This window comes from Aquabacterium sp. CECT 9606, from assembly GCF_918741295.1.
Taxonomy (GTDB): Bacteria; Pseudomonadota; Gammaproteobacteria; order Burkholderiales; family Burkholderiaceae_C; genus Aquabacterium.
The window spans coordinates 57,672-112,101 of the sequence record NZ_CAKKNB010000001.1 but is presented as its reverse complement, the minus strand read 5'-3'; the positions used below and the strand labels follow the sequence as shown (position 1 = coordinate 112,101).

The 54,430-nt window shown below is 64.6% G+C and carries 58 protein-coding genes (2 of these 58 only partly in view); 17 read left to right on the top strand and 41 right to left on the bottom strand.

The genetic code is table 11. The annotated features are described in order from the left end of the window. Positions 1-75, bottom strand: partial view of a helix-turn-helix domain-containing protein gene (locus LQ232_RS00520; RefSeq protein WP_230177416.1) — the 5' end (the start) only. 357 nt of this gene lie to the left of the window's left edge; 75 of the gene's 432 nt are visible here — the first part of the coding sequence; it begins with the start codon at positions 73-75; its stop codon lies beyond the left edge, outside the window. Positions 76-157: 82 nt separating this feature from the next. Between LQ232_RS00520 and LQ232_RS00515 the strand changes: the two genes are divergently transcribed. From LQ232_RS00515 to LQ232_RS00505, 3 genes are read left to right on the top strand one after another with little or no spacing between them, the layout of a single operon-like run. Further along, entirely contained in the window at positions 158-652 is a 495-nt protein-coding gene (locus LQ232_RS00515; protein WP_230177414.1) for a DUF2938 domain-containing protein, read from the top strand. Positions 653-671: 19 nt separating this feature from the next. Further along, positions 672-1,244, top strand: coding sequence for a flavodoxin family protein (locus tag LQ232_RS00510; RefSeq protein ID WP_230177412.1), 573 nt, complete (start codon positions 672-674; stop codon positions 1,242-1,244). Then, on the top strand, positions 1,241-1,468 hold the full coding sequence (locus tag LQ232_RS00505; protein ID WP_230177403.1) for a DUF2798 domain-containing protein: 228 nt from the start codon (positions 1,241-1,243) through the stop codon (positions 1,466-1,468). The genes LQ232_RS00510 and LQ232_RS00505 overlap by 4 nt, the downstream gene beginning before the upstream one ends. A gap of 115 nt (positions 1,469-1,583) precedes the next feature. Here LQ232_RS00505 and LQ232_RS00500 read toward each other — a convergent pair whose 3' ends face one another. Beyond that, a complete protein-coding gene (locus LQ232_RS00500; RefSeq protein WP_230177401.1) occupies positions 1,584-2,525 on the bottom strand; it encodes a LysR family transcriptional regulator in 942 nt (313 codons plus the stop codon). 94 nt (positions 2,526-2,619) lie between these two features. Here LQ232_RS00500 and LQ232_RS00495 point away from each other — a divergent pair, with 94 nt between their 5' ends. Further along, complete coding sequence (locus LQ232_RS00495; protein ID WP_230177399.1) at positions 2,620-3,840, top strand: MFS transporter; 1,221 nt, start codon at positions 2,620-2,622, stop codon at positions 3,838-3,840. A 60-nt stretch (positions 3,841-3,900) separates the two neighbouring features. On the opposite strand, the gene LQ232_RS00490 is transcribed toward LQ232_RS00495, so the two are convergent. Then, positions 3,901-4,647, bottom strand: coding sequence for a sulfite exporter TauE/SafE family protein (locus LQ232_RS00490; RefSeq protein ID WP_230177389.1), 747 nt, complete (start codon positions 4,645-4,647; stop codon positions 3,901-3,903). 97 nt (positions 4,648-4,744) lie between these two features. On the opposite strand from LQ232_RS00490, the gene LQ232_RS00485 reads away from it, so the two are divergent. Further along, on the top strand, positions 4,745-5,653 hold the full coding sequence (locus tag LQ232_RS00485) for a LysR substrate-binding domain-containing protein (RefSeq protein ID WP_230177387.1): 909 nt from the start codon (positions 4,745-4,747) through the stop codon (positions 5,651-5,653). 374 nt (positions 5,654-6,027) lie between these two features. On the opposite strand, the gene LQ232_RS00480 is transcribed toward LQ232_RS00485, so the two are convergent. From LQ232_RS00480 to LQ232_RS00470, 3 genes are all read right to left on the bottom strand, one after another. Beyond that, positions 6,028-6,510, bottom strand: coding sequence for a GreA/GreB family elongation factor (locus LQ232_RS00480; RefSeq protein ID WP_230177386.1), 483 nt, complete (start codon positions 6,508-6,510; stop codon positions 6,028-6,030). A gap of 183 nt (positions 6,511-6,693) precedes the next feature. Then, a complete protein-coding gene (locus LQ232_RS00475; RefSeq protein ID WP_230177384.1) occupies positions 6,694-6,894 on the bottom strand; it encodes a hypothetical protein in 201 nt (66 codons plus the stop codon). An 82-nt stretch (positions 6,895-6,976) separates the two neighbouring features. Further along, entirely contained in the window at positions 6,977-7,846 is an 870-nt protein-coding gene (locus LQ232_RS00470) for an SDR family oxidoreductase (protein WP_230177382.1), read from the bottom strand. 106 nt (positions 7,847-7,952) lie between these two features. Here LQ232_RS00470 and LQ232_RS00465 point away from each other — a divergent pair, with 106 nt between their 5' ends. Continuing rightward, complete coding sequence (locus LQ232_RS00465) at positions 7,953-8,834, top strand: LysR family transcriptional regulator (protein WP_230177380.1); 882 nt, start codon at positions 7,953-7,955, stop codon at positions 8,832-8,834. A 27-nt stretch (positions 8,835-8,861) separates the two neighbouring features. Further along, positions 8,862-9,455, top strand: a complete 594-nt coding sequence (locus LQ232_RS00460; protein ID WP_230177378.1) for a hypothetical protein — start codon at positions 8,862-8,864, stop codon at positions 9,453-9,455. Positions 9,456-9,528: 73 nt separating this feature from the next. Here the strand turns inward: LQ232_RS00460 and LQ232_RS00455 are convergent, their stop codons facing one another. The 6 genes from LQ232_RS00455 to LQ232_RS00430 are packed head-to-tail and all read right to left on the bottom strand — an operon-like array spanning position 9,529 to position 13,074. Then, positions 9,529-9,816, bottom strand: a complete 288-nt coding sequence (locus LQ232_RS00455) for a cyd operon YbgE family protein (protein ID WP_230177376.1) — start codon at positions 9,814-9,816, stop codon at positions 9,529-9,531. Beyond that, positions 9,813-9,947, bottom strand: coding sequence for a cytochrome bd-I oxidase subunit CydX (gene cydX / locus LQ232_RS00450; protein WP_230177374.1), 135 nt, complete (start codon positions 9,945-9,947; stop codon positions 9,813-9,815). Before cydX ends, LQ232_RS00455 begins: the two co-directional genes overlap by 4 nt. Before the next feature lie 12 nt (positions 9,948-9,959). Continuing rightward, positions 9,960-11,102 carry a cytochrome d ubiquinol oxidase subunit II gene (gene cydB / locus LQ232_RS00445; protein ID WP_230177372.1) on the bottom strand — a complete coding sequence of 381 codons (1,143 nt, stop codon included), beginning with the start codon at positions 11,100-11,102 and terminating at the stop codon, positions 9,960-9,962. Positions 11,103-11,111: 9 nt separating this feature from the next. Further along, on the bottom strand, positions 11,112-12,686 hold the full coding sequence (locus LQ232_RS00440; protein WP_230177370.1) for a cytochrome ubiquinol oxidase subunit I: 1,575 nt from the start codon (positions 12,684-12,686) through the stop codon (positions 11,112-11,114). After that, positions 12,683-12,859, bottom strand: coding sequence for a cytochrome oxidase putative small subunit CydP (cydP, locus tag LQ232_RS00435; protein ID WP_230177368.1), 177 nt, complete (start codon positions 12,857-12,859; stop codon positions 12,683-12,685). The genes LQ232_RS00440 and cydP overlap by 4 nt, the downstream gene beginning before the upstream one ends. Beyond that, entirely contained in the window at positions 12,856-13,074 is a 219-nt protein-coding gene (locus LQ232_RS00430; RefSeq protein WP_230177366.1) for a hypothetical protein, read from the bottom strand. Before LQ232_RS00430 ends, cydP begins: the two co-directional genes overlap by 4 nt. On the opposite strand from LQ232_RS00430, the gene LQ232_RS00425 reads away from it, so the two are divergent. The 3 genes from LQ232_RS00425 (at position 13,073) to LQ232_RS00415 (ending at position 15,744) form a co-directional block, all read left to right on the top strand. Continuing rightward, positions 13,073-14,419, top strand: a complete 1,347-nt coding sequence (locus tag LQ232_RS00425; protein WP_230177364.1) for a sigma-54-dependent Fis family transcriptional regulator — start codon at positions 13,073-13,075, stop codon at positions 14,417-14,419. The genes LQ232_RS00430 and LQ232_RS00425 overlap by 2 nt on opposite strands. Before the next feature lie 221 nt (positions 14,420-14,640). After that, on the top strand, positions 14,641-14,835 hold the full coding sequence (locus LQ232_RS00420) for a DUF2892 domain-containing protein (RefSeq protein WP_230177362.1): 195 nt from the start codon (positions 14,641-14,643) through the stop codon (positions 14,833-14,835). Positions 14,836-14,847: 12 nt separating this feature from the next. After that, positions 14,848-15,744, top strand: a complete 897-nt coding sequence (locus tag LQ232_RS00415) for an MBL fold metallo-hydrolase (protein ID WP_230177360.1) — start codon at positions 14,848-14,850, stop codon at positions 15,742-15,744. Between the two features lie 69 nt (positions 15,745-15,813). Here the strand turns inward: LQ232_RS00415 and LQ232_RS00410 are convergent, their stop codons facing one another. From LQ232_RS00410 to LQ232_RS00365, 10 genes are all read right to left on the bottom strand, one after another. Then, positions 15,814-17,979, bottom strand: a complete 2,166-nt coding sequence (locus tag LQ232_RS00410; RefSeq protein ID WP_230177351.1) for an acetyl-CoA hydrolase/transferase C-terminal domain-containing protein — start codon at positions 17,977-17,979, stop codon at positions 15,814-15,816. A 52-nt stretch (positions 17,980-18,031) separates the two neighbouring features. Beyond that, positions 18,032-18,598, bottom strand: coding sequence for a carboxymuconolactone decarboxylase family protein (locus LQ232_RS00405; RefSeq protein ID WP_230177349.1), 567 nt, complete (start codon positions 18,596-18,598; stop codon positions 18,032-18,034). Between the two features lie 142 nt (positions 18,599-18,740). Next, positions 18,741-19,439, bottom strand: a complete 699-nt coding sequence (locus tag LQ232_RS00400) for a TetR/AcrR family transcriptional regulator (protein ID WP_230177347.1) — start codon at positions 19,437-19,439, stop codon at positions 18,741-18,743. A gap of 52 nt (positions 19,440-19,491) precedes the next feature. After that, on the bottom strand, positions 19,492-20,304 hold the full coding sequence (locus LQ232_RS00395) for a DNA-binding domain-containing protein (protein WP_230177345.1): 813 nt from the start codon (positions 20,302-20,304) through the stop codon (positions 19,492-19,494). Next, positions 20,301-21,155 carry a DUF692 domain-containing protein gene (locus LQ232_RS00390; protein ID WP_230177336.1) on the bottom strand — a complete coding sequence of 285 codons (855 nt, stop codon included), beginning with the start codon at positions 21,153-21,155 and terminating at the stop codon, positions 20,301-20,303. The genes LQ232_RS00395 and LQ232_RS00390 overlap by 4 nt, the downstream gene beginning before the upstream one ends. A gap of 8 nt (positions 21,156-21,163) precedes the next feature. Next, complete coding sequence (locus LQ232_RS00385; RefSeq protein WP_230177334.1) at positions 21,164-21,454, bottom strand: hypothetical protein; 291 nt, start codon at positions 21,452-21,454, stop codon at positions 21,164-21,166. A 68-nt stretch (positions 21,455-21,522) separates the two neighbouring features. Continuing rightward, positions 21,523-22,410, bottom strand: coding sequence for an AraC family transcriptional regulator (locus tag LQ232_RS00380; RefSeq protein ID WP_230177332.1), 888 nt, complete (start codon positions 22,408-22,410; stop codon positions 21,523-21,525). Beyond that, entirely contained in the window at positions 22,391-22,945 is a 555-nt protein-coding gene (locus LQ232_RS00375) for a carboxymuconolactone decarboxylase family protein (RefSeq protein WP_230177330.1), read from the bottom strand. The genes LQ232_RS00380 and LQ232_RS00375 overlap by 20 nt, the downstream gene beginning before the upstream one ends. Positions 22,946-23,048: 103 nt before the next feature. Next, on the bottom strand, positions 23,049-23,435 hold the full coding sequence (locus tag LQ232_RS00370) for an OsmC family protein (RefSeq protein WP_230177328.1): 387 nt from the start codon (positions 23,433-23,435) through the stop codon (positions 23,049-23,051). 36 nt (positions 23,436-23,471) lie between these two features. Continuing rightward, on the bottom strand, positions 23,472-24,185 hold the full coding sequence (locus LQ232_RS00365) for a hypothetical protein (protein ID WP_230177326.1): 714 nt from the start codon (positions 24,183-24,185) through the stop codon (positions 23,472-23,474). Positions 24,186-24,475: 290 nt separating this feature from the next. Between LQ232_RS00365 and LQ232_RS00360 the strand changes: the two genes are divergently transcribed. Beyond that, positions 24,476-26,299, top strand: a complete 1,824-nt coding sequence (locus LQ232_RS00360) for an acyl-CoA dehydrogenase C-terminal domain-containing protein (RefSeq protein WP_230177324.1) — start codon at positions 24,476-24,478, stop codon at positions 26,297-26,299. Positions 26,300-26,477: 178 nt separating this feature from the next. After that, positions 26,478-28,202, top strand: a complete 1,725-nt coding sequence (locus LQ232_RS00355; RefSeq protein ID WP_230179690.1) for an AMP-binding protein — start codon at positions 26,478-26,480, stop codon at positions 28,200-28,202. A gap of 22 nt (positions 28,203-28,224) precedes the next feature. Here LQ232_RS00355 and LQ232_RS00350 read toward each other — a convergent pair whose 3' ends face one another. From LQ232_RS00350 to LQ232_RS00340, 3 genes are read right to left on the bottom strand one after another with little or no spacing between them, the layout of a single operon-like run. Next, the gene (locus LQ232_RS00350; RefSeq protein WP_230177316.1) at positions 28,225-29,202 is read right to left on the bottom strand and encodes an alpha/beta hydrolase; all 978 of its coding nucleotides are present in this window, start codon (positions 29,200-29,202) and stop codon (positions 28,225-28,227) included. Beyond that, a complete protein-coding gene (locus tag LQ232_RS00345) occupies positions 29,199-30,035 on the bottom strand; it encodes an SDR family oxidoreductase (RefSeq protein WP_230177314.1) in 837 nt (278 codons plus the stop codon). The genes LQ232_RS00350 and LQ232_RS00345 overlap by 4 nt, the downstream gene beginning before the upstream one ends. 7 nt (positions 30,036-30,042) lie before the next feature. After that, complete coding sequence (locus LQ232_RS00340; RefSeq protein ID WP_230177296.1) at positions 30,043-31,509, bottom strand: NAD(P)/FAD-dependent oxidoreductase; 1,467 nt, start codon at positions 31,507-31,509, stop codon at positions 30,043-30,045. 72 nt (positions 31,510-31,581) lie between these two features. Between LQ232_RS00340 and LQ232_RS00335 the strand changes: the two genes are divergently transcribed. Beyond that, positions 31,582-32,274, top strand: coding sequence for a TetR/AcrR family transcriptional regulator (locus LQ232_RS00335; RefSeq protein WP_230177294.1), 693 nt, complete (start codon positions 31,582-31,584; stop codon positions 32,272-32,274). A 43-nt stretch (positions 32,275-32,317) separates the two neighbouring features. Here LQ232_RS00335 and LQ232_RS00330 read toward each other — a convergent pair whose 3' ends face one another. From LQ232_RS00330 to LQ232_RS00305, 6 genes are all read right to left on the bottom strand, one after another. Beyond that, a complete protein-coding gene (locus tag LQ232_RS00330) occupies positions 32,318-33,238 on the bottom strand; it encodes a hypothetical protein (RefSeq protein ID WP_230177285.1) in 921 nt (306 codons plus the stop codon). A gap of 66 nt (positions 33,239-33,304) precedes the next feature. Further along, positions 33,305-34,378 (bottom strand): DMT family transporter, encoded by a 1,074-nt coding sequence (locus LQ232_RS00325; protein WP_230177283.1) that lies wholly within the window; start codon positions 34,376-34,378, stop codon positions 33,305-33,307. Between the two features lie 40 nt (positions 34,379-34,418). After that, positions 34,419-35,378, bottom strand: a complete 960-nt coding sequence (gene lipA, locus LQ232_RS00320; RefSeq protein WP_230177281.1) for a lipoyl synthase — start codon at positions 35,376-35,378, stop codon at positions 34,419-34,421. A gap of 17 nt (positions 35,379-35,395) precedes the next feature. Further along, entirely contained in the window at positions 35,396-36,076 is a 681-nt protein-coding gene (gene lipB, locus LQ232_RS00315; RefSeq protein WP_230177279.1) for a lipoyl(octanoyl) transferase LipB, read from the bottom strand. Then, positions 36,076-37,200 carry a DNA-processing protein DprA gene (dprA, locus tag LQ232_RS00310; protein ID WP_230177276.1) on the bottom strand — a complete coding sequence of 375 codons (1,125 nt, stop codon included), beginning with the start codon at positions 37,198-37,200 and terminating at the stop codon, positions 36,076-36,078. Before dprA ends, lipB begins: the two co-directional genes overlap by 1 nt. 22 nt (positions 37,201-37,222) lie before the next feature. Then, positions 37,223-38,392 carry a LysM peptidoglycan-binding domain-containing protein gene (locus LQ232_RS00305; protein WP_230177274.1) on the bottom strand — a complete coding sequence of 390 codons (1,170 nt, stop codon included), beginning with the start codon at positions 38,390-38,392 and terminating at the stop codon, positions 37,223-37,225. 254 nt (positions 38,393-38,646) lie between these two features. On the opposite strand from LQ232_RS00305, the gene def reads away from it, so the two are divergent. The 4 genes from def (at position 38,647) to LQ232_RS00285 (ending at position 44,471) form a co-directional block, all read left to right on the top strand. Next, the gene (gene def / locus LQ232_RS00300; RefSeq protein WP_230177271.1) at positions 38,647-39,162 is read left to right on the top strand and encodes a peptide deformylase; all 516 of its coding nucleotides are present in this window, start codon (positions 38,647-38,649) and stop codon (positions 39,160-39,162) included. Positions 39,163-39,182: 20 nt separating this feature from the next. Next, positions 39,183-40,130, top strand: coding sequence for a methionyl-tRNA formyltransferase (gene fmt / locus LQ232_RS00295; protein WP_230177269.1), 948 nt, complete (start codon positions 39,183-39,185; stop codon positions 40,128-40,130). Between the two features lie 73 nt (positions 40,131-40,203). Continuing rightward, positions 40,204-41,055, top strand: a complete 852-nt coding sequence (gene htpX / locus LQ232_RS00290; RefSeq protein WP_230177267.1) for a zinc metalloprotease HtpX — start codon at positions 40,204-40,206, stop codon at positions 41,053-41,055. A 128-nt stretch (positions 41,056-41,183) separates the two neighbouring features. After that, positions 41,184-44,471 carry an EAL domain-containing protein gene (locus LQ232_RS00285; protein WP_230177265.1) on the top strand — a complete coding sequence of 1,096 codons (3,288 nt, stop codon included), beginning with the start codon at positions 41,184-41,186 and terminating at the stop codon, positions 44,469-44,471. Between the two features lie 586 nt (positions 44,472-45,057). On the opposite strand, the gene LQ232_RS00280 is transcribed toward LQ232_RS00285, so the two are convergent. The 10 genes from LQ232_RS00280 to LQ232_RS00235 form a co-directional block, all read right to left on the bottom strand. Further along, on the bottom strand, positions 45,058-47,466 hold the full coding sequence (locus LQ232_RS00280) for a DUF1631 family protein (RefSeq protein ID WP_230177263.1): 2,409 nt from the start codon (positions 47,464-47,466) through the stop codon (positions 45,058-45,060). A 65-nt stretch (positions 47,467-47,531) separates the two neighbouring features. Beyond that, positions 47,532-48,557, bottom strand: coding sequence for a protein translocase subunit SecF (gene secF / locus LQ232_RS00275; RefSeq protein ID WP_230177255.1), 1,026 nt, complete (start codon positions 48,555-48,557; stop codon positions 47,532-47,534). A gap of 29 nt (positions 48,558-48,586) precedes the next feature. Continuing rightward, a complete protein-coding gene (secD, locus tag LQ232_RS00270; RefSeq protein WP_230177253.1) occupies positions 48,587-50,491 on the bottom strand; it encodes a protein translocase subunit SecD in 1,905 nt (634 codons plus the stop codon). Positions 50,492-50,512: 21 nt separating this feature from the next. After that, entirely contained in the window at positions 50,513-50,839 is a 327-nt protein-coding gene (gene yajC, locus LQ232_RS00265; RefSeq protein ID WP_230177251.1) for a preprotein translocase subunit YajC, read from the bottom strand. A 77-nt stretch (positions 50,840-50,916) separates the two neighbouring features. Beyond that, complete coding sequence (locus LQ232_RS00260) at positions 50,917-51,195, bottom strand: YbeD family protein (RefSeq protein WP_230177249.1); 279 nt, start codon at positions 51,193-51,195, stop codon at positions 50,917-50,919. A gap of 27 nt (positions 51,196-51,222) precedes the next feature. Next, positions 51,223-52,440 (bottom strand): D-alanyl-D-alanine carboxypeptidase family protein, encoded by a 1,218-nt coding sequence (locus tag LQ232_RS00255; RefSeq protein WP_230177247.1) that lies wholly within the window; start codon positions 52,438-52,440, stop codon positions 51,223-51,225. Between the two features lie 22 nt (positions 52,441-52,462). After that, the gene (locus tag LQ232_RS00250) at positions 52,463-53,089 is read right to left on the bottom strand and encodes an alpha/beta hydrolase (protein WP_230177245.1); all 627 of its coding nucleotides are present in this window, start codon (positions 53,087-53,089) and stop codon (positions 52,463-52,465) included. An 18-nt stretch (positions 53,090-53,107) separates the two neighbouring features. After that, positions 53,108-53,431 (bottom strand): ferredoxin, encoded by a 324-nt coding sequence (locus LQ232_RS00245; protein ID WP_230177243.1) that lies wholly within the window; start codon positions 53,429-53,431, stop codon positions 53,108-53,110. Positions 53,432-53,448: 17 nt separating this feature from the next. Further along, positions 53,449-53,727, bottom strand: a complete 279-nt coding sequence (locus LQ232_RS00240; protein ID WP_230177241.1) for a hypothetical protein — start codon at positions 53,725-53,727, stop codon at positions 53,449-53,451. 48 nt (positions 53,728-53,775) lie between these two features. After that, a protein-coding gene (locus LQ232_RS00235) for a VanZ family protein (RefSeq protein WP_230177239.1) crosses the window boundary here: on the bottom strand, positions 53,776-54,430 show its 3' portion. It continues 503 nt past the right edge of the window; 655 of the gene's 1,158 nt are visible here — the last part of the coding sequence; its start codon lies off the right edge, out of view; the stop codon is at positions 53,776-53,778.

Sequence of the window (54,430 nt, the reverse complement as noted above, 5' to 3'; positions counted from 1 at the left end):
CAACCCGACTTTCTCGTAATACCGCAGCGTTGATGCCGGAACGCCAGAGCACTTGGCGACCTCGGAGATGTCCATCAAAAACCTCTTGACTTGAAGTTGACTTCAACTTCTATAGTGACTTTCATCGGTCAATCAGTCAACCCAAAGAGGCCCGCCAATGGACACCTTGCAAGACATTTTTCGGATCGCCCTCATCGGCTTCGGCGCCACGGCCGTCATGGACGTGTGGCTCTACCTGCTCAGGCGCATGGGCGTTGCCACCCAAAGCTTCGGCCTGATCGGGCGATGGGTGGGCCACCTGCTGCGCGGGCAATGGGCCCACCAGGCCATCTCGAAGGCTGACCCCATTCCTGGCGAGTTGGCTTTGGGCTGGCTCACCCACTACGCGGTCGGCGCGGCCTTTGCCTCATTGCTCGCCGTGGCGGTGAGCCCCGACTGGATGATGAGGCCAACGCTGCTCCCGGCACTCGCCGTGGGCATGCTCACCGTGGCCGCGCCCCTGCTTGTCATGCAACCCGCCATGGGCGCCGGGATCTTCGCGAGCAAGACCCCCTCCCCCTTGAAGAGTTGCATTCGCAGCCTTGTCAACCACAGCGTCTTCGGCGTGGGTCTCTACCTGACGGCCTCGCTGATCGCGCAAGTTCAATTCTGAAAGCTGAAAGGCACTCTCCATGAACAAGCTCGCCGTCATTTACCACAGCGCCCATGGGCACACCGCGCACATCGCGCAGCACATTGTCGATGGCGCGCGCGGCGTCCCAGGCACAGACGTGGCGCTGTTGCGCGTTGAAGACCTGGCAGGCTCGCCCGACGCCTTGACCGCTTACGATGGCTTCATCCTGGGCTCGCCCACTTATCTGGGCGGCGTATCGGCCCCCTTTAAAGCCTTCATGGATGCCACTGGCCGCCTGTGGCGCAACCAAGGCCTGAAGGGCAAGGTGGCCGCGGGGTTCACGGTGTCATCGCTGCCGGCCGGGGACAAGCAATCCACCTTGATGTCAATGTTCGTCTTCAGCATGCAGCACGGGATGGTGTGGGTGGGCAACCCATTCCTTCCGGAGCAACACCAAGGCGTGCCCTACGACGAGGCCGTCAACCGCCTGGGCTCCTGGTCCGGCCTGATGGCGCAAGCCGGGCATGGCTCGCCCGCCGACGCGTTCGCACCAGGGGACACCAAGACGGCTCGCCTGTTCGGCCAGCACGTCGCCTCGGTCGTGAAGCGCTTGGCCGCGGAGGCAGCATGATCGCGAGAAAGCACGCCCCACTGTTGTCTGGTTTGCTGCTGTCGGGCGTGATGTCGCTCCTCGTTTCAGGCGTGGCGACACTGCGTGCGGCAGGCCTGAGCGCCACCTTCCTGGCCACCTGGATGCAAGCATGGGTCACGGCCTGGGGGCTGGCCTTTCCGGCGGTGCTGCTGGCCGCGCCCTGGACGCGCCGCCTTGTAGACCGGATCACCAGGACGGATTGAACGGGACGGCTGTCATATCAAAAGCCGCCGCCCAGCATCCTCGTAGTGAGCGGCAGCAACCAGCCTTGAGCGGCCCTTGCTTGGCGAGGGCCTGCTCTGCAGCGCAAAAGGTCGCTCACCGAACCCCTGGCGGCCGCATGCCAGCAATGCCCGGCATGGCCTGTCGCATGACGTTGGCAAAGGCCCGCAACCGTGCGGGGTAGATGCGGGCGTACGGATAGACCAGGTGCACCGGTAGCGCCGATGCCTCCCAGTCGGGGATGAGCTGGCACAGGCGGCCCGTGGCCAGATCGTCGGCCACCAGCCATGCCGAGACCAGCGCGGCACCCACCCCCTCACGCACGGCACTGCGCGCGGCATAAAGGCTGTCGGTCCTGAGCCGAGGGCTTAAGCGCACTCGCTCGCGCTGGCCCGTGCCGCGCTGAAGAAGATCGAGCTCGTCCTGGTGCAGATGGGGGAGCGACAGCCAGGGCAGCGCCTGCAGGTCGGCCGGCTTGCGAGGTGGCGCATCCAGGTCCAGCAGGACGGGCGAGGCCACCAGGATGCGTGGCACCTCCGCCAATTGCACGGCCACCAGAGAGGGGTCTTGCACGCCGCCAACGTGGATGGCGCAATCGATGCCTTCGGCGATGAGATTCGCTTCGCGGTCATGCAGAAGCCAGTCCACGCTGACCTCGGGACAGTCCGCCAGGAAAGCCGCCAAGGGCTTGATCAGGGCCTCCTGCCCGAAGGCGTGCGGCGCGATCACGCGCAATTGACCGCGGGGCTGATCCTTGGCGCCGCGCAGGTCGGCCTCGACCGCGGCCCAGTTCTCGAGCAAGGACTTGGCGTGGGCGTAGCAGCGCTCACCGTCCTCGGTCAGCCGCATGGTGTGGGTGGAGCGCTGCAGCAGCCGCAGGCCCAGCAGCTTCTCCAGCCATTGCAGGCGCCGGCTGATCGTGGGTTGGGTGCTGCCCATCTGCGTGGCCGCGGCCGAAAGGCTACCGGCCTCGACGATGCGGACAAAGGTCTGCATCAGCTCCAGTCGGTCCAGCGCGGTTGAATTCGGTGACTTCATGCATGGAATGTATATCCGATGTTCATATCAGCCGTCTACAACAATTTGTCATGCGCAACAAGAATCAAGCCATACCTTTCGCTGGAGTCCCATCATGAGCTCGATGTCTTTGAAGCGCGGCAACGCCACCGCTGACCAACCTGGCGACCTGCCCCGCCCGCTGGTGCTGCTGCTCGCCAGTGGTGCCGGCCTGGCGGTGGCGTCCATCTACTACAGCCAGCCCATGCTGGCCGTGCTGTCCGGCGCGCTGGGCGCCAGTGCCCGCGATACCGGCTTTGTGCCCACGCTGACCCAGCTGGGGTATGCGCTGGGCATTTTGCTGCTGGCCCCGCTGGGCGACCGCTTCGATCGCCGCCGGCTCATCCTGGTCAAGACAGCACTGCTCGCGGCGGCGCTGCTGGCCACCGGCCTGGCGCCAGGGCTGCCTTCCCTGCTGGCGGCCAGCCTGGTCGTGGGGCTGACGGCGACGCTCGCTCAGGACATCGTGCCCGCCGCCGCGACGCTGGCGCCCGAGTCCAGCCGGGGCAAGACCGTCGGGACCGTCATGACAGGGCTCCTGCTGGGCATCCTGCTGTCTCGCGTGGCCAGCGGCTTCATCGCAGAGCGCTGGGGCTGGCGCACCGTGTACGAGGTGGCCGCGGCCAGTTTGGCGGTCTTTGGCCTGGCCGCTTGGCGCGGTCTGCCAAGCCTGCCGGCGACCAGCCACATGGGCTACGCCCAGCTGATGGGTTCGCTGGCCAAACTGTGGCGCCAGCACGCCGAGCTGCGCCGTGCAGCCCTGGCCCAGGGCCTGTTGTCCATGGGGTTCAGCGCCTTCTGGTCCACGATGGCGGTGATGCTGCACCAGCAATACCACATGGGCAGCGAAGCGGCGGGCTACTTCGGGCTGGCGGGTGCGGCCGGTGCGCTGGCCGCACCGCTGGCTGGTCGGCTGGCCGACCGGCGCGGCCCTGAACTGGTAACCCGCCTGGGTGCCGGCCTGGCCATGGCCTCCTTCGCCGTGATGGGGCTGGGCATCTTCTTGCCCGGCGAGGCCCAGATCGGACTCATCCTGGCCGCCACGGTGGGCTTCGACTTCGGCATCCAGGCCACGCTGGTGGCCCACCAGACCGTGGTCTACAGCCTGGACCCCGCCGCCCGCAGCCGCCTGAATGCGCTGCTGTTCACCGGGATGTTCATCGGCATGTCGGCTGGCGCGGCGCTGGGCAGCCTGGCGCTGGCTCGCTGGGGCTGGATGGGCGTGGTGGCGCTGGCCACGGTGGCCGCGGGCGCCTCATTGGCCGTGCGGCTCAGCCGCCGGCATGGTGCGCGTTGAGGCCCGCCACCTCTGTATCAAGACCTATGTGCAAAGCGGCAGTTTGGCAGCGGTGCTGGATCAGCTTTTCGTGGCCATATAAAGACCGAGTAGCCCCAAGCCAAGAAAAAACAAAGCTTTGAACATGGCAGGCGACAGCAGCGCACGCACCCACCGCCCGACTGCCATGCCTGCCACAGCCGGCAACAGCATGAGCATCGACGACGCGACCGCGCTGGTCGAGTACAACCCTTGCGCGAACAAAGCCACTCCGAGCGCAGCGGTGGAAACCGTGAATGAAATGCCCATGGCCTGGACCAATTCATCCTTGCTCAGATCCAACGCTTGGAGATAAGGCACAGCAGGAACGACGAAGACGCCCGTGGCGGCTGTCACCAGGCCGGTTATCACGCCCACCACTGAGCCCAGCCATCGTTCGGTCCGGCCTGACAAGGTCACCCTCACGCCCAGAAGGCCCCACGCGGCATACACCATCAAGACGCCCCCCAGTGCCGCCACCGCACCAGGGCCCATGGTTCCGCCCAGCCACATCGCCCCGCCCAGCGAGCCCAGCACGACGCCCGCCTGCATGGGAGCCAGACGGCGTGCGAGGGGCCCAATGGTTGCAAGCGGACGCAACTGCAGGAGATTGGTCACCAGTGATGGGGCGATGAGTAACGCCGCTGCTTGAGCGGGATGCATGACGAGGGCGAGCAAAGCCATGGCGACCGTGGGAAGGCCAAGTCCGACCACCCCCTTGATCAGACCAGCCAGCAGGAAGACGGCGGTGGCAATGAGTGCGACGGCAAGGGGCGATGATTCGGTCATGGGCCAATTCTTGGCGGGCGTTGCTCATCCCACAAGCTGGCATTGGCGTAGCCTGCCTTCGTCGCAGCCTGAGGCATGGCGTGATAACTTAGTCGCCATGAGCTTCGATTTCACCGACCTCCGACTGTTTGTCAACGTACTGGACGCCGGCACGATCACCGCAGGTGCCGCCGCCAGCTTTGTAACGCTGGCATCGGCCAGCGAGCGCATACGCGGCATGGAAGCTGCCCTGGGGATACCACTGCTGGTGCGCGACAGGCGCGGTATATCGCCCACGCCTGCGGGCCGAACGCTGCAAAGTCACGCACTCATCGTCTTGCAGCAGCTCGATCGCATGCAAGGTGATTTGGGGGACCACGCATCGGGCCTGCGCGGCCATGTCCGCATGATGTGCAACAGCGCGGCCATCAGCGACTGGCTGCCTGATCGCCTGGCTGATTTTCTCTGTACCCATCCCGGCATATCGGTCGATCTGGACGAACGCGCCAGCCAGGAGATCGTCGACGCGATACGCGGCAACACGTGCGACATCGGTGTTCTTGCCGATTCGGTCGATACCACGGGTTTGCAATCGTTCTTGCTCGGCAACGACCCGCTGATGCTCGTGATGCCGCGCGACCACGAGTGGGTCCGCCGCAAGCAGGTCAGTTTTGCCGAGGTGGCTCATTGCCCGCTGGTCGGCTTGCAGGCAGGCAGCGCACTGGATGATCACCTGGCGGGCCATGCACGCCGCCTGGGTGTGCGACTACGTTATCGAATTCGCCTGCGCAGCTTCGAAGCCATATGTCGAATGGTTGGGCAGGGGGTGGGGCTGGGCGTGGTTCCAAGATCAGCGGCCCAGCGTTACGCTCGGTCCGCAAAGGCAAAAGCCATTTCGCTGACGGACCCTTGGGCCGGAAGGTCTCTTGTGATTTGCGTGAGAGATGCAGAAGTGCTGCCGGCCCATGCCCGGCAATTGATCGAGAGGCTGCGGCAATTGGAGCGTTCAGCCACAGCAAGCGCTTAAAGCAGGGGCCGCAAGCAACGACCGCCCTCCGTGCGCAAGCGTGCATGGCCGCGCTGCAAGATGCAACACCTCTTGTTCGTGGGGACTGGGCCCTGCCCGCGGTGTTTGCCGGACAGTGCCGGCCCTAGAACTGCTGATGAAACTGGAGTTCTAAGTTCGTCCTAACCCTTCGGGGTTGCCAGTCCAGCTGAATGCCTGAACGTACCGTACCTGGTTTGACGCGGCCCTTTGCGGGCCAATTTGTGCACCTGCTTCGCAGCGATGGCTGCCAATGATGTCGCCCCCCGCAAATGCACGGTCTGGGCCGCACAGCGGTCTTCCATGCCCCGTTGACGCCCCGGGCCCAATGGCCAGTTTGAAAGTACCGCGGACCGTCAATGAACCCGCAGCACCTCAAACTGCTGTCGGACGGGAGCGACCTGTATCGACACCTCATCACCCTCGCATTTACCCAGCAGGGCCCTGCCCAAAGGGGCTTCGCTGCTGATGACCTGAACGAGCTGAGCGCCGCTGACCAACTTCATGCTGCCCCCATCCGGGCCGAGAAAGAGCTGTTGCTGCTTGTCGTCGGCATCGACCAGGCAGACCAGCGCGCCGAGCTGTATGCCTTTGCTGGCGTCGTAGGGGCGCGGGCGGAATTGGCGCCAATGGGCCATCGCCTGGCGGATGGCTTCAGCACGACGTGCTTGGCCGGTCGCCAGGTAGGCGGCTTCAAGTCCCAATGTGTCGTATTTGTTTTCGGCGATGTTTTCTTCGTGAGTCGCCGTTTCATGGGCCGCCCGCGCTGCCTGTTCGGCTTGCAGCAGGTCTTCGGCGAGCCGTTCCAGCACCTGCTGCTGCAGCAAGAATTTATCCATGATGAAAGGTAGGCATCTCGAACAAGCGGGGGGCAGGTCTTGATTATCAATGCGATGCAACCCAGACCTGTTTGCCCGGCAGGCGAGGTATCGCGAAGCTCGATGTCAAGTACTGCATGGGTGAGGCGTTCGCCACCGTGCGGAAGTGGCAGGGAGCCCACTTCAATGGGGACCAGACATTCGTCATTCATTTCTCCTTGCTTGTTTCAGCGTCGACAGCAAGGCGGCCTTGTAGCCCTTGTCGCTGTCGAACTGGGCCTGTTCGGCCTGCTCCTCAGGGCCGCCCGGCTCTTTGCCGCGCAGGCCGAGGTAGCAATAGAAGCGAAGCTGGAGGGCCCAGACCTCGTCTTCGAACAGTTCGTTGACGATGGTGGCTTCGCGCACGAAGTGCGTCGCGCTTTGCTCCACGACGTCGCAACGAGTGCAGAGGCCTGCGGGCAAGAACAGGCGGGCGTCGCGGCTGGACTCAGACCGAGGTCGCGACTTGGCTGGCGAATTCGCGGTAAGCATGAAGCGGGCGGCCCAGGAGCTTGGTCAGCCGTTCAACGTCGCCGGCTTCAGGGACCATGCCATCGGTGATGAAACGCTCACTCATCAGGCGCATGTCGAAAGCCATCCAGCTCGGCATGAACTGCCGCAGGTTCTGCTCAAACGCGGCGGTGTCGTCGCCCGCATACGCGATCTGGCGACCCAGCACGTCGGTCCAGATGGCGGTGACATCCGTGCCGGTCAGCGTGTCAGGACCAACCAGGTTGATCCGGTCGAGCGGCAGCGGCACGGCAGAGTGCTCGCGGCGCAGGAGTTCGATGGCCGCGACCTCGGCGATGTCGCGCGTGTCGACCATGGCCAGGCCCTTGCTGCCGATCGGCATCGGGTAGACGCCGTACCCGGTCACCACGTCCTTGATGGTGAGGTCGTTGCCCATGAAGTAGGCGGGCCGCAGGATCGTGGCGTTGAGGCCCATCTGCTCGATCATGCGCTCCACGCCATACTTGCCCGCAAAGTGCGGCACGTTCACATACAAGTCGCTGTGGATCACCGACAGATAGACGATCCGCTGGATGCCGGCCTCGCGGGCGATGTTGAGCGCGATCAACGCCTGGGTGTACTCGTCGGCCACCACCGCGTTGAGCAGGAAGAGCGTCGAGACGCCGGAGAAGGCGCTGCGCAGCGAATCGACGTCGAGCAGATCGCCCTGAACGATACCCACGCCCGCCGGAAAGCTGGCCTTCGAGGGGTCGCGGACGAGCGCGCGGACAGCGGCACCGCGCTTGACGAGTTGTTCAACGACTTGGCGGCCGACAGTGCCCGTGGCACCGGTAACGAGGATGGTCATGATGATTTCCTTTGGGTTCGGGGTTGCGATGGCTGAACAATAGAAGGTTTCATAACCAAAACAAAGACTCTAAAATCGAGACAAATCGAACCAAATTTGAGACACCATGGATTTGAATGCTTTGGAGGATTTCCAACTGGTGGCCGTTCACAGCGGCTTTGGAAAAGCCAGCCGCGCCAGTGGCCGGTCCAAGGCCACCCTGTCGCGCCGTGTCGCCGATCTCGAAGAAGCCCTGGGCATTCGGCTCATCGAGCGAGGCGAGCGCAGCCTGGCACTGACCGAAGCCGGCCAACTGCTGCTGGCCAGGATCGAGGGACCGATGCGCGAGGTTGCCGAAGCGGTCGCGGCGGCGCGGGATGGTTTGGTGGCCCCCAGAGGCCGTCTTCGCATCGCGGCGCCGCTGCTGTTTTCTCAAGTGGCATTGGGACGCCTGGCAGCGGCGTTCCAGGCTATTTATCCCGAGGTGCAGATCGAAGCCGTGTCCGAAGACCGACTCGCCAATCTCGTCGACGAGCATTTCGACGTTGCCATCCGCATTAACCCGAGCAAGGACAGCGCGCTGGTCGGCAGGTGTTTCGCCAGGGACCGGTTGGTCCTCGCTGCGGCGCCATCTTTTCCAATGCCGAAGCGGCGCAAAAACAAAACTTTTCAGGTTCCGGCCGTTGTCATGCCAACCTATCGCGATGGAGAGGTCTGGTCCGTTGGCGATGGTCAACTCACCGTCGAACCACAGCCTGTGCTGCGGCTGTCTTCCCTCCTGACTGTCCGCGATGCCGTTGCTGCGGGCGCGGGGGCCGCCATGCTGCCCCAATCGATCATCGGGGGGATGCTGGAAAAAGTTGAATTGGTGTCGTGGGGCATGGCCGGCGACGAGGTCGAGCTGTGGGTTCTGCACACGTCACGGCGCTTGCAAAGCCCCAAAGTCCGGGCCTTCGTGGAGTTCATCTGCAACCATTACCCGAGCGGGTCATTCGTCGTTCAAGCCTAGGCAACCTACTTCCACCTCTAAGCGGGCATGAGCTGCGCACGACTTGATATCGGCACTGCAGCGCGTGCGGACGGGGCGGGCAAACTGCGCATCAACATCAAGAAGGGACGGTTTCAGATGAAGAAGACGTGGATCGCGGTAGCGCTGGCTCTACTTGCAGGATGCGCCAAGAAAGCGCCAGAGCCAGTTGTAAACCTCAGTGGTTTTGAACTGGGTGGCAACGCTGAGCAGGTGTTGCAAGGGGTGCCCAATTGGAAAAGCATCACCATCGGCGGCGTTCCTTCCTACTTCGTTCATTTAGGCCCATCGGCGGATTTTGGAACCGATAACAAGCTTCGGTCGCTCATGTTCTTGTTCGAATCAACGAGCTTCAGCCAAGTGGTTGGAACTGTTTCGAGCAAGTACCCAGGCCTGGCCTGCAAGGACAGCAGGGGGTCGCATCCCGATGGCAGCGCCAGCTTCGACCAAACCGTATGCTCGATGAGGGTCAAAGGCGGCGAGTTGGTCATCCAGCGTGTCTATGGTCGTGTTGGGATGTCGGTCTTGACGCTGTCCAGCGATGCCGCCATCGCCGAAGAGAAGGAAGGCGCGGCCAAGAGGTTGCAGGAGAAACAGAAATGAAAACGCGCCCGGGTGGACGCATTTGTCATTCAGGTGCTCGGCTGGTCTGCAGGTGAGCTCCAATACGAGCGGTTCAGCAAGTCAACCTGATGGCCCCGGCCAGCAGCAGTGCCGCCAGGCAGGCCCAACCAGAGAACAGCCAGCGCAACGCGCGCGATTCAGGGACGAAGCCGAACCCGCGGACGAAGCCTGCGCTCATCGCCCAGAACAGCAAGGAAGCCAGGGCATGGTCGGCCTGGCCCTTGGAGTTGGCCATCAGGAGCGGGTACACCGTCCCTCCGAGCATGATCACCAGGCCCACCACCAGACTGGGGACCTGCAGGCGCGCAGTCGATCGGCCCTTGTCCGCCGTGGCGCTCATGCGTGCGGGTCCTTGCCCAGAAGGTGATCGCCCGCCTGGGCGCGCGCCTCCTCGGTCTCTCCCCACATCGCGTTCACGATGGCCAGCAAGACGGCGAAGCCGACTCCAAGGATCCAGGCGAAGTACCACATGGCTTTGCTTTCTCAGTACGCGTTGTGTTCGTTGGCGCTGATGTGCGCGAGCGTGACCTTGCCGCGCATCACGCGGTAGGCCCAGGAGGTATAGAGCAGGATCAGCGGCATGAAGACCAGGGTCGCGCCCAGCATCAGGCCCAGGGTCATGGGGCTGGAAACGCTGTCCCACACGGTCAGACTCGCGTTTGGCATCGTGGACGAGGGCATGATGAACGGGAACATGCTGGTGCCCGCCGTGCCGATGACACCGATGATCGCCAGCGACGACGCCACGAAGGCGGCCAGCGTCATTCGGGCCATCACCAGGCCGCAGGCGAAGACCGCACCGCCGACGCCCATCGCGGGCAGGAGCCAGATCAAAGGCTGTTTGCCATGGTTGAGCCACCAAGCACCTGCCTGACGGGCGACCGTCTTGGCCAGGGGGTCCGGCAAGCCGCCCGGGTCGATGGCCGAGGTGATCACGAACCCTTCGATGCCGCCAAATCTGAGCCACAGCCCCGCACCGATGAAGGTGAGCACCATGATGATCGCGGCGCCAACGGCGGCACGGGCCGCGCGCCGCTGGATCATGCCCTCGGTGCGGTGGGCCAGGTACATGCCGCCGTGCATCGTGATCATCGCGCTGCTGACGACGCCTGCGAGCAGCGCGAAGGGGTTCAGCAGTTGCCAGAAGGTGCCGGTGTAGGTGGAGACCAGGTAATCGTCAAAGCTGAACGGCACGCCTTGCAGCAGGTTGCCGAAGGCCACCCCGAAAATCAGCGGCGGCACGGCGCCACCGATGAAGAGCCCCCAATCCCAGGTGCTGCGCCAACGGGCATCCTGGATCTTGCTGCGGTAATCGAAGCCCACCGGCCGCAGGAACAGCGCCCAGAGCACCGCGAGCATCGCCCAGTAAAAGCCGCTGAAGGCCGTGGCGTAGACGATCGGCCAGGCGGCGAAGATGGCGCCACCCCCGGTGATGAACCAGACCTGGTTGCCGTCCCAGTGCGGGCCGACGGTGTTGATGACGACCCGGCGTTCCGGATCGTTCTTGCCCACGAACGGCAGCAGCGTGCCGACACCCATGTCGTGGCCGTCCATGATGGCGAAACCCACCAGCAGCACGCCGACGAGCAGCCACCAGATCACTTTCAATGTCGCATAGTCAAGCATGTTGTTCCCTCAGGCCCCAACCGGGGTCGCGAAGTGAGTGGGCTCGGTGTCGTACCGCCCCGTCCCGAGACTGCCGGGGCCCTGGCGCGCGAACTTCACCATCAGGTACACCTCGACGACGAGCAGCACGGTGTAGAACCCGACGAAACCCGCCAGGGATCCATAGAGGCTTCCGATGCTGAGCGTCGACACCGAGAGGTGTGTCGGCAACACGCCGTAGATGGTCCAGGGCTGGCGGCCGTATTCGGCGACGAACCAGCCGAGCTCGCACGAGATCCACGGGGCCGGCAGCATCCAGAGCGCCCACTTCAACAGCCAGCGCTTCCGGGGGTAGGCCGACCTCAGCGTCGCCCAGAACGACAGGCCGAACAAGGCCAGCATGGCGAAGCCCAGCCCCACCATGACACGAAAGGACCAGAACATCGGCGCCACGCGCGGCACGGTGTCGTTGACGGCCTTCTCGATCAACTCGGGCGTGGCCTGGCGAACGTCGACCACGTACTTCTTCAGGAGCAGGCCGAAGCCGAGGTCCTGCTTGTGCGCCTCGAACACCGCCTTGGCGGCCGCGTCGTCGCGGTGCTTGCGCAAGGTGTCGAGGGCCGTCACCGCGATGATGCCGTTGGCGATGCGCGCCCGGTTCTTGTCCTTGATGTCTTTGATGCCGGGAATCTGCTGGGTCAGCGAGCGCGTGCCGATCAGGCCCATCACCCAAGGCACTTCAACGGCCCAATCGTTTTTGGATTCGGCCTGATTCGGCCAGGCGATCACGTTGAAGGAGGCTGGGGCCGGTTCGGTCTCCCACATGGCTTCGATGGCGGCCATCTTGGTCTGCTGGGCCTCTCCCACCGTGTAGCCTGATTCGTCGCCCAGCACGATGACGCTGAGGACCGAGGCGAGGCCGAAGGCTGAAGCTACGCGGAAGCTTCGCTTGGCAAACTCGACATCGCGCCCCTTGAGCAAGTACCAGCTGGAGATCGACAGCACGAACATCGCACCGGTCACGTAGCCGGCCGAGACCGTGTGCACGAACTTGGCCTGCGCGTCCGGGTTGAAGACGATCGCCCAGAAGTCCGTCATCTCCATGCGCATCGTCTGGTAGTTGAACTCCGCGCCCACCGGGTTCTGCATCCAGCCATTGGCGATCAGGATCCAGAGTGCGGAGAGGTTGGTTCCGATCGCCATCAGCAGCGTGACCATCAGGTGGCGCGTCTTCGGCAGGCGGTCCCACCCGAAGAAGAAAAGGCCGATGAACGTCGATTCGAGGAAGAAGGCCATCAAGCCCTCGATCGCCAACGGTGCCCCGAAGATGTCGCCCACGTAGTGGGAGTAATAGGCCCAGTTCGTGCCGAACTGGAATTCGAGCGTGATGCCGGTCGTCACGCCGAGCGCGAAGTTGATGCCGAAGAGCTTGCCCCAGAAGCGCGTCATGTCCTTCCAGATGACAAGGCCGCTCATCACGTAGACGCTCTCCATGATCACGAGCAGCCAGACCATCCCAATGGTCAGCGGGACGAAGAGGAAGTGATAGAGGGCGGTCGCGGCGAACTGCAGCCGCGAGAGATCGACGAGTTGTTCTGAGATCAAGGCTTGGCTCCTGGTCCGGGCGGCACGCCGGAGACGTGGGCCGCGGTCTGTTCGGTATCGACGGCGACATGAGCGTCGCGCACAAAGACGAACCACAGCACCGCCAACAACGCCAGCTTCACCACCACGGCGGTGGCGAGGTGACGCTGGAGGGGGCTGTCGGCAACGCTCATGCACTTGGCAATCCAAGAAGCGTGCCAAAGGCTGGAGTCCATCGTTCCCCGCCCTTGGGAACCACGACCTCATGGGCAAAACGTCGATTCGCCGCGCCGCGGTTGACCTCGTTTTCTTGTTCCACGTCAGCGTTTGGCAGGAAAGTGGCAGTCAGATTTGGCAGGATCTGGCAGTCACGGCACACAATGGCCTGCAACCCATCGAGCATGCGCATGCCCACCTCACCCTCGCCACAACCTCCTTTGCTGCGCTCGGCACCGCAGGTCCAGGCCTTGATCTCGTTCCTGGAGCACGAGGCGCAGCCGATGATCATGCTCGACCCCAACTACAACATCCTGGCGGCCAACACCGCCTACAAGCGCCAGTTCGCGGCGGTCGACAAGCCCTACATCGGCCACAAGTGCTTCCGCATCTCGCACCACTACGACGTGCCGTGCGACCAGGCGGGCGAGCACTGCCCGATGAAAAAGTCGTTCGAGCTGAAGGGGCCCGATCGCGTGCTGCACATCCACCACACGCCCCGTGGTCCCGAGCAGGTCGATGTCGAGCTTCGTCCAATCCTGGACGAGCACCGTGAGGTCGTGGCCTATGTCGAGCGGCTGGCCACCGTGCGCCATGCCTCGGCCCAGCCCAGCGGCGAGGGGCTCGTCGGGCGCTCCCCCGCCTTCAATGCCGCCCTGGAGGCGGTGCAGCGCGTTGGTCCGTCGATGCTGCCCGTGTTGCTCCTCGGAGAGTCGGGCACCGGCAAGGAGCTGTTCGCCCGCGCCGTCCACGAGGCCAGCGATCGCTCGGGCGGCCCTTTCGTGGTCGTCGACTGCTCCGGGCTCACCGAGACGCTGTTCGAAAGCGAGCTGTTCGGCCACGAGAGGGGTTCCTTCACCGGCGCCAACTCGCGCAAGAAAGGCCTCGTCGAGACAGCGCAAGGCGGCACGCTGTTCCTGGACGAAATGGGCGATGTGCCGCTGTCGATGCAGGTGAAGCTGCTCCGGCTGGTCGAGTCGGGGTCGTTCCGCCGCATCGGCAGCCTGGAGACCCAGCAGGCTGATTTTCGGCTGGTGGCGGCCACCCACAAGCCGCTGGCCCAGATGGTGGAAGATGGCCGATTCCGTCAGGACCTCTATTACCGGATCAGCGCCTTCCCGATCCACCTGCCCCCGCTGAGAGAGCGCGCCACCGACATTCAGATGCTGGTTGATTCGTTCTTGCAACGCGGCGCCCCTGCGAAGCAACGCATGTCGGTCGAACCGGCGGCGATGGCCCGGTTGCAGCAACACAGCTGGCCCGGCAACATCCGCGAACTGCGCAATGTGCTGGACCGGGCGCGCCTGTTCGCCGATGACGGGATCATCCGCGCCGAGTACCTGCCGGCCGAACTCGGGGCCGACGCCCGCCCCCCGGCGGCTTCAGGCAGCGGCATCCAGGCGTCCCATCGGTGGGACGACGATGGACTGAGGGAAGTGGTCAAGGCTTTCCGGGGCACGCGCCTTGAACTGGCAGCCCATCTGGGCATGAGCGAGCGGACCTTGTACAGACGGTTGAAGTCGCTGGGCCTGCTCTGACACTCGGCATGGGGCGACGCCATTGGCAGCCCGGACTGCCATCTGGCGGATGACTTCCTGCCAGATGGCAGCTCCCGATAGGATCGGCCAGGTGCACGCGGTTGTGAAATTCCCTTTGTGAACAAGGGGTTGGCGAAAAAATCCTCGGCGGCATGGCCATGGCACGGGTCTTGAAATGCAGCCATCAGCAGCACTTCGCTGTGCCACCCCAGGAGACTCTCATGCAAAAGAACGAAGGCACCCTCGACCGCGTGCTGCGCGTCAGCGGCGGTTTGCTCTTGATCGGACTCGCCACCACGAACGTCATCGGCTTGTGGGGCTACATCGGCATCGTGCCGCTGATCACGGGCGCCATCGGAACGTGTCCGCTGTACTCGGTGCTCGGCATCCGCACGTGCGCGATCAACCGGCGCTGACTGGGTGATCAGATGGGCAACCGAAGGACACTGCAGGTCGATGGCTTCTTCGATCCCGCCACCTGGACGGTGAGCTACCTCGTCCTCGACCGGTCGACGAATCGGTGCGCGCTGATCGACAGCGTGCTCGACTACGATCCGGCGTCGGGGCGCACATCGCATGACAGCGCGGACAAGCTGGTCGCCCGCGTCCGGGAGCTCGGCGCGACGGTGGACTGGATCCTGGAAACCCATGTGCACGCCGATCACCTTTCAGCCGCACCGTATCTCAAGCAGCGACTCGGTGGAAAGCTCGGCATCGGCGAGCACATCAAGGCTGTTCAAGACGTCTTCGGCACGCTCTTCAACGCGGGCAGCGATTTCGCCCGGGATGGCCGGCAGTTCGACCACCTTTTTGCAGACGGTGAGCGTTTCGCCATCGGTAGGCTCCAGGTCTGCGCGATGCACACACCCGGCCACACACCGGCCTGCATGACCTATGTGGTGACGGAAGGTGATGGCGCCGACAAGACGAAGTCGGCCTTCGTCGGAGACACGATCTTCATGCCGGACTACGGCACGGCGCGCTGCGACTTTCCGGGTGGCGACGCCCGCACGCTCTTCCGCTCCATCAACAAGGTGCTGAGCTTGCCGCCAGACACGATGCTGTACATGTGCCACGACTACCTGCCGAATGGTCGCGAAGTGGCGTTCGTGAGCAGCGTCGGTGAAGAACGCGCCCAGAACATCCACGTGCGCAACGGCATCAGCGAGGAAGCGTTCGTCGCGATGCGCCAGGCCCGCGATGCCACGCTGAGCATGCCCACGCTGATCCTGCCGTCGGTGCAGGTGAACATGCGCGCGGGCGAGTTGCCCGAGCCGGAATCCAACGGCCAGCGCTACCTCAAGATACCGCTCAACGCACTTTGATGGCGGCACCGGCGCGGTGTCAGGCCTGTTGAGCCGCCTGCCGGGCTTGGGTGGTGGCGCACCTGGCGCTCAGATCCCGGCAGCCTTCAGTTCTTCCACCACCAAGGCACGCGCCACCCTGTCCTGCAGCGTGCGGGGCTCCGACAGCGCCAGCCAGTCCAGGTAAGGCCGAGCCGATGGCGGGATGCGCCATGCACCAGGCCACAACGCGGCCCACGCAAGTTGCCACTTGGGCGCGGTGTCGGCGCGCTTCTTGACGGCCCTCAACACCTTGCCAAGCATCACCTCCTCATCCGTCAAATCAGTGCCGAAGGGAAACGCGGGGAACAGTTGCCGTGGCCTGAAGCCCGCCAGTTGCCGCTCCAGCCGCTCGGGCAGGTTGTGTTGAAAGGCATCAGGGATCTGGTAGCCAGGCTCCAGCTTGCCAGCACGCTTGGCCGCGTCCATCAGCCCACCTTGAAAGCGCGAGTCCGCGATGTTGAGCAAGGCCTTGATCACCTCGGCATCGGTGCGCGAGCGCAGATCGGCGATGCCGTACTCGGTGATGACGATGTCGCGCAGGTGGCGCGGGATGGTGGTGTGGCCGTAGTTGAAGACGATGTTGCTGCTGGGCCCGCCTTTGCCTTTGTCACGCACCGCGCGCACCATCAGGATCGACCGCCCCGTGGGCAACTCGTGTGCCATGGCCACGAAGTTGTACTGCCCGCCCACGCCCGAGACCACGCGCAAATCCTCCAGCCCATCCGAACACACCGCGCCCGACAAGGTGGCCAGGATGCCGGTGTTCATGAAGCGCGCATGCACGCGCTGCTGCCGGTACAGGCGTGGATTACGGTCCAGCTGGTTGATCTTGCTCACACCCGTCATGCAGATCTCACGGGCCTGGGCTTCGGGCATGCGGCGCAGTCCTTCGTAGAAATCGAGCGGGCCGAGGAAGAAACCGCCGTGCAGCACGATGCCGTTGCGCAAGCGCTGGCCCAAGCACTGCTCGGCCATCACTTGCCGCGACTGCGGGTCGGCCACATTGGCGATGACGCGGGTGCCATCGGGCGCCACGATGTGGCCTTCGTCGTAACAGGTCTCGTCGTTGAACAGGCCATGGTGTTGCAGCACCTTGAAGTCCGCGCCCCGGATCACGCGCACGCCCAGCGAGGCAAGATCATCCAGCACCTGCGGCTTCAAATGCTCGGGATCGCAGCGCCCTTCATTCACCAGTTGCTGCAAGGCCCAGAAGTCATGCACGCGGCGCTTGAGGATGCCGGCCCGCAGCAGGTGCAGGTAGCCATCCACGAACATCTCGGTGGCGCCATACAGGCCTTGCTCAAAGGGCGCGGTTCCGCCGATGTCCTTGATCAGCGTGCCTGAGTTTGCGAGGATGCCGCAATCGCCCAGCACCTTCAGATACTCGGCGTTCTGCGCGTGGCGCAGCTGCGCGGCGTACACGATCGCATCGCCCAGGGCGCCAATGCCCAGTTGCAGCGTGCCGCCATCCTTGATGAGGCTGCTGGCGTGCAGGCCGATCATGTGGTCGGGCGTGGTCACGCCCAGCTTGGGATTCGAGAACAGCGGCGAGGTATAGCGCGCATGGTCGACAACGATGTGGAAGGCCTCGGGCCCCACCTCGGCATCGTTGAACATGAAGGGCAGGTTCTGGTTGACCACGCCAACCACCAGGTGCGGCCGGCCGCTGGCACGCAGCATGTCGACCAGCTCGGGTGGCGTATCAGGGTTGCACGAGAGCGAGTAGCGCGTGCCCTCGGGCGTGTCGCGCTTGCAAATCATCTGCGCGACGACGTTGCAGCCGTGGTTGAATACATCACGTGCGGCGTGCGTGTAGTTGCTGCTGATGTAGTGCTGCTGCGCGTGCGCGTTGTCCATGAAGGCGCCAGGCCGGAAGAAGAACTCGCAGACCTGCACATTGGCGGGCAGGCGGTTGGCGCGCAAGGCGGCGATCACGTCCAGCTCGGGCACGCCACCGAACACGCGCTCGACGAAAGGCTTGAGGAAGGCGCTTTCGATGGCGCTGCTGCCGGTGGGCTTTTCCAGCGAGAGTGCGGTGAGGATCTTCAGTTGCAGGCTGCCGTCTTGCACAGCCCGCGCATACAGCGCATTGACCAGCTCGACCGGTTTTCCCAGGCCCAGCGGCAGGCCCACCACCAGGTTCTTGCCGATGCGCGCGATGATGTCGTCCACCGCTTGCGACACGTCGTCCAACATCACCGCAGGCCCCGTCATGCACACCTCCTGCCCGGAAGGGCCGGGCTTGCCGGACGAGCATACCGCGCGCTCACTCGCGTTCGGGCACCGGCACGTTGAAGCCGTTGAGCGTGGTCGACACCAGGGCGTAAAGGCCCACCAGGTAGATCAGCTCATTGGCGCCATGCTGTCCGAAAGTCTTCACCGCCAGGCTGTAGACCGGCTCGGGCAGAACGCCGCCCCGGCTCAGCGCATAGGCCACGTCGAAGGCCACGCTTTCTTCCCTGTTCAGGTCATTGGGCTTGAGGTCGGCCACCAGCGTGGACAGCCGTTCGGGGGACATGCCCTCGCCTTCGGCCACCGCAATGTGCGCGTACAACTCGTAGGCCGCGTCGAAGCGCGCACCGACCACCAGGATGGCGATCTGGCGCACCGGATCGGGCAGCACGGCCTTGGCGGTCATCGCCAGGGTCAGATCCCAGATGGCCTTGCCGATGGCGGGCTCGTGCAACCACGGATTCCACGGCCCCATCAGGGCGCCATCTTCGCGCTCAACCTTGAAGGCATTGAAGTGGCTGGCGATGCCCTTGCGCATGTCGTCGTACAAGGGCTTTTGTTCGGGCGTGAGGTCTTGGGGCGGAATCAGAGGTAGGCGCACAGCAGATCCTTGGCTTTGGAAGTGAGGCCTTCGAGCATAGGGATCCGCGGCGGCCGTCATCGCGCCAGGGTTATCGGGTGGCCACCACTGATTGTGCGCAAGGAACCACATGGCAGCCCGCTCGGCCAGACTGCGCGGGCCATCAGCCCAGCTTCACGCCCAGAACTTCAGCCAACTGAGTGGCATTCGCCCACTCGGTCCGCCCGCCGAGCAGGCCGATGGCCAACCTGATCATGGCTTGCCTGGTGCGCTGCCACAGCGCATCGGACGGGGCCTCAGGGCCACAGTGGAAACGGTAGCCAAGGTACTCGACGCCAATCACGAACGACTCCACCTGGAGCGGGTCAAACGAGGTGCGCCCCAGGCTGAGTGCCATGTTCTGCAGTTCGGCCCCGATGGCGGTCAGCACGCGCTGGCGGTGAGCCGCGGCAGGAGACCGCGCATCATGCATTTCCGCATAGATGGCGCGCAACAAGGGGCCGGCTTGCTGGCCCCATGCTCGCCAAGCCAGAAGGCCGGCCTCCACTTTCTGCAAAGGCCCCGCGGCTTCGCGAATGGCCGCCACCACCATGTCGGTCAAGCGATCATTGGCATCCCGCAAAACGAGCTCAAGGACCTCGTCGGTGTTCTTGAAGTAACGGTAGAAGGTGGGCCTGGAAATGTCGCCCGCTTGCGTGATCAGCTCGACCGACACACCATGGGAGCCGTGTTCCGCGAAGACCCGCGCGGCCGCCTCCTGGATGTGGCCGCGGATGCGCTCGGTTTCAGCCGCATTGCGAGGAGGGCGGCCTTTTCCGCGCTTTCCCGCAGAGGGCTGGGCATCAGAAGTGTTCGAAAGCATGGCCGCTGTGTCAGGCCGAGCAAGGCAATGGCATGCCCGCATTATCACCGCGCTATCTGGCCAGCAAGCCCTCGTCCATCCAGCGGCGCAAGTAGCCACCGGCCAGGGTCGCCGCGTTCTCGTTCTCAGGCAACATCTCGGCCAGCAAGCCACAGATCTCCGCGAAGGACTTGGCCTGCATCACCGCCTGCAAAGCCCCTGCCTCGATCGACGGCACGCTTCTGAAATGCGGACGCTCTTCAAAGCGCCACACCACCACCGCCATCGGCGAGGGCAAGGCCTCGACCGGCGGCACGTCAAGCTCCTGGTCCAGCGCATGCCACAGGCTCAAGGTGTTGCAGCCCAGGCTGATCAGGACCAAGGTGGGGTGCGGCTTGAACACCACCGTGGCCCAATCTTCAGGCGCCAGCGCCGCCACATCGGCCATGGCCAATACCGGCGCATCCACACCATCAAAGGCGGCGCGCATGCTCCAGTCCAGGCGGGCGATCTCGGCCACCTCGGGGTGGTCGCCCAAGGTGCCGTCCGCGCTCAAACGCTGTGCCAGCCAATCGGGGTAGGCTGAGCCATACCAGCGCAGGTTGGCCGATGCAGAAGGGTTTGCCTCGATGAACTCGGCCGACAAGGCATCGAACCATTCGTCGCCCAGGTACAGCAAGGTGTGGCCAAAGCTGTCGCGCAAGGTCTCTTGCAAACGCGCCCGGTAAGCATGGTGGTAGATGCCCAGGCGCTGCGCTGCGCTGCCCGGCACCACGCTGACCACATCCGCCAAAGCGGCTGCATCGCCCGCCAGCACATGGCCCTGCAGGCGTGACTGCAAGGCCTCTAGCGACGATGCGGTTGAGCCGACAGGCATTTTCATCATGCAGCCTGCCTTTCGAGCACCGAGGCGGCCACGCGGCGCGCCTGGTCCAGCTCGGCGAGCAGCTCAGGCAAAGGCGGGATGTGGTCATCGCGCTCGATCATGGTGGCCACCGCGCCAAAGCGCGCGCAGGCCTTGGCGTACAAGGCCCACACCGCATCGGCCACCGGGTGGTCGTGCGTGTCGATGATGTGGTCGCCGTGGTCGGTGTGGCCCGCCAGGTGGATCTGCTGCACGCGGCCCACAGGGATGTGGTTGATGAAGTCCACGGCATCAAAGCCATGGTTCACGCTGCTGACGTGGATGTTGTTCACATCCAGCAGCAGCAGGCAATCGGCCTCTTCGCACAGGCGGGCGATGAACTCCCATTCCGTCATGTGCGAGCTTTGGAATTGAACATAGCTGGAGACGTTCTCCAGCACCAGACGGCGGCCTAAGGCGTCTTGCACCTGGCGCACGTTGCGCACCACCAGAGCCAGTGCTTCGTCGGTGTAGGGCAAGGGCATGAGGTCGTGCAACTGGCGGCCATGCACGCCGGTCCAGCACAGGTGGTCTGACACCCAGAGGGGATCGACACGTTGGACCAAGGCGGCCAGCTTCTTCAAATAGCTTGCGTCAGGCCCGGCCACCGAGCCGATGGACAGCGAGACGCCGTGCATGGCCATGGGGTAGCGCTCACGCAAAGCATCGAGCATGCGCAGCGGCTTGCCGCCGGGCACCATGTAGTTCTCGGAAATGATCTCGAGCCAGTCCACCGCTTGGGGCTGGGCCAGGAAGTCGGGGTAGTGCACGGTGCGCAGCCCCAGCCCGAAACCGGGCGAGGGCCGCGTCAGCACGGCAGGCCGCGTGCTCATGCGCCTGTTTACTTGGCGGCGCCCAGGTCGCCAATGGTGCCGCCCTTGCTCAGGCAGGCCTTGGCATCCATGGCCTTGAAGCCGTGGCCTTTGCAGGCGTTCTGGCCCTTGCAGGCGCTTTCAGTGGTCTTGCAATCGCTGTTGCCCTTGCAGGAGTGCACGCCGTAGCAATGCACTTTGTCGCTGGCGGCCACGGCCGAGCCCATGCTGCCGGCGGGTGCTTCGGCGGCAAAGGCGGCGCCCGACATGGCGATCATCGCGGCAGCCAGGGCCAGGGAAGAGGAGTTGCGTTGGGTCATGGTGATTTCTCCGGTGAGGTCAAATTTGGTTGAGGAACAAAGGGGTAGTCGGGCGCCCCACTCAGTTCTTACACCTCCACCGAAAAATTGTTGTGCTCACCACGCGACTGCGTCAACCACTGGCGTGGCGATACGCCCATCCTTTGCGCAAACACCCGCGACAAAGCCGACGCGTTGGCATAGCCCAGCTCCGAGGCCAGCAGCTTGATGGCTTTGCCTTGGCGCAAGCCGGCCTGGGCCAGGCTCATGCGCCAGTTGGCCAGGTAATCGCCGGGAGTGGCGCCCACCACGCTTTTGAACCGGGCCGCGAAAGCCGTGCGAGACATGCCGGCCTCTTGCGCCAAGGTATCCAGGCTCCACGGTTGGCCAGGATGATCGTGCAAGGCGGCCAGCGCACGGGCCAAGCGCGGATCGGCCAGCCCCGTCAGCATGCCCACCGGCACACCACCGTCCTCGGGGTGGTCCAGCAGCCAGCGCAGCATCTGCAGCAAGACCACCTCGAACAACCGATCGGCCAGCAGCCGTTGGCCACACTGCACGCGATCGGTCTCGGCAAACAACAAGGCCAGCGCAGGCGCCAGGCCCTCCACCCGGTTCAAAGGCAAACACACCAGCGGCGGCAAGGCCTGCACCAAGGGGTGGGTGTGGCCCCCCTCGAAATCGAGCGTGGCGCAGGCAAAGTCGGCGCCGTCATCAGGCGCGTTGTGGAACTGGTGTGCCAGCGGCCTGGGGTAGAACAGCAGGCTGGGCTCGGACACCTGGATGCGCTTGCGCAGGCCGGTGTTGGCACGGTGCGTGACCACCATCTCGCCTTGCCGCAGCACATGCAGAAAGCCACGCCCGGGTTTGGCGGCGTAGGTGGTTACGCCACACAAGGGCCCGGTGTGGAACAAGTGTGCTCGAACGCTGAAGCGCTCGAGCAAGGAAGACAGCCGGTCAATGGGCTGAGTTGCCATCGTGCAGGGCCACCTTGGGAAAGTCGACGGGCACGTTCAAAGCCACGTTGATGTAATTGGTGAAGAGGTTCAAGGCCACATGCGCCAGGATCTCCACCACCTGCTCGTCGCCAAAGCCCACTTCGTGCAAGCTGGCCACATCGCCATCGGTGATCTGGCCACGCTGGCTGACCACTTTCAGCGCAAAGCGCAAGGCAGCGGCGGTGCGCGGGTCGGTGGACTGGCCGAGCTGTGCGGCGGCCATCTCTGCCGCCGACACGCCGGCCTTCTGGCCCAGCGCCGTGTGGGCCGCCAGGCAGTATTCGCATTGGTTGCGGTTGGCGATGGTCACGGCGATCTGCTCGCCCAGGGTGGAACCGAGGCTGCCTTTGCTCAAGGCGCCAAAGGCAGCCCACATGCTTTGCAAAGCCACGGGCGAGTTGGCCACGGCCTTGAACATGTTGGGTGTGGCGCCAAAGGCCTGCTGAATCTGGCCAAGAATGGCTTGGCTGGCGGCGGGGGCTTGGGTGGCCTGGAGGAGGGTGACGCGGGACATGGTGCTTCCTTGTGGGTGAATGGAGCCTCAGTGTCCCGGCGCCTCATGAACCCGTGGACTCATTCCGTACAGGATTCATACCCATTCGTCCCAACCCACACCCTCACGCCAGCTTGGTGTGGATGGGCACGCCGCCCTTGAGCGTCAAGGTGACGGGCGTGCGCTCGGCGATGTCGAGCAGCCTGGCTCGCTGTTCGTCGTCCAGGCCCACGATGGTGAGCGTGCGGTCGATCTTCGCTGCGCCATCCTCGCCGCGCGAGAAATGCAAACCCACCTCCACGCGCTCCAGCGGCCAAGCCTTGCGGTCGGCGTACATGCGCAAGGTGATGGCCGTGCAGGCGCCCAGGCTGGCCAATAAAAGGTCGTAAGGCGCGGGGCCTGCGTTGGCGCCACCCAAGGCCTGGGGCTCGTCGGAAACCAAAGCATGGCCTCCAACCTCAATCCGCGTGCTGTAGTGATCGCGCCCGATGCGGGCCACGCCGTGTGCCATGGTGCTGCCTCCTCTTTAAGTAAGGGGGCATCTTACTTATTTGTAAGCCGCCACCCGTGCCGCATCCAGCTCTTTCTCCATCTGCCCCTGGTCAATCAACTGATCCTTGAAGCGCTTCATGATCACCGCTTCACGTGCCTTGTACTCGGCGGTCTGGGCGTCTTCGGCCTTGAGCTTGGCATCCATGGCCGCGTCGGGCTCCAAAGCGCGCAGCAGGGCCTGGCGGGCGGCCTCTTCCATGGGCTTGCGCTGGGCCGCGTCGGGGATCATGTCGGCATAGATGGCCGACTGCAGCATCAAAGCCTCAGGCCCGGTGACTTCCTGGTTGGCAAAGCGCACGGGCAAGGCGTCCAGGATGCGTTGGCCCACCTGGGCACGCTCCAGCGCATTGGGCTGGTCCTTCAACTCGTTCCACTTGTCCATGTCCCGTTTGAAGCGCAGGTAGCCCACCAGGCGCTTGAGCTCCTGGTCGCGCTGAGGGTGGTTGCGCAAAGAGTCCACCAATTGCTGCCACTGCTTGGGGTCGATGTCGGCGGGTCGCTCGATCTCGTGGCTGCCCGATGAGGAGGGCGCGGCGGCTGGCGGCTCGTTGTCCAGCATCTTGGCGTAAGCCTCCACGTGCGCGGGGGTGGGCGGGGCCTTGGGCGAATAGGTCTGGCTGGCGTAATACGCGCCTGCGAGCATGGCCGCCACCACTGCGCCACCGACCACCCAGGCGGTTTTTGAACGCTGCTTTTTGATCACCAACATGACTGCCACTTCCTCGATCAGGATCTACTTCACAGACTCGATCGTTGCATGCAAGCCGTTCAAGCCCCCCAGGGTAACTCCGCGTCACCCCCCTTTCAGGGGGCGAAAATGGGCCCGAAGATCGGCAATTTGGCCCCTTGGCTTGCAGAACATCCCCCCGAACGCCTCACTCTGCGGTATAAATGCGACCTCAATTCGAACGATCGTTTGAAAAGCACGGTCGTTCGAAAATCCAGATTGTTTCCATGGCCCGGCCGCTGTTCACGCGGCTTTCAAAGAGGTGACACCCTATGCCGCAGTACAAGGCGCCCTTGCGCGACATGCGCTTCCTGTTGAACGACGTGTTCGACTACACCAGCCACTACGCCAGCCTGTCCAACGGCGGCGAAGCCACGCCAGACATGGTCGAGGCCATTCTGGAAGGTGCGGCCACCTTCTGTGAAGAGGTGTTGGCCCCCCTGAACCTGTCGGGCGACCAGGAAGGCTGCCATTTTGAAAACGGCAACGTCACCACGCCCAAAGGCTTCAAGGAAGCCTACAAAGAGTACGTGGCTGGCGGCTGGCAAGGCCTGTCGCATGAAGTGAAGCACGGCGGCCAAGGTCTGCCCATGTCGCTGAACCTGCTCAAGGCTGAAATGATGGGCACGGCCAACTGGTCGTTCACCATGTACCCCGGCCTGAGCTTGGGTTGCATGAACACCATCATGCAATACGGCACCGAAGCGCAAAAAGACCTGTACATGCCCCCGCTGGTGTCCGGCGAGTGGACCGGCACCATGTGCCTGACCGAACCCCAGTGCGGCACCGACCTGGGCCAAGTCAAGACCAAGGCCGAGCCCGTGGGCGACGGCACCTACAAGCTCACCGGCACCAAGATCTTCATCTCGGCTGGCGAACACGATCTGGCCGACAACATCATCCACATCGTGCTGGCCCGCCTGCCCGACGCGCCCAAGGGCACCCGCGGCATCTCGCTGTTCATCGTGCCCAAGTTCCTGGTGAACGCCGATGGCTCGGTGGGTGAGCGCAACCCCGTGGTCTGCGGCTCGATCGAGCACAAGATGGGCATCCGCGCATCGGCCACCGCCGTGCTGAACTTCGACGGCGCCGTGGGTTACATGATCGCCGAGCCCAACAAGGGCCTGGAAGCCATGTTCACCTTCATGAACACCGCCCGCATCGGCACCGCCGTGCAAGGCGTGGCCCATGCCGAGCTGTCGTACCAAGGCTCTTTGCCCTACGCCAAGGAGCGCCGCTCGATGCGCGCCTTGTCGGGCAAGAAGGACGCCGAGCACACCGCCGACGCCCTGATCTGGCACGCTGACGTGCGCCGCATGCTGTTGATCCAGAAGTGCGTGGCCGAAGGCGGCCGCGCCATGATTTACCACGCAGCCAAGCTGGCCGACAACATGGTCAACGGCGTGCTGGAAGGCAACAAGGCCAAGTACGAAGAGTTCGACGACAAGCTGGGTTTCTACACCCCCATCCTGAAGGGCTTCCTGACCGAGATGGGCCTGGAAGCAGCCAACCTGGGCATGCAAGTGTTTGGTGGCCACGGCTACATCAAGGAACACGGCATGGAGCAGATCGCCCGCGACGCGCGCATCTCCACCTTGTACGAAGGCACGACCGGCATCCAGGCACTCGACCTGCTGGGCCGCAAGGTGTTGCTGACCACCAAGGGCAAGTGCGTGCGCGAGTTCACTGGCGACATGCTGAACCTGGCCAAGCCCAACCTGCTGTCGGGCGGCGCCCTGGGCAAGATGGCCCGCCAGTTGGCCAGCCGAGCCATCCAGTGGAACGTGCTGACGACGCGCATCATGCTGCGCGCCGCCAAGGACCGCGACCTGGTCAGCTCGGCCAGCGTTGACTTCCTGATGTACTCGGGTTACCTGATGATGGCCCACTTCTGGTTGCTGCAGGCCCAAAAGGCCAGCGAGCTGCTGGCCAGCGGCAAGGGCAAAGAGCCCGCCGACTTCTACAAGGCCAAGATCCAGACCGCCGAGTTCTACTTCGAGCGCCTGCTGCCCCGTGCCGATGGCCACAAGAAGAGCGCCCTGGCGCCCACCAGCGCCATCATGGCGATGGACGCGGAGCACTTCACGTTCCAGTGATCGACGCACAGATGTCGCTCTCAAAGGCCCTCGCAAGAGGGCCTTTTTTCATGGGGGGTGGCTTGGCGGGAACCCCGCCCTCGACTGAGGGATGGCAAGAATCCGGATCTATTGCAAAATGACAGCAGTTGTTTTCAGATAGACCCCCGGTTTTTTTCCACAGGACAAATTCATGTCGATTGCCAAACCTTGGTTGAGCCAATACGGCTCTGGCGTGCCCGCGACGGTCAATCCCGACGAGTACGCCTCGCTGGTTGACCTGCTTGAAGCGGCCTTCAAGACGCACGCCAAGCGCGACATGGCCGCGTTCAGGGATTCGCGCTGGACCTTTGCCGAGATCGACGCCCAATCCAAGGCCCTGGCCACCTGGCTGCAATCGCTGAACCTGGCCAAGGGCGCCCGCGTGGCCATCATGATGCCCAACGTGCCGCAGTACACCGTGGCCATTGCGGGTGTGTTGCGCGCGGGCTTCGTGGTCGTCAATGTCAACCCGATGTACACGCCACGCGAGCTGGAACACCAATTGAAGGACTCCGACGCCGAGGTCATCATCGTGCTCGAGAACTTTGCCGTGACCTTGCAGGATGTGGTCGAGCGCACGCCCCTCAAGCACATCGTGCTGAGCGCCATGGGCGATGTCTTTGGCGCCATCAAGGGGCCGCTGGTCACCTTCAATGCCCGCCACCTTGAGAAAAATGTGGTGGCCTTCAGCCTGCCCGACAACGAGCGCTGCAAGCAGACCACCCTCAAGGTTGCCCTGGCCAAGGGCCGTGCGGGCAAATATGTGCGCCCCGCCATCAAGGGCTCCGACCCGGCCTTCCTGCAATACACGGGCGGCACCACCGGCGTGTCCAAGGGAGCCACGCTGTCGCACCGCAATGTCACGGCCAACATCCTGCAGTGCGAGGCCTGGCTCAAGCCTGAGCTCGACAAGATCGACGGCCCGTTGATCAACGTGGTGGCCCTGCCGCTGTACCACATCTTCGCGCTCACGGTATGCTTCTTCCTGAGCGTGCGCATGGGCACCATGAACGTGCTGATCGACAACGCGCGCGACCTGCCCGGCCTGATCAAGACGCTGAAGAAGTACAAGTTCACGCAGTTCCCGGCCGTCAACACCTTGTACAACGCCTTGGTGGAAGAGCCCGATTTCGCCACGGTTGATTTCTCGCGCCTGCGCATGTGCATCGGCGGCGGCATGGCCGTGCAACGCTCCACCGCCGAAGAGTGGCAGCGCATCACTGGCGTGCCCATCGTGGAGGGCTATGGCCTGTCCGAGACGGCCCCGGTGCTCACCATCAACAAGCTGGACCACAAGGCCTACAACGCCGCCATCGGCTATCCCCTGCCCTCCACCGAGATCGTGCTGTTGAACGACGATGGCCAGGTGCAGCCCACTGGCGAGCCCGGCGAGATCTGCGTGCGCGGCCCGCAAGTGATGTCAGGCTACTGGAGACGCCCTGACGAGACCGCCAAGGTCATGACCACCGATGGCTTCTTCCGCACCGGCGACATTGGCGTGTTCGACGAAACCGGCCAGATCAAGATCGTGGACCGCAAGAAGGACATGATCCTGGTGTCGGGCTTCAACGTGTACCCCAACGAGATCGAGCAGGTGGTGAACCTGCACCCCGGCGTGACCGAGTGCGCCGTGGTGGGCGTGCCCGACGAGCGCGCTGGCGAGGCCGTGATGCTGTTCGTGGTGCGCAAGGACTACAGCCTGACCGAGAAGATGGTGGCCGACTATTGCAAGGAACAGCTGACCGGCTACAAGCGTCCCAAGTACGTCGAGTTCCGCGAAGACCTGCCCATGACCAACGTGGGCAAGATCCTGCGCAAAGACCTGCGCGACGAAGCCATCCGCGACATGGCCCTGCGCCGCAAGGACCAGAAGGCCGCCTGAGCCAGCGGCTTCATTCAGCCCCTCAAGAAGCCCACTGCTTCTTCATGAACGCCGCCTGGCGCTGCAAAGCCAGGGTGGCGCTCGGCATGATGCCCGCGTGGATCTGGAACACGTGCCAGCGGCCCTCGTAGATCTCCAGCTCGACCTCGCGGTCAAAGCGCTTGGCGGCATGGGCCAGCCAGACCGAATCATCGTGCAACACTTCGATCTCGCCCACCTGCACCAGCGTGGGCGGCAAGGTGGCCAGGTTCTGGCGTTTGGGGAAGGCCAGCGGGTGATCATGCTGCGGGCGGTACCAGGTGAAGCCCTGGTGGCCCCACTCGATGTTGATCATCGGGTCCAGCTTGCGGTACTTCTTGACGCTCTGGCTGTCGAGCTTGGGGTCGAACGCCGGTGACATCATCACCAGGCACTTGGGGCCTTCAATGCCTTCCAGCTCCAGGGCCTTGGTCACCAGCAAGGTCAGCGTGCCGCCGGCCGAATCGCCAGCCACCGCGATGTTCTCGGGCTTGAAGCCGTCTTTCAGCAACTGCTTGTAGCCGGCCACCGAATCATCGATCTGCGCCGGGAAAGGCGCTTCGGGCACGCGGCGGTAATGGATGGCCAGCACCTGTGCGTTGGCGAACTTGGCCAGGCGGGTGGTGATGCTGCGGTGGCTGCGCGGGCTGCCGGCCACGAAGGCGCCGCCGTGCAGGTACAGGATCGCGTGCTGGGGCTTGGCGCCGCCCTTGGGCGTGATGCGCTCGGCCGCCATGTTGCCCAACCTGGTCTTCTCGACCGTGACACCACCCGCGCCCGGCATCACCACCGACAGCATGTGCAGCACACCACGCTGCAACTGCGGCGGCAGCGGTGGCTTCATGATGGATTTGAAAAAGGCCCGCAGGCTGAAGCGCATCAGCCCGGCCGTCACGGTTTCAAGCGCGCCCGGCAGCGGCGGGTAACGGCGGATGACGGCTTCGCCAGGAGTGGACAGAACTTCGGAGGTCGTCATGCTCATCCCATCATCTTCTTGAAGAAGAAGGTGACCAGCGGCTGGTACCACGAGCCCGTCAGGCGCACCAGCTTGTCCAGGAAGACGGCATCAGGGCCGACCAGCACGCGGCGCTGGTTTTTCTCGACCGCGCGGATCATCTTGCGCGCAGCGCTGTTGGCCGTGGTGGTATTGAGCAGCTTGTCGAAGCGGCGGCGGGCGGCTTCCAGGTCGGCGCCAGGCTTGGCCATCGATGGATCGAGCTTGGCCGCCATCGCGATGTTGGTGCGGATGCCCCCCGGGTGAACACAGGTGGCGCTCACGCCGCAGTTCTCCACGTCCAGCTCCTGGCGCAGCGATTCGGTGAAACCACGCACCGCGAACTTGCTGGCGTTGTAGGTGCCCTGGGTGGGTTGCGACATCAGGCCGAACAGGCTGGAGGTGTTGACGATGTGGCCCTCGCCCGCCTTTTTAAGGTGCGGCAGGAAGGCCTGCGTGCCCCACACCACGCCCCAGAAGTTGATGCCCATGATCCATTCAAAGTCAGCAGGCTTGACCTTGTCGAGCGTGGCGCCCAGGGCCACACCGGCGTTGTTGAACACCAGGTTGACCTGGCCAAACTCGGTGGCCACCTGGTCGGCCCAGGCGTTGACGGCTTCGCGCTGCGACACGTCCAGCTTGGTGGTGGACACCTTCACGCCGTGCTTTTTGGCCAGCGCGGCGGTCTCGGCCAAGCCCGCCTCGTTCACATCGGACAGGGCCACGTGGCAGCCGCGCTGGGCGAGCTCCACGGCCAGTTCGCGGCCCATGCCGGAGGCTGCGCCCGTGATGGCGGCGACTTTGTTCTTGAAGTTCTTCATGGGGTTCTTATTTGGCTTTGACAACGTAATCAGCCAGCTTGAAGGAGCTGGTGGCCTGGCGATAGCGGAAGGTGAAACCTGGCCACAGCGTGGTGTTCTTGCCGCTGGCATTGACATACCAGCTCTTGCAGCCCGAGGCCCACACGGTGCCCTTCAGGCGCGATTGCATGTTCTCCACGAACTTTTGCTGCGCGTCCGCGCGCACGTCCACCACGGACATGCCTTGCTTGCGCATCTTCAGGATCGCATCGAGTGCGTACTGCACCTGCGACTCGATCATGTAGACCATGGAGCTGTGGCCCAGGCCAGTGTTGGGCCCCATCAGAAAGAACAGGTTGGGAAAGCCCGACACGGACATGCCCAGGAAGGCCTCTGGCCCGCCCTGCCGGGCCCAGCCGTCGGACAGGTCGCGCCCGCCCAGGCCGGTGTAGGCGCCACGCGGCACCAGCTCCTGCACCCGGAAGCCCGTGCCCCAGATGATCACGTCGGCGGGGTGCTCGGCGCCATCGGCCGTCACGATGCCCTTGGGCGTGATGCGCTGGATGTGGTCAGGGACGATCTTGACGTTGTCGCGCGCCAAGGCCGGGTAGTAATCGTTGGACACCAGCACCCGCTTGCAACCGGCGCTGAAGTTGGGTGTGAGCGCTTTGCGCTTGGCGGGGTCCTTGATGTGCTTGTTGATGTGGCGCCGGCCCAAGACCTCAAGCACCTTCAGGATCTTGGGAGAGATCACGAAGGCCACCACGCGGCCCTCCAGGATCCAGTAGGTGGACCAGCGGTGCAGCTTTTGCGTGAAAGGGATCAGGCGCGTGATGCGCTTGGCCAGCTCCGAGCGTTTCCAGTCGGGCTTGGGCATGACCCACGGCGCCGTGCGCTGGAAGTAATCCAGGCGGGCCACCTTGGGCGCGATCTGAGGCACGAACTGGATGGCGCTGGCACCCGAGCCGATCACGGCCACGCGCTTGCCGCGCAGGTCCACGTCATGGCGCCAGTTGGCCGAGTGGAACATCTCGCCCGCAAAGGTTTCGCTGCCTTCGGTTTTGGGGACAAAAGGATTGCTCAGCGCGCCCGCCCCTGAGACCAGCACCTGGCCGTTGAACTGGCGGCCATCTTCGGTGGACACCACCCATGTGGAGGTACCTTCGTCAAAACGCGACGCCACCACATTGGCGTTGTAGCGAATGTGCGGCAAGATGCCGTACTTCTCGGCGCAACGGCGCAGATAGGCCCAGATCTCGGGCTGGGGAGCGAACTGCCGTGACCAATCGGGATTGGGTTCGAATGAATAAGAATACAGGTGCGACTGCACATCGCAGGCGCAGCCCGGGTAGTGGTTATCACGCCAAGTACCGCCCACATCGTCGGCCCGCTCCAGGATGACAAAATCATCCACGCCGGACTGCTTCAATCGGATCGCCATGCACAGGCCTGAAAACCCCGTGCCGACGATCACCACGCCCGCTCGCTCACTCATCAATCCGTCTCCGAGTCCACTGCCGCACTGCACCATTTTGACAATGGTCAACTTCAAAAATAATATTTGACAATGGCTGTTTCCAGAACCAGGGTTAACCCCGAAGCACCCTCCAACTCGGGGACGACCGGCCGGCGTTATGCGGGGGTCGATCCCGTGGAGCGCCAGCGCCAACGCAAGGCGCGCCTGATCGACGCCGCGCTGGCGGTGTTTGGCGAAAAAGGGTTCCACCAATCCACGGTGCGCGACGTGTGCAAGGAAGCCAAGCTCACCTCACGCTACTTTTACGAGTCCTTCGACAGCATGGAGGCCTTGTTCAGATCGGTGTATGGCGCGATCAGCCGGCAACTGATGCAGGCCACGATCGTGGCGCTGGCGCAGTGCCCGCCTGACCCGGAGAAGTTGTCCGAAGCCGCCATCCGCGCCTTCCTGGAGTTCATCCAGGAAGATCCGCGGCGCGCGCGCGTGGGCCTGATCGATGCCCTGAATGTGGGCGAAGGCATGAACTCGCTGGCCAACAAAGCCAGCCAGGATTACGCCCAGCTGGTGGGCGCCTTTGTGCTGCAGTTCTTCCCGAACCTGGCGGAACTGGGCCTGAACCCCACCATCGTGGCCGACGGCCTGGTGGGCTCCAGCAACCGCATCGCCACGCAATGGGTGGCAGAAAAATGCAAAACGCCACTGGACGAAGTGCTGCACAACAGCGTGGCCATCTTCAAGGCCTGCATCGAGCTGGCTCGGCGCGGCCACATCGCCCCACCCTGAAAAACGCCAAGGTGGTGCAGACCTAAGACTGACGAGCGCCGAACTAGGCCGACTGGGCCACCAGGGCTTGGCGCTGGCGTTCATGCTGGCGCCGCTTGATATCCAGGAAGGTGCTGCCGTCCATCTCATGCAATTGGCGGGGGTATTGCTCCATGGACGACAGGAAGCGCGTCAGGCGGCGATCAAAGCGCTGGTCGGCGGGCGCATCCAATGACTGCAGGCAGGCATCGATGGCCAGGTAATACCGCATGGCATTGCGCTCAACCGCACCACGCACCCCATCGATGTAGATGGGCTGGCCGCGCTCGTCCGTGCCCGTTTGGCTGAAGCCCACCTTCGACCGGCCGGCCGTGGCCAGGTAAGCCTTGGTGGCCAGGTGACCCGCCAGGCTGGACGCGTAAGAATAGGACAGGTGGATGAAACTGCGGCCGCCCCCGAGTGACACAGCCTCGACCACGAAGCGGTAGTTGCTGGTGCCCAGGGGCCCTTCTGCCGCCCGCAGTTGCACCTGGAAGTACTCTGGCGTGGCCGAGACCTGCGAGTAAGTGAGGTTCAGGGGAAAGGCGTCCTCCACCGGCTGTTCGAGCTTTTTGCCGATGGCCACCTTCAACACCGACTGGCCCGGCGCTGGGGGCTGGCATTGCTTGGTGTTGGGGTGCAGGATCATCACGTCGCACCAACGTGCCGGATCGCGCAAAGCCTGCTGCACTTTGGTGAAGGGATGCTCTACCAAGGCGTACACGTCGCCCCGCACTTGGCCCGAGGATTCGCGTGAATCGATGACCAGCGGGCGACGAAAAGCACTGTTCTGCAAAGAAGAGCTCAATTGCTCGAACTTGGCGCGCAAATCAGGCGCCGATGATCCGGCGGCACCCTGGGCGTGAGCCAGGTTCAGCCCAGACAGGGTGGCCAGGGCCAGCAGCACGCTGGCGGCGCGGTGTTGAAAAACGGTGATCTTGTTCATGATGTGCTCCTTGCACCATCTGTGGCAATCGGCTTGCCTGCCCAAAGCCAGCAGCCGGCTCCAGCGTCAGCCATGACCATGACCATGACCATGACCATGACGATGGTGCAGATCTGGCAGGTGCGCATGGCTGTGCGTCAATGGTGCGTGGCGGTGCGCGTGCGCGTGGCCCTTGGCGGGATCCCACGGAAAATCGTGCTCATGCCGATGGTGCTCATCGTGGTGGTGAAAGTGCTCATGCGCCATGGGCTCGTGGCTGTGCAGGTGCTGATGGCGCTCGGTCAGGACCAACCAGGTCGCCAGCGCGGTCAAGCCCACGGCCAGGAGCAGCCAAGCGGTGACCGGCTCGCCCAGCAGCACGGCAAAGCCGGCCCCAAAAAACGGCGCAGTGCCAAAGTGGGCACCCGCACGCGCGCTGCCCAGGTGCCGCAAAGCCAGGATGAACAAGACCAGGCTCACGCCATAGCTCAAGGCGCCCAACACGAGCGCCGACACCACGGCTTGCCACGTGGGCAACGATTGCCCCAGGAACAGCGCAATCGCCAGATTGAAGCCGCCTGCCATCAAGCCCTTGATGGCCGCGATCTGCATGGGATCCGCGGACGAGATCGGGCGCGTGAGGTTATTGTCCAGCGCCCAGCACAAGCAAGCGCCAAGGATGGCCACCACACCGATCCACGAGGTGCTTCCACCGCCAGGCCATGCCAGGGCCACGCTCGCGCCCAACATCAAGGCCCCGGCGGCCCACACCCGGCCATCGACCGATTCACGGAAGGCCAGCGCGGCGACCAGCGCGGTGAGGATGCCCTCCAGGCCGAGCAGCAAGGAGGCAAATGCCCCTGGGGTGGATTGCAGACCCCACATCAGCATCACGGGCCCCAGCGCCCCCCCGAACACCACCGCACCGAGCAACCAAGGCCAAGCCTGGCGACGCACCGGGCTTTCTGCGCCCGCGCCCCGGACACGCCGTGCCAGCCGCAGTGTGGCCAAGGCCAGGCCGCTGCCCAGGTAAAGAAGACCCGCCAACATGAGCGGCGACATGCCCGCACCCAAAGCTTTGGCCAGGGGCGCGCTGATGCCGAACAGCGCGGCGGCCAACAAGGCAAACAGCGCATACCGCTGGGTGGAGAGATTGATCATGGGCCGGCCTTGCGTGCTGTTGCGGCGGCCCCGGGTCACATCACACCCCAGCGTGTGCCGCCTGCTGATCGGCGTGGTACGAGCTGCGCACCATGGCGCCCACGGCCGCGTGGCTGAAACCCATCTTGCGGGCTTCTTCCTCGAACATCTTGAAGGTGTCCGGGTGCACATAGCGACGCACCGGCAAGTGGTGCCCGCTGGGCGCCAGGTACTGGCCGATGGTGAGCATGTCGATGTCGTGCTCGCGCATGTCGCGCATCACCTGCAGGATCTCTTCGTCGGTCTCGCCCAGGCCCACCATGATGCCGCTCTTGGTGGGCACGTGCGGCGCGAATTCCTTGAAGCGCTTGAGCAGGTTCAGGCTGTACTGGTAATCCGACCCGGGGCGCGCTTCCTTGTACAGGCGCGGCGCGGTTTCCAGGTTGTGGTTCATCACATCGGGTGGGGCCAGCTTGAGGATCTCCAGCGCGCGGTCCATGCGGCCCCGGAAGTCGGGCGTCAGGATCTCGATCTGGGTGGCGGGGCTGAGCTCGCGCACCTGGCGGATGCATTCCACGAAATGGGCAGCGCCACCGTCGCGCAGATCATCGCGGTCGACGCTGGTGATCACGACGTACTTGAGCTTGAGCGCCGCGATGGTCTTGGCCAGGTTGGCCGGCTCATCAACGTCGAGCGGGTCAGGGCGGCCGTGTCCCACATCGCAAAACGGGCAACGGCGCGTGCACTTGTCGCCCATGATCATGAAGGTGGCCGTGCCCTTGCCAAAGCACTCGCCGATGTTGGGGCAAGAGGCCTCTTCGCACACCGTGTGCAGCTTGTGCTCGCGCAGGATCTGCTTGATCTCGTAGAAGCGGGTGCTGGGCGAGCCCGCGCGCACGCGGATCCAGTCGGGTTTTTTCAGCACCTCGCCGATGGGCACCACCTTGATCGGGATGCGGGCCATCTTGGCCTCAGCTTTTTGCTTGATGGTGGGGTCGTAGGGCGTGGAATCGGTGGCCATCCCGCCACTTTAGCCGATCAGGGCGAAAGCCAGGTGCCCAGCTTGCCGGCGAGCAGGGCGGCCGCCTCGTCCCAGGGCACGTTCACCCCCAGCGAGGCCAGGTCCACCGTCTTCAAGCCCGTGTAGCCGCAAGGGTTGATGCGGTCGTAGGGCGACAGGTTCATGGCCACGTTCAGCGCCACGCCATGGTAGGTGCAATGGCGGCTGACCTTGATGCCCAGCGCAGCGACCTTGCCCAGCCCCTTGAAGGGATCGCGCGGGTCGGCGGGCTCACTCAAAGCCGCGTGGCCGGCGGGATCATTCAGGCGCACATAGATGCCAGGCGCCCCCGCCACGCGGTGCCCGGTGACGCCCAGCACTTCCAGCGTTTTGATGAGCGCCTGCTCCAGCCGGAACACGTATTCCTTGACGTAGATGCCCTGGCGTTTCAAGTCCACCAGCGGGTAGGCCACCACCTGGCCGGGGCCGTGGTACGTGACCTGGCCTCCCCGGTTGGTCTGCACCACGGGGATGTGGTCGGGCCCGGGCGGGTTGAACAGCACGTGGTCGGCCTTGCCAGCCAGGCCTTGAGTGAACACGGGCGGGTGTTCGCAAACCCAGAGTTCATCGGGTGTGTCGGGCGAGCGGGCTTCGGTGAAGGCCTGCATGGCCTGGGCCGTGGGGGCGTAGTCCACCCGGCCCAGCGGCTTGGTCAACATCAACCCAGCCCCACGCGCTGGAACAAGGCGCCAGGCAAGCGCGCCACCTGGCCCATCATTTCCAGCTCCAGCAGGCGCGCGCCCAGGTCGGCGGGGCCCATGCCGGTGCGGGCGGACAAGGCCTCCTGGCCCACCGGGTCGTAACCCATCGCGCCCAGAACCAGGTCTTCACCTTCAGACGCCTCATCGGCTTGATCGTCGCCGGGGCCGGCAGGGGCCAGCGAGGCGGCTCGCCAATTCATCTCTTCCAGCACGTCTTGCGCGGTTTCCACCAGTTTGGCGCCTTGCTTGATCAGGGCATGGCAGCCCTTGGCTTGCGGCGAATGGATGGAGCCCGGGATGGCCAGCACCTCGCGGCCCATCTCCATCGCCAGGCGCGCGGTGATCAGCGAGCCCGATTGCACCGCGGCCTCGACCACCAGGGTGCCGCGCGACAAACCTGCCACGATGCGGTTGCGCTTGGGGAAGTTGCCGGCCAGCGGCGGCGTGCCCAAGGTGAATTCGCTGATCAGCAAGCCATCTTGCGCGATGCGGTGTGCCAGATCGCGGTGGGTTTTGGGATAGACGCGGTCCAGGCCCGTGCCCACCACGGCCACGGTGCTGCCCAGGCGGCCACCTGCCAAAGCGCCTTCGTGCGCCGCCCCGTCAATGCCCAGGGCCAGACCCGACACCACGGTGATGCCCGCCTGGCTCAAGGCCTGGGCAAAGGCAAAAGCGTTTTCCTTGCCTTGGGCGGTGGGGTTTCGGCTGCCCACGATGGCCACGCTGGGCCGTTGCAACAGCGCCACCTGGCCTTGTGCGAACAGCAAAAAAGGCGGATCGGCGGTTTCCAGCAGCGCGGCCGGGTAGCGCTCGTCACCCAGGGTGATCAGGGCACGGGCTTGGCCGGCTGGCGAGGCGTCCAACCAGGCCAGGGTGGCATCCAGTTGCTCGGCCAAGTCGGCCGGGATCTTCAGCAATCCTGTGGCTTCGCGGGCCGGCACTACCTGGCACAAGGCCTCACGGGTGGCGGCAAACACGGCCTGGGGCGAGCCCAGCGCCGCGAGCAGCCGCCGGGCGGAGGTCGGGCCCACGCGTGGTGTCAGCAATAGCCGCAGCCACGCGCCGATTTCGTCGCGTTCCATCTTCAACCTGCGGGATCGTCAATCAGGGCTGGGTGAACTTGTCCCCGGGCTTGACCGGGTCCTTCACGCTCAGGATCAGGGCGTAGGACATGCGGTCAAAGGTGCGGAACACGAACAACAGGCCATGGCGCTCATCGGGCAGCTTGATCATGGGCTTGTCGGGCAAGGTCATGTCGCGGATGGTATTGCCCTCGCGCCACAGGGCCAGCACGTGGCCACGTTCCATGCCGTCGCGGGTGCCCTTGTTCAGGGACACGATCTGGCTTTGGCCGGCCGTCAGGCTTTCGCCATAGATGGACACGATCTGGCCGCTGATGTCTTGGGCGGGTGCGTGCGGAGCCAGGTTGTCGAACTCGCGCGGGGGCACGGGGGCCAGGCGGTCGCCGATCATGCCTTCCTGGCGCAGGATGCTGGTGGTGAAGGTGGAGGGGATGACCATGGGCTGGCCATCGGCGCCGGTGCCTTCCACGCCCTCGCGGACCAGGTTCATGGTGCCCACGTAAGCGGCCTCGTAGCCCAGCACCTCCTTGGTGGTGGGATCACGCAGCGGCTTGGGTTCGCGGAAGATGCGGAACTCGCGGCGGCCACCCAGGTCACCGCGCACATAGGCGGTTTCACCACGCGACAACATCACGCGGCCCTCTTGCGTGGCCACCACGCGCGGTGCGCTCAACAATTCCTGGCTGGTGTCAAAGATGACGGCCTCGTTGAAGAAAGGCTCGATCAGGTGCAAGGGCACGGCCGTGATCGCGTCTTCGAGCGAGCCTTCGCGCACGCGGGGCGACAAGCGGGCATCACCACTGACGCCCACTGGTTGGCCCAGGCGCAGGCGCGCACGGCCACTGGACTTGTCGAGGTACAGCACCTGTCCGGGGAAGATCAGGTGCGGGTTGCGGATCTGCTGCATGTTCATGCCCCACAGCTCGGGCCAGCGCCACGGGCTCTTGAGGAAGAGCTTGGAGATGTCCCACAGGGTGTCGCCACGCTTGACGGTGTAGGAATCAGGCGCGTTGGGCGACAGCTCTGACAGCGCAACCCCGGCTTGCGAAACCTGCTTGGCCGTGGCCTTTTGCTGGTTGGTGATGGGGAAGTTGGGGCCATCGGCAGCTTGTGCGGTGGTGGCCAAAATACCCAGGGATGCCGCAACCGACAAGGCCATGGCATGAGCAAGGGGCAGCAATCGCTGGGTCATGAAAACTCTCTCCAATCCACCCGCCGATGAGATCCCTGACAATAAGGATTCCCAATAACCGGCAAAATCTGGTCAATGATCGTTTGATTCTGCCCGGAAATGACAAGCGGTCGCAACGAAAATTGTCCTCACTTGCCCGCTGAATTTAGCCGGGTGCCTTGGGGTTCGTTGCGCCGCTTCCACATCCGAGCGGGAACACCCTGCCCTCGTCCGACCCGGCCCTTGAACGGCCGTTTGCACCGCTGAGAAGTACCATGGCTCTGCTGCCCATCCTTTGTTACCCCGACGCCCGCCTGCACAAGGTGGCGCGCCCGATCGACGTGGTCGACGACCGTGTTCGCCAATTGGTCGACGACATGCTGGAAACCATGTACGACGCCAAAGGGGTGGGCCTGGCTGCCACGCAGGTGGACGTGCATGAGCGCCTGGTCGTCATCGACACCAGCGAGGAGCGCGACGACCCGCGCGTGCTGATCAACCCCGAGATCATCGGCGCCAGCGACGAGATGATCATCTGGGAAGAAGGCTGCCTGTCGGTGCCCACCATTTACGACAAGGTGGAACGCCACGCCCGTGTGCGCGTGCGCGCCCTGAACCGCGACGGCCAGCCCTACGAATTCGACGCTGACGAGTTGCTGGCCGTGTGCATTCAACACGAGCTGGACCACCTGATGGGCAAAGTATTCGTGGAATATTTGTCACCGCTCAAGCGCAACCGCATCAAGACCAAGCTGCAAAAGCGCGCCAAAGACGACGACGCTTCCGACTGACTGATTGACTGATCGCCGCCATGAAAATCGTTTTTGCGGGCACGCCCGAGTTTGCCCGGGAAGCGCTGGCGGCCTTGCACGCCGCGGGGTTCGAGATCCCGCTGGTGCTGACCCAGCCTGACCGCCCTGCTGGCCGGGGCATGAAGCTGCAGGCCTCGCCGGTCAAGCAATTCGCCCTGGACCATGGCATCGCGGTGGCCCAACCGCCCAGCCTGAAGCTGGATGGCAAGCACGCCGAGGCTGCCCAGGCCGCGCAAGCCACATTGCAAGCAGTGCAGGCCGACCTGATAGTGGTGGCCGCTTATGGCCTGATCCTGCCCAAGTGGACGCTCACGCTTCCCCGGCTGGGCTGCCTCAACATCCATGGCTCGCTGCTGCCTCGCTGGCGGGGTGCCGCGCCCATCCACCGCGCCATCGAAGCCGGTGACGCCGAGACGGGCATCACCATCATGCAGATGGACGAAGGCCTGGACACTGGCGACATGCTGCTGATGGAACGTGAAGCGATTCGGCCCGACGACACCACCGCGACCCTGCACGACCGCCTGGCCCGCCTGGGCGGCCGGATGATCGTGGAAGCGCTGGAGCTGGCCGCCTGTGGCGGGCTTCGCCCCGTGCCCCAACCGGCCGAAGGCGTGACCTACGCCCACAAGATCGACAAGGCCGAAGCCGCCATCGACTGGCTGCAACCGGCCACGCAGATTGCCCGGCGGGTGCGCGCCTTTGACCCGTTTCCCGGCACCACGCTGCAGTGGGCCGGTGAAACCGTCAAGCTGTGGGCGGCCTCGGTGCTGCCAGCCAGCGGCGAGCCTGGCCAGGTGCTGCACGCCAACGGCGACAGCCTGGTGGTGGCCTGCGGCGAGCAATCGCTGGCCTTGCACACCCTGCAACGCCCCGGGGGCAAACGCATCGCCACCCGGGACTTCCTGCAAAGCCAGGGTGGCGATTTACCTGCACGGCTGGGCTGACAAAAAATCCATGCCCCGGCTTGAACCTTGCCCAAGCGCCCGCATCTGACAAGGACGAAGGAGCACCTCGACCATGTTCAACATCCTGAAAACCGCTGTTTTGATGGCCGCCATCACGGCCTTGTTCATGGCCATCGGCGCCATGATCGGCGGGCGCACCGGCATGATGGTGGCGCTGCTGGTGGCCGTGGGCATGAACTTCTTCAGTTACTGGTTCAGCGACACCATGGTGCTGAAGATGTACAACGCGCGCGAGGTCGACGCCACGACCGCGCCGCGCTTTTACGCCATGGTGCAAGACTTGGCGCAGCGCGCCCAGTTGCCCATGCCCCGCGTTTACCTGATCGACGAATCGGCCCCCAATGCCTTTGCCACGGGCCGCAACCCTGACCACGCCGCCGTGGCCGCCACCACCGGTATCCTCAATGTGCTGACCGAACGCGAGCTGCGTGGCGTCATGGCGCACGAGCTGGCCCACGTCAAGCACCGCGACATCCTGATCAGCACCATCAGCGCCACCATGGCCGGTGCCATCTCGATGCTGGCCAACTTCGCCATGTTCTTTGGCGGGCGCGACTCTGAAGGGCGCCCCAGCAACCCCATCGCCGGCATCGCCGTGGCTTTGCTGGCCCCTTTGGCGGCCAGCCTGATCCAGATGGCCATCAGCCGGGCTCGTGAGTTCGAAGCCGACCGCGGTGGCGCCGAGATCAGCGGTGATCCGCACGCCCTGGCGAGCGCCTTGCAAAAAATCCACCGCTACGCCCAGGGCATGCCCCTGGAAGCGGCCGAGCGCCACCCTGAAACCGCCCAGATGATGATCATGAACCCGCTGTCGGGTGGCGGATTGCGCGGCTTGTTCTCCACGCACCCCTCAACCGAAGAGCGCGTTGAACGTTTGATGGCCATGGCACGCGGCACCGCTTAAGGGCGCGCGCCGTGCACCAAGGTGTGGCGAACGACCGGATTTGAATTCAAGGCGCGTTGATTCCTACCGATAGTCCTTAGACCGAGCCTTCGTCTTCCCGAAGGCTGCGCAGTCACAAGGACAAGGGCATGGATCAAACGCTGGATCAAGTCACCCGCTGGTCGGACCGATGGAAACTGCTGTCGCGCGTGACCCTGGTCGTCGGAATGTGCTTGAGCCTGCTGGCCTGGCAGAACGCGGCCAAGCAGGTGCAGCGCGACGCGGACGACCAGTTCAACCGCGCCGCCATGGACAGCACCCACCGCCTCAACGAGGCGCTGATTTACTACGTCAACCTGATCGGCAGTTTTCAGGCGCTGTTCACGGCCACGGACGCGGTCTCGCGCGATGATTTCCACCGCCATTTTCTGAGCTTGGACGTGGACAGTGGCTACCCGGGGCTGGTGGCCGTTCAGTTCTCCAGGCGCGTGACCCACGAGCAGAAGGCGGCCTTCGAGGCCTCGGTGCGCGCCGACAAGAGCCTGGACGCCAAAGGCAACCCCGGCTATGCCATTCACCCCCCCGGCGCGCGCCCGGAATACATGGCCGTGACCTTTGTGGAGCCCGCCGTCCACAATGAAAAAATCCTGGGCTATGACCAGATCCATGAAGCCAGCCGGCGCGAGACCACCGAGCTGGCCCGTGATGCCGGCAAGCCGATGGCCTCGGCGCCACTGCCGCTGGTGTCGGGTGACCGCGAGGCCTTGGGCTTCGTCATCCGCGCGCCCATCTACCGGCCCCACAGCCCCTTGGCCACCGTGGAGCAACGCCGCCAGGCCTTCATCGGACAGATCGGCGGCGCCTTCCAGGCCGAGTCGATCCTGGGCGCCATCATCAATCCGGACGATTGGGCTTCGCGACAGTGGGTGGTCCGCGATGTGGGCCCGGCCGAGCGCACCATGGCACCGGTCCAGGCGCAGTTGCTGCTCGACACCGCGCAACTGTCGACCAACGCCTTTCGCCCACAACGGGCCGTGGCCGATGAGGACCACCGCTTGCAGACCGTGGAAGTGGCCGGTCGCCGCTGGGAGTTGACCATGGTCCGCGCGCCGGTGAATGCGCCATGGCAGCGCTACCCGCTCACGCTGCTGCTCAGTGGCCTGCTGGTCACCAGCGGCCTGTGTCTGGCGCTGCGCGGCTTTGCCACGCAATACGGGCAGGCCACGCGCATGGCGCACAAGCTGAGCAGCCAGGCGCTGGCCAGTGAAAAACACCTGCGCTCGGTCATCGACAACACGGTCGATGGCATCGTCACCGTGAACCAGGCTGGCACCGTGCTGACGGTCAACCCGGCCATCAGCCGAGTCTTCGGGCACGAAGCCAGCGAGATGGTGGGCCAACCCTTGAGCCGACTCATCCCCGGCATCCGCAGCCACGGGCTGGACCAGCCCATGGAAGACTTCCTGCTGACGCAGCAGATGAGCTTTGATGGCATCGGGCACCGTGTGGAGGGAAAGCACCGGGATGGCCGCACGCTGCCGCTGGACCTGGCCATCAGCCACATGGAGATCGACGGCCACAAGCAGTACGTCGGCATCCTGCGCGATCTGAGCTCGGAACAGCAAGCCGAACAATCCATCCAGGAAGCGCAACGCCAGCTCAACGAGGTGGACGAAATGCGCCGAGTGATCGTGCACAACGCGCCTTACGCCATCTTCGTGCTCAACCGCCACGGCATCATCCAGACCGTGAACCCCGCGGGCGAGGCGCTGCTGGGCTACAAGTCCAACGAGCTGATCGGCAAGAGCACTGCCGAGCGCTTCTTTGAGCCCGACGAGGTGGGCGAACGCGCCCGCATGCTGGCCCTGCGCCTGAACCGTCCGGTCGAGCACATGCAGGTGCTGTCGCACCTGGCGCATGAATCGCCTGGCCTGCCCAGCGAGTGGACCTTGGTGCGCGCGGATGGCCGCCACCTGACTGCCGAGATCACCGTCACCCTCTTGCACAATGAGATGGACGAGATGACCGGCTACCTGGCCATGGCTTCGGACGTGACCTCGCGCCGCGACGCCGAGAGCCAGCTGCAACACCTGGCCCTGCACGACTCGCTGACCGGCCTGCCCAACCGCAACATGCTGCAGGAGCAGCTCAAGGCCTCGGTGACGTTGGCCGAGCGCGATGGCAACAGCCTGGCGCTGATGTTCCTGGATCTGGACCGCTTCAAGAAGATCAACGACACACTGGGCCACCACATCGGCGACAGCGTGCTGATCGAAGTCGCCCGCCGCCTGCGCTCCGAGATGCGCACCTCCGACATCGTGGCCCGTTTGGGTGGCGACGAGTTCGTGGTCATGCTGCCGCGCATCGCCTTGCCGGAAGACGGCAACGTGGTCGCACAAAAGCTGCTGGACATCTTCGCCGAGCCGTTGCGCGTGGGCCCGCACGAGTTGCGCGTCACGCCCAGCATTGGCTTGGTGATCTACCCCGCGCACGGCGTTGATGCCATCACGCTGATGCGCCACGCGGACCTGGCCATGTACCAGGCCAAGAGCCACGGCCGCAACCGCGTGCAGGTGTACACCGAGCACATGGAGTCGCCCACGCTGGACACCCTGCGTTTGGAAAACGACCTCTACAAGGCGCAAGAGCGCGACGAGCTGCGCCTGCACTTCCAGCCCCAGTTTGATTGCATGACCGGCCGCATCACGGGCGCCGAAGCCCTGATCCGCTGGGAACATGGCGGCAAGCTGGTGCCCCCGGCGGACTTCATCCCCTTGGCCGAAGAAACCGGCCTGATCGTGCCCATGGGTGAATGGGTGCTGCGCCGCGCCTGCCAGAAGGCCCAGGCCTGGCGTGAACGCAGCGGCTGGCCCATGCGCATCGCCGTCAACCTGTCGGCCATCCAGCTGGACCAGCCAGATATCGTCGAGTTGGTGGACCGCGTGCTGAAGGAAACCGGCCTGCCGCCCACCGCGCTGGAGCTGGAGATCACCGAAAGCGTGGTGGTGCGTGAATCACTGCGCGCTGCCGCTGTGCTGACGCAATTGCGCTCGCTGGGCGTGGGCATCGCGATCGACGATTTCGGCGTGGGCTATTCGAGCTTCTCGTACCTGCGCGAATTGCCGGTGGACCGGCTCAAGATGGACCGCTCCTTCTTGAGCAATGTGCCAACCTCACCTGGCGACAGCCGCCTGGCCGCCGCCCTGATCGCCATGGCACACCGCCTGGAAGTGGGCATCGTGGCCGAAGGCGTGGAAACCGAAGCCCAAAACGCCTTTTTGAAAGCGCACGGCTGTGATGAATGCCAGGGCTACTTCCTGGCACGGCCCATGGCCGAACCGGCTTTTGAAACGCTGCTGATGGAACACAGCCGGGACAGCAGTGCCAAGGATGCGCTGGCCCGCATTGCGGCGACGGCGAAAAATCAGCCGATTTAGACGGCCTGTGTTCGGTTTGAGCGTTTTGTGAGACAGCGCGGGGCGCGGGCTGGGGCGGCCTCCGTCAAGGCTTCAGCTTGGTGGTCCCGCTGGTAGCGGGACTGCCTTGCGATGCTCGGGCCAAGGTGGGGCCGTGGAACTCACTGCGCGGCCGTTGGCCGCTGCGTTCAGACAACCACGGCCGGTCAGTTGTTGATGCGCGCTACGCGCGCCCACCTCGGCCCTGTGCTTCTCAGCACCAAGCCAGGCGCCCCGCCGGAGACCGCCCCAGCTCTTTAATCGCCCCGCTGGGGGCGAGGCACGGCCGCATTTCGTGCTGCGCCACCAGCGGGGTGGATCAGGGATTCGATGGAGGTGGGCGGGGCGACTTCGGGGGCGTTGAGGCGCGCAGGCCATGGCGAGTTGCCCCTCGCACAGCGAGGGGTCGGCGAGGACTGTCTGAGCTGCCGAAGGACAGCGAGTTCCGCAGTCGCCCGCCGTGGCCGAGCACCGAGAACAGTTCGCCGCTACGCGGTGGACCGCCACCATAGGAGCCCCGCCTGCCTCCGCCGAATCCCCCACCCCGCGCTGCCGGAACGAACGCAACTCAGTTCAGCAGCCGCTCCGGATCCGCATCCAGCTTGGCCAGCGCTTCGCGCGTGGCGCGCACCGTGAGGGATTCGTCCTCCACCGGCACCAGCAAACCTGCCTGCAGAAACGCCGCCAGGCGGTGCAACTGGAACAGCACGCCCCGCCCTTGCGGCGTCACAAACAAGGCCAGTTGCTTTTGCAAGCCCGACCAGGCGAACTGCACCGACTCCTGGCTGCCCCGGTAATCCAGCTGGAACCAGGCGCCAATTTGCAGCTCGCGCGCCCAGGCCATCATGGCTGGCGTGGGCATGGTGCCGCCCTCGGCCACCACTTCCAGGTCGCTGCTTTCGTGGCCCGACAGATCGCGCAGCGTTTGCGCATCGAGCTCCACCTCGGCCAGGTTGGGCAGGATGTCGTCCAGCGCCTCCAGGCGTTCGGTCACTTCCTTCAAATGGGCGGACGAGATCGTGGCCGAACGGGCCGAGAAAGCGGCGGCCAGCGCCGCGTTGAGCTCGTGCACATGCTCGTCCTGCTTCTCGACCGCCATGCCTGCGCGGGCCATGCCATCGCGCACCTTCTTGAGCAAAGGCGGCAGCCGCCGCAGCACGTCGGCGCGGTCTTCGCGCGAATGCTTGGCGCTGGCCGACCAGATCAGGTCAGCGGCAGCGCGCTTGAGCACGCGGGTTTCTTCACTGGACGGGCTGGTCTGCACCGCGCTGTGGGCCAGCACATCGGCCCACACCCGGAACAGGAACTCTCGGACCCCTTCGTGCACGGGCACATCGGCCAGCATCTTGCGCAGCTCGATCGTGTACTGGATGGCCCAGGTCTCACGCTGCTCCACCTGCTGGGCCAGCGAGACGCCCTTGCGGCTGGACTCGTTCTCGTCGCGGAAATAGCGCTCCAGGAATTTCTCGAACTCGACCAGCACGGTCTGGAACACGCGCCGACCCGTGTCGGGATAGGCCTCGACCACTTGCACGATGCGCTTGATCTCACCGGGCAAGGCGTCTTCCTGCTCACGCGGCGTGGCGGCAAAGCCCATCACGCAGGCGCCCATGCGGTCGATCAGCGCGCGCGCGGGATGGTCAATGGTGGCGAAAAAATCGGGCTCGGTGACGGCCACGCGCAGCACCGGCATCTGCAACCTGGCAAACCAGACCCGGATGGCCGCAGGCAAACGCTCTTCGGTCAGGATGCTCTGGAACAACAAGGCCACGATTTCAATGATGGCGCGCTCGTTGGGCGTGCTGGCGGCTTGCTTGAGGGCGCGTTTGCTCTCCTGCAGATCCTGCAAAAGGGCGGCCGGCGTACCCGTGGGAATGCCCGAATCGGCGTCAACGTGGCGACGCACCACCTGGCCAGCATCCTGGATAGCCTGGCCCAAGGCCGGGGCCACCACACCCACCACCACATTGGCGCCGCCGCCCAGCACCTGCGTGGGCACGAAGCCCGGCACCTTGTTGGACACGAACTGATTGAGCTTGCCCAACACGGCCTGGGCTGGCACTGCAGAGCGGCGCAAGGCGGGCGTCTGAGTCATCAAACGGGTTTCTTCATGGGCGCCGCCCATGGGTTGCAAGCCACTGTTGCCCCCCATCTGCGACGGCCCCCCCATGCTGGAATGCGGCATCGGCGCCGTGCCAGGACCGCTGCGCGGGCCACCAGGGGCGTTGTTGCTCAAGGCGCCGCCAATGCCGGCGCTGCCACTCACGTAGGGCGCGGCGGAACGCTGGATGGCCGGGCCCACGCCCGTGTCCTTGGTGCGCCGGATGAAGGGCCGCAAGTCGATCTCGGGCTTGACGCCGTGGTCCAGCAGCACATGGTTGGCGTCGTGGTAGCCCTCTTGCGCCAGGTGCGTGGCCTCGTCGTGCAGCACGGTTTGCAAGGTCATCCAGTGCGCGGCGCCCAGGCCGGCATCGGTCCAACTGTCGATCAGCCAGCGCGCCAGCACCTGGGGCCGCAGCACATCGCCCGCGGGGTCCAGGCTGTTGGGCCCGCCGGCTTCGAGCACATTGAGCCGCGAGCACAGGTCGGTGTACTCCCAGCCGGCCCGGTCGGCAATCGCCTGGCCCAGCCGGGAGGCCATCATGTCTTGTTCAACCGCGCTGTCTTCGACCAGGGTCAGGTCGGACACCAGTTGCCCCACGGGTTTGGTGTCCAGAGGCCGGGCCAGGCGAACCGCCGTCAAGGCCGACTGGATGCGCTGCTCCAGCCCGCGTTGCCAGGCATCCAGGCACATGGGCATGTCGAGCACCAGGTCGCGCCGGCGCATGTACAGCCCAGGTTCGGCCGTCTGGGAGGCCAGCAGTTTGGCCCCGTTGGCACAGGCGTGGATCAGCCCGGAGGCACCCCGCAAGAGGGTTTCCAAATAGGTTTTTCGGGCCGTGATGGCCAATGCACGCGAAGAGCCTATGGATGACATGTGGTCGGTTGATCCGCAGGGCTCGGCCTCACCTCACAGGCCGAGCATTTCATGGTTGATCAACTCTACACCACGGCCCCGGAGTTGGGATCGTTGGGATCGACCTCTTTCTTGGTGCTTTTCATGAGGTCTTCACGGGTCACGCCCAACCACATTGCAATCGCCGCCGCCACGAAGACGGACGAATAGATGCCAAACAGGATCCCGATGGTCAGGGCCACGGCAAAGTAATGCAAAGTGGGGCCGCCGAACAACAGCATGGACACCACCATCATCTGGGTCGAACCGTGCGTGATGATGGTGCGGCTCATGGTGCTGGTGATGGCGTGATCGATGACCTGCGACGTGCTCAGCTTGCGGTAGCGGCGGAAGGTTTCGCGGATCCGGTCAAAGATCACGACCGATTCGTTGACCGAGTAGCCCAGCACCGCCAGCACCGCCGCCAGCACCGACAGCGAGAACTCCCACTGGAAGTAGGCGAAGAAACCCAGGATGATGACCACGTCGTGCAGGTTGGCGATGATGGCCGCGACCGAGAACTTCCACTCGAAGCGGATGGCCAGGTAAATCATGATGCCGACCACCGACACGATCAGCGCCAGCGCGCCGTCTCGGGCCAGCTCGCTGCCCACTTGCGGCCCGACGAACTCACTGCGTTGCAGCGTCAGGTTGGTCTGCCCGCCGGCCTGGCAGGCCTTGGTGGACGAGGGGTGGCCGGGCGTGGGCGCCAGCATGGTGACTGCACCCTTTTCAGCGGCGCACAAGGTGCCGAACACCTTGTCCACCACCTCGGCCTGCTTCAGGCTGCCACGCAAAGGCAGCCGGATCAGCACATCGCGTGAGGTGCCGAAGTTTTGCACCTGCACTTCGCCATAACCCAGCGCATCCACGGTGTGGCGCACTTTTTCAAGGTCGGCGCTCTGGGCGTACTGCACCTCGATGACCGAACCGCCGGTGAACTCGATCGACAGGTGCAGGCCCCGGGTGACCAGGAAGAACACGGCTGCGGCGAAGGTCAGGAACGAAACAATGTTGAAAATCAGCGCATGCCGCATGAACGGGATGTCGCGCTTGATGCGGAAAAATTCCATGGCGAGTGTCCTTCAGGGGGTGCGGGGGGTCATTGGTCCACGGTGTCGACGTCGGTCGACAGGGCACCGGGCTTGGCCGCGGCCTTCCAGACCTGGCCAATGGACACGCTCTTGAGCTTTTTCTGACGGCCATACCAGAGGTTGACCAGCCCGCGCGAGAAGAACACCGCCGAGAACATCGAGGTCAGGATGCCCAGGCAATGCACCACGGCAAAGCCCTTGACCGGGCCCGAGCCGAACATCAGCAGCGCCACGCCCACGATCATGGTGGTGACGTTGGAGTCGAGGATGGTGGCCCAGGCGTGCTCGTAGCCGGCCTGGATGGCCGACTGCGGCGCCGCGCCATTGCGCAGCTCTTCGCGCACGCGCTCGTTGATCAGCACGTTGGCGTCAATGGCCATGCCCAGCGTCAAGGCGATGGCCGCGATGCCGGGCAAGGTCAAGGTGGCCTGCAGCATGGACAGCACCGCCACCAGCAGCAGCAGGTTCACCGCCAGCGCCAGCGTAGAGAACACGCCAAACAACAGGTAGTAGGCGATCATGAAGACGGCGATGGCCGCGAAGCCATACGTCAGGCTGTGGAAGCCCTGCTCGATGTTGGCGGCGCCCAGGCTGGGGCCCACAGTGCGCTCTTCGATGATTTCCATGGGCGCGGCCAGCGAACCGGCGCGCAGCAGCAGCGCCGTGTCGGCCGCCTCGTCGCCCTGCATGCTGCCGGAGATCTGCACGCGGCCACCCGAGATTTCAGAGCGGATGACCGGAGCCGTCACGACCTCGCCCTTGCCCTTTTCAAACAGGATGATGGCCATGCGCTTGCCAATGCTCTCGCGGGTCACATCCTTGAAGATGCGGGCGCCCCGGGCGTCCAGCGTCAGGTGCACGGCGGCTTCTTGGTTCTCGTCGAAGCCGGGCTGCGCGTCGGTCAGGTTGTCACCGGTCAGCACCACCTGGCGCTTGACGATGACGGGCACGCCTTGGCGGTCGGCGAACTTTTCGGTGCCAAAGGGCACGGTGCCGCCGGCGAGGGCCGCGTGGGCCTCGGTGCTGTCGTCCACCATGCGCACTTCAAGCGTCGCGGTGCGGCCGATGATGTCCTTGGCCTTGGCCGTGTCCTGCACGCCGGGCAACTGCACCACCACGCGGTCCAGGCCTTGCTGCTGGATGATGGGCTCGGACACGCCCAGCTCATTGATCCGGTTGTGCAGCGTGGTGATGTTCTGCTTGAGCGCGTTTTCCTGGATGGTGCGCTCGGACTGCGGCTTGAGCCGGCCGACCAGCGTCAGGGTGCCGGTGCCATCGCTGTCCGTGCCGTCGGTCCATTGCAGGTCGGCCAGGCTGTCTGTCAGCGCATTGCGCGCGGCCTTGCGACCGGCGTCGTCATGAAAGCGCACGGTGACGACCTGGTCATCACGGCGGATGCCGCTGTGGCGGATGTCCTTGTCGCGCAGCAGGCTGCGGATGTCGCCGGTCAGGCTTTCGATCTTTTGCGTGAGCGCGCCCTTCATGTCGACCTGCATCAGGAAGTGCACGCCGCCGCGCAAGTCCAGGCCCAGGAACATGGGGTTGGCGTGCAGGGTGCGCAGCCAATGGGGCGAGCGCGACACCAGGTTCAGCGCCACGATGTAGCGCTCGTCTTGAGGATCGGGGTTGAAGGTGCGGCCAAGGACGTCGCGCGCCTTCAGCTGGGTGTCGGTGTCGGCGAATCGCGCCTTGATGGAGTTGCCGTCGAACTCGACGAAGTCAGCGACGATGTTGGCCTGCTTGAGCGCGGCCTCCACCTTCGCGAGCGAGTCGGCGTTGAGCTTGACCGTGGACTTGCCACTGGACAGTTGCACGGCCGGCGCCTCGCCAAAGAAGTTCGGCAAGGTGTAGATCAGGCCCACCAGCAAGGCGACGGCGATGATCAGGTGCTTCCACCAGGGGTAGCGGTTCATGGTTGAAATCCCGAGATTTATTTACTTGTAGCTGCCCTTGGGCAAGACCTGGACAATGGCCGAGCGCTGCACCTGCAGCTCCACGCCATTGGCCACTTCGACCGTGGCGAAGGTTTCGCCCAGCTTGCTGATCTTGCCGATCACGCCGCCTTGCGTGACAACTTCGTCGCCCTTGGCCAGGCTGTCCAGCATGGCCTTGGTCTCTTTCTGGCGCTTCATCTGCGGGCGGATCATGACGAAGTACAAGACCACGATCATCACGATCGGCAACAGCATGCTGTTGAGCAGTCCTGCAGGACCGCTGGCGGCGGGCGCCGCGGCTTGGGCGAAAGCGTCGGAAATGAACACGGTAAAAATCCTTCAAACGGACGGCCACCAAGGCGGGCCAAATCCATTCGATTGTATGCCGTGGGGGTGCCCCCCTTTCAGAGCACGTACTTGACCAGGGGATGCCCGGTGAAAGCACGGTAAACGCCGTCCAGGTGTTCGCGGCTGGTGGCGTTGATGGTGATGGTCAGGCCCATGTACTTGCCGCCGCTGCTGGGGCGCAGTTCCAGCGTCTTGGCGTCGAAGCTGGGGTCATGGTGCACCGCCAACGCCACCATGGTCTCCACGAAAGGTGGCTCGTGCAGGCCCATGACCTTGATGGGGAAGGCGCAGGGGTACTGGATCAGCGACTGATCGTGCGGGATTTCTTCATTCATGCGGATATTCCTTGCTCACTGCTTCTTTCACTTGACGCCCAGGCGGATGGCGTCCCAGAGGCGACCCAACCAGCCGGCGCCGGGCACGGCGTCCAAGGTGGTCAAGGGCACATCCTGCCAGGGTTGGCCCGCCAGGGTGATCTTGAGCGTGCCCACCGTCTGGCCCTGCGTCAAGGGGGCGAGGAGCGGATCATTGCGGACGACGGTGGCTTTCAGGCCGGCCGCCTGGCCTCGGGGCACCACCACCGTCACCGGGCCGACGCGCCCCAACCTCACGCTGGAAGATTGTCCCTTCCAGACCGGCGCCGTGGTCACTGCCTGCTTGGCGTCGAACAGCTTGACCATGTCGAACGCGCTATACCCCCAGTTCAGCAGCTTCTGGCTTTCATTGGCACGGATTTCAGGCGAGGTGGCGCCGATCACCACGCTCACCAGGCGACGGGGCCCGGCGGGCGTGAGGCGCTGGGCTGTGGCGATCAGGCAATAGCCGGACGCGTCGGTGAAACTGGTCTTCAGGCCATCGACCGTGGGATCGCGCCACAGCAACAGGTTGCGGTTGGGCTGGCGGATGCCCCCGAAGGTGAACTCCTTGCTGGTGTAGTAAGGCAGGGCCTGCGGGTAATCGGCGACCAGGCGCAGTGCAATGGCGGACAGTTCGCGGGCCGTGCTGCGGTGCCCCGGCGCGGTCTGCCCCTCCGGGTTCTTGAAGGTGGTGGCCTTCAAGCCAAATGCCTGGGCTTGGCGGTTCATCAGCGCCACGAAATTCTCGACGGTGCCGCCCACGGCCTCGGCCAGGGCCACGCTAGCGTCGTTGCCGCTTTGCACGATCATGCCGCGCAGCAGGTCATCAACCTTGACGCGGCTGTTGGCGGCCAGGAAGCTGCGCGAGGTGCCGGTGATGCCCGTGCGCCAGGCGCGTTCAGACACGGGCACTTCTTGCGCCAGGGCCAGCTTGCCCGACTTCACCGCCTGGAACACCAGGTAGGCGGTCATCAGCTTGGTCAGGGACGCGGGCTCGACGGATTGGTCGGCATTGCGGGCGGCCAAGGTCTGCTGGCTGCTCAAGTCCTGCAACACGAAGGCGCGCGCGGCCAGCTCGGGCGGCAGCGGCATGGCGGCGGATGGGGTGGCAAATGGGAACGCCGGCGCCGAGGCATTCGATTGAGCCCAGGCGGGATGCGCGAGGAGGCAGCAAACGCCGGTCAGCGCGGCCAGCAGACTGCGGCGGGACAGTGAAAACAACATGGAATCAGGCAGGTGAGGTCAATCAGCGCGAAGTGCCACGCAAGTGGCGCAGCACCCGATCGCGCAAGACCCCGAGTTGACCATGGAAAAAATGGCCTACGCCCGGCACCACGGTGACCGGCAAGGCCTGGGGACGCGCCCATTCCAGCACGCTGGCCAGGGACACGACGTCGTCCTGCTCACCCTGGACCACCAAAGTGTGGGCCGGCACGTTGGGCACGCCATAGCGGGTGGCCGGGCTGACCAGCACCAGCTCGTTCGGCGCCTGGGGCAGGCGCGCGCTGGCGCTGGCGGCGATGAAGCCCCCGAAGGAAAAACCCGCCAACGCGACAGGCAGGCTTTGCACGGCAGGGTCGGTGCGGTGGTGGGCCAGCACGGCCAGCAGGTCATCGACCTCGCCCACGCCTTCGTTCCAGGCGCCTTCGGACTGGCCGATGCCGCGGAAGTTGAAGCGCACGGCGCGCCAGCCGGCCAGCACAAAGGCACGCGACAGGGTGTGCACCACCTTGTTGTCCATCGTGCCACCCATCTGGGGATGCGGGTGTGCGATCACGGCCAGGCCGATGGGCACGGTGGCCGGGTCTTCGAGCACGACTTCGATCAAGCCGGCCGGGCCGTCGATGGTGGTGGAGTCAGGGCGTCCGATCATGGCTGGGCACCGCTCACATCAGCGACCCACGTCTGGCGGCAGCACCAGGCGCTCGACCACCTGGCCTTTGACCAGGTGCGATTCGACGATCTCTTCGATGTCGGACTTGTCAACGAAGGTGTACCAGGTGCCTTCCGGGTAGACCACGGCGACCGGGCCCCCGGCGCAGCGGTCCAGGCAACCGGCCTTGTTGACGCGCACTTGGCCAGGGCCGCTCAAGCCGGCGTTTTTCACCAGCTTCTTGCAGTGGTCGAAACCGTCCTGGGCACCGTGGTCGCCGCAGGAGCTTTCACCGTTGATGCGCTGGTTGAGGCAGAAAAAGATATGGCGTTCGTAGTACATGGCGTTCAATCCGAGGGTCAATCCAGAGGCTCTTCGCTGGGCTCGTCCCAAGGCGAGGACATCTGGCTCATGCCTTCGTCCAGCGTCGGTCCGGTCCAGTCCGAGAACTTGCCGACGTAGGTGGTGGCGGTGGTGTCATCGGCGTAGGCGATCATGACGATGGCCAGATCCGCCAGGCGCGACACCTGCAAGACATCGCCGGTCTTGGCGTGGTCGGCCAGGCAGGTTTCGGGATTGAACGCTTTCAGCGTGATCCGTTCAATCTGCTGCCCAAAAATCTTGACAACCTTGACCATGCCATGCTCCGAAGGGTGAGGGGTGGGTAAACCGATTTTGCACGCGGTTCAGTGAGGCTCGGCGGCCGCACTTTCATGCCGGCCCTCGCGCCCGACAATTCGGCTGATCAGCCAGACCATGGCCACATAGGGCCACAGGATGCCAAACCAGCGCGACAGGCCGTGGAAGCGGATGAAGCGGCCATGCTCCCACGATTCCAGGGCCAAGGCGTAATAAGGGTCGGGTGGCACCTGGTGCACCAGGACGATGAGCCCGGCCAGCGTCGCCACGCCCAGGCTGGCGCTGGTGGTCCGGCTGCGCTCCAGCAACAAGGTGCCGCCCAGCGCCCCCACCAGCAGGCCGGTGACAGTGGGCACGCTCATCCAGGTCAAGGCATGGTCAGGCCCGAAGTTCATGGCGGTGGACAGCGCCGTGGCGCCCACCCCCATCACCACCGCCCCCACCAACAAGAAGACCCGGGTGCTGCGTGGCCGGGCCAGGGCGCAGGCCACGCACATGGGCGCCAGCAAGCCCAAGGCCACCGTGGTGGCTTCGCGCGCTGGCACCCACAAGGAGTCGGGATCGGCGGATATGTTGTCGGTCCACAGGCTCAGCGGGTCGGCGGGCAGCACCCACTCCTGCCAAGGCGTGTCGCGGGTCAACTCCATCAGGCCGATGAGCAGGTGCGGCAGGAACTGCCCCTCGCCCAGGGGCAGGGGCGGC

Coding starts and splice junctions, on each gene's coding strand:
- LQ232_RS00515 (WP_230177414.1), top strand. CDS start 158: ATGGACACCTTGCAAGACATTTTTCGGATCGCCCTCATCGGCTTCGGC.
- LQ232_RS00510 (WP_230177412.1), top strand. CDS start 672: ATGAACAAGCTCGCCGTCATTTACCACAGCGCCCATGGGCACACCGCG.
- LQ232_RS00505 (WP_230177403.1), top strand. CDS start 1,241: ATGATCGCGAGAAAGCACGCCCCACTGTTGTCTGGTTTGCTGCTGTCG.
- LQ232_RS00500 (WP_230177401.1), bottom strand. CDS start 2,525: ATGAAGTCACCGAATTCAACCGCGCTGGACCGACTGGAGCTGATGCAG.
- LQ232_RS00495 (WP_230177399.1), top strand. CDS start 2,620: ATGAGCTCGATGTCTTTGAAGCGCGGCAACGCCACCGCTGACCAACCT.
- LQ232_RS00490 (WP_230177389.1), bottom strand. CDS start 4,647: ATGACCGAATCATCGCCCCTTGCCGTCGCACTCATTGCCACCGCCGTC.
- LQ232_RS00485 (WP_230177387.1), top strand. CDS start 4,745: ATGAGCTTCGATTTCACCGACCTCCGACTGTTTGTCAACGTACTGGAC.
- LQ232_RS00480 (WP_230177386.1), bottom strand. CDS start 6,510: ATGGATAAATTCTTGCTGCAGCAGCAGGTGCTGGAACGGCTCGCCGAA.
- LQ232_RS00470 (WP_230177382.1), bottom strand. CDS start 7,846: ATGACCATCCTCGTTACCGGTGCCACGGGCACTGTCGGCCGCCAAGTC.
- LQ232_RS00465 (WP_230177380.1), top strand. CDS start 7,953: ATGGATTTGAATGCTTTGGAGGATTTCCAACTGGTGGCCGTTCACAGC.
- LQ232_RS00460 (WP_230177378.1), top strand. CDS start 8,862: ATGAGCTGCGCACGACTTGATATCGGCACTGCAGCGCGTGCGGACGGG.
- LQ232_RS00455 (WP_230177376.1), bottom strand. CDS start 9,816: ATGAGCGCCACGGCGGACAAGGGCCGATCGACTGCGCGCCTGCAGGTC.
- cydX (WP_230177374.1), bottom strand. CDS start 9,947: ATGTGGTACTTCGCCTGGATCCTTGGAGTCGGCTTCGCCGTCTTGCTG.
- cydB (WP_230177372.1), bottom strand. CDS start 11,102: ATGCTTGACTATGCGACATTGAAAGTGATCTGGTGGCTGCTCGTCGGC.
- cydP (WP_230177368.1), bottom strand. CDS start 12,859: ATGAGCGTTGCCGACAGCCCCCTCCAGCGTCACCTCGCCACCGCCGTG.
- LQ232_RS00425 (WP_230177364.1), top strand. CDS start 13,073: ATGCCCACCTCACCCTCGCCACAACCTCCTTTGCTGCGCTCGGCACCG.
- LQ232_RS00430 (WP_230177366.1), bottom strand. CDS start 13,074: ATGCGCATGCTCGATGGGTTGCAGGCCATTGTGTGCCGTGACTGCCAG.
- LQ232_RS00420 (WP_230177362.1), top strand. CDS start 14,641: ATGCAAAAGAACGAAGGCACCCTCGACCGCGTGCTGCGCGTCAGCGGC.
- LQ232_RS00415 (WP_230177360.1), top strand. CDS start 14,848: ATGGGCAACCGAAGGACACTGCAGGTCGATGGCTTCTTCGATCCCGCC.
- LQ232_RS00410 (WP_230177351.1), bottom strand. CDS start 17,979: ATGACGGGGCCTGCGGTGATGTTGGACGACGTGTCGCAAGCGGTGGAC.
- LQ232_RS00400 (WP_230177347.1), bottom strand. CDS start 19,439: ATGCTTTCGAACACTTCTGATGCCCAGCCCTCTGCGGGAAAGCGCGGA.
- LQ232_RS00395 (WP_230177345.1), bottom strand. CDS start 20,304: ATGATGAAAATGCCTGTCGGCTCAACCGCATCGTCGCTAGAGGCCTTG.
- LQ232_RS00390 (WP_230177336.1), bottom strand. CDS start 21,155: ATGAGCACGCGGCCTGCCGTGCTGACGCGGCCCTCGCCCGGTTTCGGG.
- LQ232_RS00385 (WP_230177334.1), bottom strand. CDS start 21,454: ATGACCCAACGCAACTCCTCTTCCCTGGCCCTGGCTGCCGCGATGATC.
- LQ232_RS00380 (WP_230177332.1), bottom strand. CDS start 22,410: ATGGCAACTCAGCCCATTGACCGGCTGTCTTCCTTGCTCGAGCGCTTC.
- LQ232_RS00375 (WP_230177330.1), bottom strand. CDS start 22,945: ATGTCCCGCGTCACCCTCCTCCAGGCCACCCAAGCCCCCGCCGCCAGC.
- LQ232_RS00370 (WP_230177328.1), bottom strand. CDS start 23,435: ATGGCACACGGCGTGGCCCGCATCGGGCGCGATCACTACAGCACGCGG.
- LQ232_RS00365 (WP_230177326.1), bottom strand. CDS start 24,185: ATGTTGGTGATCAAAAAGCAGCGTTCAAAAACCGCCTGGGTGGTCGGT.
- LQ232_RS00360 (WP_230177324.1), top strand. CDS start 24,476: ATGCCGCAGTACAAGGCGCCCTTGCGCGACATGCGCTTCCTGTTGAAC.
- LQ232_RS00350 (WP_230177316.1), bottom strand. CDS start 29,202: ATGAGCATGACGACCTCCGAAGTTCTGTCCACTCCTGGCGAAGCCGTC.
- LQ232_RS00345 (WP_230177314.1), bottom strand. CDS start 30,035: ATGAAGAACTTCAAGAACAAAGTCGCCGCCATCACGGGCGCAGCCTCC.
- LQ232_RS00340 (WP_230177296.1), bottom strand. CDS start 31,509: ATGAGTGAGCGAGCGGGCGTGGTGATCGTCGGCACGGGGTTTTCAGGC.
- LQ232_RS00335 (WP_230177294.1), top strand. CDS start 31,582: ATGGCTGTTTCCAGAACCAGGGTTAACCCCGAAGCACCCTCCAACTCG.
- LQ232_RS00330 (WP_230177285.1), bottom strand. CDS start 33,238: ATGAACAAGATCACCGTTTTTCAACACCGCGCCGCCAGCGTGCTGCTG.
- LQ232_RS00325 (WP_230177283.1), bottom strand. CDS start 34,378: ATGATCAATCTCTCCACCCAGCGGTATGCGCTGTTTGCCTTGTTGGCC.
- lipA (WP_230177281.1), bottom strand. CDS start 35,378: ATGGCCACCGATTCCACGCCCTACGACCCCACCATCAAGCAAAAAGCT.
- lipB (WP_230177279.1), bottom strand. CDS start 36,076: ATGTTGACCAAGCCGCTGGGCCGGGTGGACTACGCCCCCACGGCCCAG.
- dprA (WP_230177276.1), bottom strand. CDS start 37,200: ATGGAACGCGACGAAATCGGCGCGTGGCTGCGGCTATTGCTGACACCA.
- LQ232_RS00305 (WP_230177274.1), bottom strand. CDS start 38,392: ATGACCCAGCGATTGCTGCCCCTTGCTCATGCCATGGCCTTGTCGGTT.
- def (WP_230177271.1), top strand. CDS start 38,647: ATGGCTCTGCTGCCCATCCTTTGTTACCCCGACGCCCGCCTGCACAAG.
- fmt (WP_230177269.1), top strand. CDS start 39,183: ATGAAAATCGTTTTTGCGGGCACGCCCGAGTTTGCCCGGGAAGCGCTG.
- htpX (WP_230177267.1), top strand. CDS start 40,204: ATGTTCAACATCCTGAAAACCGCTGTTTTGATGGCCGCCATCACGGCC.
- LQ232_RS00285 (WP_230177265.1), top strand. CDS start 41,184: ATGGATCAAACGCTGGATCAAGTCACCCGCTGGTCGGACCGATGGAAA.
- LQ232_RS00280 (WP_230177263.1), bottom strand. CDS start 47,466: ATGTCATCCATAGGCTCTTCGCGTGCATTGGCCATCACGGCCCGAAAA.
- secF (WP_230177255.1), bottom strand. CDS start 48,557: ATGGAATTTTTCCGCATCAAGCGCGACATCCCGTTCATGCGGCATGCG.
- secD (WP_230177253.1), bottom strand. CDS start 50,491: ATGAACCGCTACCCCTGGTGGAAGCACCTGATCATCGCCGTCGCCTTG.
- LQ232_RS00260 (WP_230177249.1), bottom strand. CDS start 51,195: ATGAATGAAGAAATCCCGCACGATCAGTCGCTGATCCAGTACCCCTGC.
- LQ232_RS00255 (WP_230177247.1), bottom strand. CDS start 52,440: ATGTTGTTTTCACTGTCCCGCCGCAGTCTGCTGGCCGCGCTGACCGGC.
- LQ232_RS00250 (WP_230177245.1), bottom strand. CDS start 53,089: ATGATCGGACGCCCTGACTCCACCACCATCGACGGCCCGGCCGGCTTG.
- LQ232_RS00245 (WP_230177243.1), bottom strand. CDS start 53,431: ATGTACTACGAACGCCATATCTTTTTCTGCCTCAACCAGCGCATCAAC.
- LQ232_RS00240 (WP_230177241.1), bottom strand. CDS start 53,727: ATGGTCAAGGTTGTCAAGATTTTTGGGCAGCAGATTGAACGGATCACG.